The sequence below is a fragment of the Streptosporangium fragile genome (genome assembly GCF_039534445.1).
GTDB classification, from domain to species: domain Bacteria; phylum Actinomycetota; class Actinomycetes; order Streptosporangiales; family Streptosporangiaceae; genus Streptosporangium; species Streptosporangium fragile.
Window position 1 is genome coordinate 295,755 of record NZ_BAAAVI010000001.1, and the last position, 55,242, is coordinate 350,996.

The 55,242-nt window shown below is 68.2% G+C and carries 56 protein-coding genes, 4 tRNA genes and 2 pseudogenes (2 of these 62 running past the window's edge); 29 read left to right on the forward strand and 33 right to left on the reverse strand.

Annotated elements, in window-relative coordinates; translation table 11 throughout:
* The 13 genes in view from ABD841_RS01395 to ABD841_RS01455 are tightly spaced (at most 40 nt apart) and all read right to left on the reverse strand, a layout consistent with a single transcriptional unit that may run on beyond the window.
* Positions 1–312: the beginning of a class I adenylate-forming enzyme family protein gene (locus ABD841_RS01395; RefSeq protein WP_344966904.1), read on the reverse strand. Its footprint begins 1,113 nt before the window's first position; the window shows 312 of its 1,425 coding nt (coding positions 1–312); its start codon is at positions 310–312; the stop codon falls past the left edge of the window.
* Between the two features lie 17 nt (positions 313–329).
* The gene (locus ABD841_RS01400; RefSeq protein ID WP_344966906.1) at positions 330–2,051 is read right to left on the reverse strand and encodes a beta-ketoacyl-[acyl-carrier-protein] synthase family protein; all 1,722 of its coding nucleotides are present in this window, start codon (positions 2,049–2,051) and stop codon (positions 330–332) included.
* Positions 2,048–2,554, reverse strand: coding sequence for a 3-hydroxyacyl-ACP dehydratase FabZ family protein (locus ABD841_RS01405; RefSeq protein WP_344966908.1), 507 nt, complete (start codon positions 2,552–2,554; stop codon positions 2,048–2,050). The genes ABD841_RS01400 and ABD841_RS01405 overlap by 4 nt, the downstream gene beginning before the upstream one ends.
* Before the next feature lie 30 nt (positions 2,555–2,584).
* A complete protein-coding gene (locus ABD841_RS01410) occupies positions 2,585–2,848 on the reverse strand; it encodes an acyl carrier protein (RefSeq protein WP_344966910.1) in 264 nt (87 codons plus the stop codon).
* A complete protein-coding gene (locus ABD841_RS01415) occupies positions 2,845–4,221 on the reverse strand; it encodes an acetyl-CoA carboxylase biotin carboxylase subunit (RefSeq protein ID WP_344966912.1) in 1,377 nt (458 codons plus the stop codon). The genes ABD841_RS01410 and ABD841_RS01415 overlap by 4 nt, the downstream gene beginning before the upstream one ends.
* Entirely contained in the window at positions 4,218–4,679 is a 462-nt protein-coding gene (locus tag ABD841_RS01420; RefSeq protein ID WP_344966914.1) for an acetyl-CoA carboxylase biotin carboxyl carrier protein, read from the reverse strand. The genes ABD841_RS01415 and ABD841_RS01420 overlap by 4 nt, the downstream gene beginning before the upstream one ends.
* Positions 4,672–6,339: an acetyl-CoA carboxylase carboxyltransferase subunit alpha gene (locus tag ABD841_RS01425; RefSeq protein ID WP_344966916.1), complete on the reverse strand. Its 1,668-nt coding sequence runs from the start codon at positions 6,337–6,339 to the stop codon at positions 4,672–4,674. The genes ABD841_RS01420 and ABD841_RS01425 overlap by 8 nt, the downstream gene beginning before the upstream one ends.
* 40 nt (positions 6,340–6,379) lie before the next feature.
* Entirely contained in the window at positions 6,380–6,832 is a 453-nt protein-coding gene (locus tag ABD841_RS01430; protein ID WP_344966918.1) for an SRPBCC family protein, read from the reverse strand.
* 1 nt (position 6,833) lies between these two features.
* Positions 6,834–7,112, reverse strand: coding sequence for a phosphopantetheine-binding protein (locus ABD841_RS01435; RefSeq protein ID WP_344966920.1), 279 nt, complete (start codon positions 7,110–7,112; stop codon positions 6,834–6,836).
* A gap of 34 nt (positions 7,113–7,146) precedes the next feature.
* Positions 7,147–8,355 carry a ketosynthase chain-length factor gene (locus ABD841_RS01440; protein WP_344966922.1) on the reverse strand — a complete coding sequence of 403 codons (1,209 nt, stop codon included), beginning with the start codon at positions 8,353–8,355 and terminating at the stop codon, positions 7,147–7,149.
* Positions 8,352–9,617, reverse strand: a complete 1,266-nt coding sequence (locus ABD841_RS01445) for a beta-ketoacyl-[acyl-carrier-protein] synthase family protein (RefSeq protein WP_344966924.1) — start codon at positions 9,615–9,617, stop codon at positions 8,352–8,354. Before ABD841_RS01445 ends, ABD841_RS01440 begins: the two co-directional genes overlap by 4 nt.
* Complete coding sequence (locus tag ABD841_RS01450) at positions 9,617–10,018, reverse strand: cupin domain-containing protein (RefSeq protein WP_344966926.1); 402 nt, start codon at positions 10,016–10,018, stop codon at positions 9,617–9,619. Before ABD841_RS01450 ends, ABD841_RS01445 begins: the two co-directional genes overlap by 1 nt.
* Positions 10,019–10,032: 14 nt before the next feature.
* Positions 10,033–12,450, reverse strand: coding sequence for a methyltransferase (locus tag ABD841_RS01455; RefSeq protein WP_344966928.1), 2,418 nt, complete (start codon positions 12,448–12,450; stop codon positions 10,033–10,035).
* A 143-nt stretch (positions 12,451–12,593) separates the two neighbouring features.
* Here ABD841_RS01455 and ABD841_RS01460 point away from each other — a divergent pair, with 143 nt between their 5' ends.
* Genes ABD841_RS01460 through ABD841_RS01475 form a run of 4 tightly spaced genes read left to right on the forward strand, consistent with a single transcriptional unit; the run spans position 12,594 to position 15,270 of the window.
* Positions 12,594–13,304, forward strand: coding sequence for a class I SAM-dependent methyltransferase (locus ABD841_RS01460; RefSeq protein ID WP_344966930.1), 711 nt, complete (start codon positions 12,594–12,596; stop codon positions 13,302–13,304).
* A gap of 13 nt (positions 13,305–13,317) precedes the next feature.
* The gene (locus ABD841_RS01465) at positions 13,318–13,623 is read left to right on the forward strand and encodes an antibiotic biosynthesis monooxygenase family protein (protein ID WP_344966932.1); all 306 of its coding nucleotides are present in this window, start codon (positions 13,318–13,320) and stop codon (positions 13,621–13,623) included.
* A gap of 4 nt (positions 13,624–13,627) precedes the next feature.
* Positions 13,628–14,437, forward strand: coding sequence for a cyclase family protein (locus ABD841_RS01470; RefSeq protein WP_344966934.1), 810 nt, complete (start codon positions 13,628–13,630; stop codon positions 14,435–14,437).
* Between the two features lie 20 nt (positions 14,438–14,457).
* Positions 14,458–15,270 (forward strand): alpha/beta fold hydrolase, encoded by an 813-nt coding sequence (locus tag ABD841_RS01475; protein ID WP_344966936.1) that lies wholly within the window; start codon positions 14,458–14,460, stop codon positions 15,268–15,270.
* 67 nt (positions 15,271–15,337) lie between these two features.
* Here the strand turns inward: ABD841_RS01475 and ABD841_RS01480 are convergent, their stop codons facing one another.
* Together ABD841_RS01480 and ABD841_RS01485 are read right to left on the reverse strand one after the other, a co-directional pair.
* On the reverse strand, positions 15,338–15,982 hold the full coding sequence (locus ABD841_RS01480; RefSeq protein ID WP_344966938.1) for an RNA polymerase sigma factor: 645 nt from the start codon (positions 15,980–15,982) through the stop codon (positions 15,338–15,340).
* Positions 15,983–16,338: 356 nt separating this feature from the next.
* Positions 16,339–17,538, reverse strand: a complete 1,200-nt coding sequence (locus ABD841_RS01485) for an FAD-dependent oxidoreductase (protein ID WP_344966940.1) — start codon at positions 17,536–17,538, stop codon at positions 16,339–16,341.
* Positions 17,539–17,784: 246 nt separating this feature from the next.
* On the opposite strand from ABD841_RS01485, the gene ABD841_RS01490 reads away from it, so the two are divergent.
* The 5 genes from ABD841_RS01490 to ABD841_RS01510 all read left to right on the forward strand — a co-directional run bounded on the left by ABD841_RS01490 (position 17,785) and on the right by ABD841_RS01510 (position 21,252).
* The gene (locus tag ABD841_RS01490; protein WP_344966942.1) at positions 17,785–18,363 is read left to right on the forward strand and encodes a PadR family transcriptional regulator; all 579 of its coding nucleotides are present in this window, start codon (positions 17,785–17,787) and stop codon (positions 18,361–18,363) included.
* On the forward strand, positions 18,347–19,852 hold the full coding sequence (locus ABD841_RS01495) for an MFS transporter (protein WP_344966944.1): 1,506 nt from the start codon (positions 18,347–18,349) through the stop codon (positions 19,850–19,852). Before ABD841_RS01490 ends, ABD841_RS01495 begins: the two co-directional genes overlap by 17 nt.
* Complete coding sequence (locus ABD841_RS01500; RefSeq protein WP_344966946.1) at positions 19,842–20,309, forward strand: hemerythrin domain-containing protein; 468 nt, start codon at positions 19,842–19,844, stop codon at positions 20,307–20,309. The genes ABD841_RS01495 and ABD841_RS01500 overlap by 11 nt, the downstream gene beginning before the upstream one ends.
* A gap of 152 nt (positions 20,310–20,461) precedes the next feature.
* Entirely contained in the window at positions 20,462–20,632 is a 171-nt protein-coding gene (locus tag ABD841_RS01505; RefSeq protein ID WP_344966948.1) for a thiomuracin/GE37468 family thiazolyl RiPP peptide, read from the forward strand.
* Between the two features lie 230 nt (positions 20,633–20,862).
* A complete protein-coding gene (locus tag ABD841_RS01510) occupies positions 20,863–21,252 on the forward strand; it encodes a hypothetical protein (RefSeq protein WP_344966950.1) in 390 nt (129 codons plus the stop codon).
* 744 nt (positions 21,253–21,996) lie between these two features.
* Here ABD841_RS01510 and ABD841_RS01515 read toward each other — a convergent pair.
* Positions 21,997–22,536, reverse strand: a complete 540-nt coding sequence (locus ABD841_RS01515) for a DUF6461 domain-containing protein (protein WP_344966952.1) — start codon at positions 22,534–22,536, stop codon at positions 21,997–21,999.
* 901 nt (positions 22,537–23,437) lie between these two features.
* Between ABD841_RS01515 and ABD841_RS01520 the strand changes: the two genes are divergently transcribed.
* Entirely contained in the window at positions 23,438–24,334 is an 897-nt protein-coding gene (locus ABD841_RS01520) for a tyrosine-type recombinase/integrase (RefSeq protein WP_344966954.1), read from the forward strand.
* 535 nt (positions 24,335–24,869) lie between these two features.
* On the opposite strand, the gene ABD841_RS40710 is transcribed toward ABD841_RS01520, so the two are convergent.
* On the reverse strand, positions 24,870–25,439 hold the full coding sequence (locus tag ABD841_RS40710; protein WP_425581928.1) for a DUF6444 domain-containing protein: 570 nt from the start codon (positions 25,437–25,439) through the stop codon (positions 24,870–24,872).
* A 468-nt stretch (positions 25,440–25,907) separates the two neighbouring features.
* Between ABD841_RS40710 and ABD841_RS01530 the strand changes: the two genes are divergently transcribed.
* From ABD841_RS01530 to ABD841_RS01580, 12 genes are all read left to right on the forward strand, one after another.
* Complete coding sequence (locus ABD841_RS01530; RefSeq protein ID WP_344966956.1) at positions 25,908–27,206, forward strand: NB-ARC domain-containing protein; 1,299 nt, start codon at positions 25,908–25,910, stop codon at positions 27,204–27,206.
* A 37-nt stretch (positions 27,207–27,243) separates the two neighbouring features.
* On the forward strand, positions 27,244–28,149 hold the full coding sequence (locus tag ABD841_RS01535) for an ABC transporter ATP-binding protein (protein WP_344966958.1): 906 nt from the start codon (positions 27,244–27,246) through the stop codon (positions 28,147–28,149).
* Positions 28,146–29,099 (forward strand): ABC transporter permease, encoded by a 954-nt coding sequence (locus tag ABD841_RS01540; protein ID WP_344966960.1) that lies wholly within the window; start codon positions 28,146–28,148, stop codon positions 29,097–29,099. The genes ABD841_RS01535 and ABD841_RS01540 overlap by 4 nt, the downstream gene beginning before the upstream one ends.
* 57 nt (positions 29,100–29,156) lie before the next feature.
* Positions 29,157–30,071 (forward strand): hypothetical protein, encoded by a 915-nt coding sequence (locus ABD841_RS01545; RefSeq protein ID WP_344966962.1) that lies wholly within the window; start codon positions 29,157–29,159, stop codon positions 30,069–30,071.
* A gap of 597 nt (positions 30,072–30,668) precedes the next feature.
* A complete protein-coding gene (locus ABD841_RS40715; RefSeq protein ID WP_425581929.1) occupies positions 30,669–31,052 on the forward strand; it encodes a lasso peptide biosynthesis protein in 384 nt (127 codons plus the stop codon).
* The gene (locus ABD841_RS01550; protein WP_344966964.1) at positions 31,049–32,509 is read left to right on the forward strand and encodes a hypothetical protein; all 1,461 of its coding nucleotides are present in this window, start codon (positions 31,049–31,051) and stop codon (positions 32,507–32,509) included. Before ABD841_RS40715 ends, ABD841_RS01550 begins: the two co-directional genes overlap by 4 nt.
* A complete protein-coding gene (gene adfB / locus ABD841_RS01555; protein WP_344966967.1) occupies positions 32,506–32,718 on the forward strand; it encodes an actinodefensin-associated protein B in 213 nt (70 codons plus the stop codon). Before ABD841_RS01550 ends, adfB begins: the two co-directional genes overlap by 4 nt.
* Positions 32,718–33,506, forward strand: coding sequence for a hypothetical protein (locus tag ABD841_RS01560; protein ID WP_344966969.1), 789 nt, complete (start codon positions 32,718–32,720; stop codon positions 33,504–33,506). Before adfB ends, ABD841_RS01560 begins: the two co-directional genes overlap by 1 nt.
* 1,177 nt (positions 33,507–34,683) lie before the next feature.
* Positions 34,684–35,361 carry an alpha/beta hydrolase family protein gene (locus tag ABD841_RS01565; RefSeq protein ID WP_344966971.1) on the forward strand — a complete coding sequence of 226 codons (678 nt, stop codon included), beginning with the start codon at positions 34,684–34,686 and terminating at the stop codon, positions 35,359–35,361.
* A gap of 162 nt (positions 35,362–35,523) precedes the next feature.
* On the forward strand, positions 35,524–37,137 hold the full coding sequence (locus ABD841_RS01570) for an ABC transporter ATP-binding protein (RefSeq protein ID WP_344966973.1): 1,614 nt from the start codon (positions 35,524–35,526) through the stop codon (positions 37,135–37,137).
* Positions 37,138–37,239: 102 nt separating this feature from the next.
* A complete protein-coding gene (locus tag ABD841_RS01575; RefSeq protein WP_344966975.1) occupies positions 37,240–37,779 on the forward strand; it encodes a hypothetical protein in 540 nt (179 codons plus the stop codon).
* 129 nt (positions 37,780–37,908) lie between these two features.
* Positions 37,909–39,453, forward strand: coding sequence for an ISKra4 family transposase (locus ABD841_RS01580; RefSeq protein WP_344966977.1), 1,545 nt, complete (start codon positions 37,909–37,911; stop codon positions 39,451–39,453).
* A 78-nt stretch (positions 39,454–39,531) separates the two neighbouring features.
* Here ABD841_RS01580 and ABD841_RS40720 read toward each other — a convergent pair.
* The 4 genes and pseudogenes from ABD841_RS40720 to ABD841_RS01595 form a co-directional block, all read right to left on the reverse strand.
* Positions 39,532–40,082: pseudogene (locus tag ABD841_RS40720) on the reverse strand (IS5 family transposase); the annotation flags it as partial.
* Positions 40,083–40,156: 74 nt separating this feature from the next.
* Positions 40,157–40,532, reverse strand: a pseudogene (locus ABD841_RS40725) (transposase); the annotation flags it as partial.
* 73 nt (positions 40,533–40,605) lie between these two features.
* The gene (locus ABD841_RS01590) at positions 40,606–41,409 is read right to left on the reverse strand and encodes an APH(3') family aminoglycoside O-phosphotransferase (protein WP_344966979.1); all 804 of its coding nucleotides are present in this window, start codon (positions 41,407–41,409) and stop codon (positions 40,606–40,608) included.
* A 477-nt stretch (positions 41,410–41,886) separates the two neighbouring features.
* Positions 41,887–41,962: transfer RNA gene (locus ABD841_RS01595), tRNA-Lys, on the reverse strand.
* A gap of 116 nt (positions 41,963–42,078) precedes the next feature.
* Between ABD841_RS01595 and ABD841_RS01600 the strand changes: the two genes are divergently transcribed.
* The gene (locus ABD841_RS01600; protein WP_344966981.1) at positions 42,079–42,702 is read left to right on the forward strand and encodes a 3'-5' exonuclease; all 624 of its coding nucleotides are present in this window, start codon (positions 42,079–42,081) and stop codon (positions 42,700–42,702) included.
* A gap of 181 nt (positions 42,703–42,883) precedes the next feature.
* On the opposite strand, the gene ABD841_RS01605 is transcribed toward ABD841_RS01600, so the two are convergent.
* Positions 42,884–44,041, reverse strand: coding sequence for an acyl-CoA dehydrogenase family protein (locus tag ABD841_RS01605; protein WP_344966983.1), 1,158 nt, complete (start codon positions 44,039–44,041; stop codon positions 42,884–42,886).
* Between the two features lie 119 nt (positions 44,042–44,160).
* Here ABD841_RS01605 and ABD841_RS01610 point away from each other — a divergent pair, with 119 nt between their 5' ends.
* Positions 44,161–44,619: a PspC domain-containing protein gene (locus ABD841_RS01610; RefSeq protein WP_344966985.1), complete on the forward strand. Its 459-nt coding sequence runs from the start codon at positions 44,161–44,163 to the stop codon at positions 44,617–44,619.
* Between the two features lies 1 nt (position 44,620).
* On the opposite strand, the gene ABD841_RS01615 is transcribed toward ABD841_RS01610, so the two are convergent.
* Together ABD841_RS01615 and ABD841_RS01620 are read right to left on the reverse strand one after the other, a co-directional pair.
* Complete coding sequence (locus tag ABD841_RS01615; protein WP_344966987.1) at positions 44,621–45,922, reverse strand: MFS transporter; 1,302 nt, start codon at positions 45,920–45,922, stop codon at positions 44,621–44,623.
* A 180-nt stretch (positions 45,923–46,102) separates the two neighbouring features.
* Positions 46,103–46,453 (reverse strand): metallopeptidase family protein, encoded by a 351-nt coding sequence (locus ABD841_RS01620; RefSeq protein WP_344966989.1) that lies wholly within the window; start codon positions 46,451–46,453, stop codon positions 46,103–46,105.
* 34 nt (positions 46,454–46,487) lie between these two features.
* Between ABD841_RS01620 and ABD841_RS01625 the strand changes: the two genes are divergently transcribed.
* From ABD841_RS01625 to ABD841_RS01640, 4 genes are all read left to right on the forward strand, one after another.
* Entirely contained in the window at positions 46,488–47,990 is a 1,503-nt protein-coding gene (locus ABD841_RS01625) for a metallophosphoesterase family protein (protein ID WP_344966991.1), read from the forward strand.
* Between the two features lie 91 nt (positions 47,991–48,081).
* Positions 48,082–48,154: transfer RNA gene (locus ABD841_RS01630), tRNA-Glu, on the forward strand.
* Positions 48,155–48,266: 112 nt separating this feature from the next.
* Positions 48,267–48,341, forward strand: a tRNA-Asp gene (locus ABD841_RS01635).
* A 28-nt stretch (positions 48,342–48,369) separates the two neighbouring features.
* A tRNA-Phe gene (locus ABD841_RS01640) sits at positions 48,370–48,443 on the forward strand.
* A 645-nt stretch (positions 48,444–49,088) separates the two neighbouring features.
* On the opposite strand, the gene ABD841_RS01645 is transcribed toward ABD841_RS01640, so the two are convergent.
* The 9 genes from ABD841_RS01645 to ABD841_RS01685 form a co-directional block, all read right to left on the reverse strand.
* Positions 49,089–50,360, reverse strand: a complete 1,272-nt coding sequence (locus ABD841_RS01645; protein WP_344966993.1) for a tyrosine-type recombinase/integrase — start codon at positions 50,358–50,360, stop codon at positions 49,089–49,091.
* Entirely contained in the window at positions 50,360–50,539 is a 180-nt protein-coding gene (locus ABD841_RS01650) for a helix-turn-helix domain-containing protein (RefSeq protein WP_344966995.1), read from the reverse strand. The genes ABD841_RS01645 and ABD841_RS01650 overlap by 1 nt, the downstream gene beginning before the upstream one ends.
* Positions 50,532–51,878, reverse strand: coding sequence for a replication initiator (locus tag ABD841_RS01655; RefSeq protein WP_344966998.1), 1,347 nt, complete (start codon positions 51,876–51,878; stop codon positions 50,532–50,534). The genes ABD841_RS01650 and ABD841_RS01655 overlap by 8 nt, the downstream gene beginning before the upstream one ends.
* 134 nt (positions 51,879–52,012) lie before the next feature.
* Positions 52,013–52,135: a hypothetical protein gene (locus ABD841_RS01660; RefSeq protein WP_344967000.1), complete on the reverse strand. Its 123-nt coding sequence runs from the start codon at positions 52,133–52,135 to the stop codon at positions 52,013–52,015.
* Positions 52,132–52,302 (reverse strand): hypothetical protein, encoded by a 171-nt coding sequence (locus ABD841_RS01665; protein ID WP_344967003.1) that lies wholly within the window; start codon positions 52,300–52,302, stop codon positions 52,132–52,134. The genes ABD841_RS01660 and ABD841_RS01665 overlap by 4 nt, the downstream gene beginning before the upstream one ends.
* Before the next feature lie 16 nt (positions 52,303–52,318).
* Positions 52,319–52,675 (reverse strand): hypothetical protein, encoded by a 357-nt coding sequence (locus tag ABD841_RS01670; protein WP_344967005.1) that lies wholly within the window; start codon positions 52,673–52,675, stop codon positions 52,319–52,321.
* A 14-nt stretch (positions 52,676–52,689) separates the two neighbouring features.
* Positions 52,690–53,346, reverse strand: a complete 657-nt coding sequence (locus ABD841_RS01675; protein ID WP_344967007.1) for a DUF2637 domain-containing protein — start codon at positions 53,344–53,346, stop codon at positions 52,690–52,692.
* 6 nt (positions 53,347–53,352) lie between these two features.
* Positions 53,353–54,735, reverse strand: a complete 1,383-nt coding sequence (locus ABD841_RS01680; protein ID WP_344967009.1) for an FtsK/SpoIIIE domain-containing protein — start codon at positions 54,733–54,735, stop codon at positions 53,353–53,355.
* Complete coding sequence (locus tag ABD841_RS01685) at positions 54,728–55,069, reverse strand: SCO3933 family regulatory protein (protein WP_344967011.1); 342 nt, start codon at positions 55,067–55,069, stop codon at positions 54,728–54,730. Before ABD841_RS01685 ends, ABD841_RS01680 begins: the two co-directional genes overlap by 8 nt.
* Positions 55,070–55,214: 145 nt before the next feature.
* Between ABD841_RS01685 and ABD841_RS01690 the strand changes: the two genes are divergently transcribed.
* Positions 55,215–55,242, forward strand: partial view of a GntR family transcriptional regulator gene (locus ABD841_RS01690; protein ID WP_344967013.1) — the beginning only. 362 nt of this gene lie beyond the right edge of the window; 28 of the gene's 390 nt are visible here — the first part of the coding sequence; its start codon is at positions 55,215–55,217; the stop codon falls past the right edge of the window.

The window sequence follows — 55,242 nt, forward strand, 5'->3', positions numbered from 1 at the left end:
TCTGGCGGCCAGCAGGGCGCGCGCTCCCAGCGTGTCCGCGAGCCGCCTGATCCGGGTGGGCGGAGTCCTGGGGGGGATGGCGATCGGGACGAGGCCGAGCAGCAGGGCGGCCAGATACGTGCGAACCGTGCGCATGGAGTTGGACAGCGCGACGATGACCGCGTCGCCGGGGTCGAGGCCGAGCTTCGCCAGGTCGTCCAGGGTGCCGTCGATCCCTTCCCGGGATGCCGGGCCGTCCAGGTCGGCCGACCTGGCCAGGAAGTCGGCGACCGGCCTCGTGCCCAGCGGGGGTCCGTGGTCTGTGGCGGACATCGGGAGCGTTCCCTTCTTCATGCCGTCGTGGCCGGAGCGGCGATCGGGGCGGTCAGGAGGGCGCGGGGATCGGTGCCCGGCTCCGCGGCGGCCTGCAGCACGGCGCACCGGGCGGTGTGTCCCCCGGGGTGCGCCTGATGCCGCACCGCGATCACGTAGCGGGCCCGGCCGGAGCCGAGCCACGACTCCGCGACCGTCAGAGCGGTGTCGACGGTGCTGTCGTCGGCCGCCGCGAGGACCAGCGACGGTCCGCGCAGGCCCCATCGGATGCAGGTGAGCCCGGCCAGGATGCCCGGGTTGGCACCGGCGAAGCGGAGTGGCGAGACCCGGCCGTGGGTGGCCGCCTGGGCTGCGAGCGCCCCGTTGGTCGGCATCAGGTGGGTGCCGGTGAGCACGATCACCGCCACGTCGTTCCGGGCGGCGAGCACGTCCCGCTCGCAGCCGCTCCCGTCCAGGGCGGCCTCGACCGCCGCGGCGACCAGCCAGGCCACCGGGTCGGCGTAGAAGGCGGGGCGGTTGACGGAGCGGGCGGTGGGATCCTCGACCGTGATCGCGCCATGGCCGGCGACGGCCGGCCGAGCAGGCCGGGCGATCCCTGTTCCCGCCCTCGGCTCCTCCGGTCCGCTCTGCCCGCACGAGAACCGCACGCAGGTGTTGAACCCGCCGAACCCCAGCGTCAGGCTGAGCCCGGCCCCGCCGTGCAACTCCTGCGCCGTGCCGTCCGCCAGCCGCAGCGTGAAGCCGGGCATTGGCGAGTCCAGCCCCGCGAGCGGCGGTGTCGCCCGGTGCCGCAGCGCCAGGACGGTGGCGATCGCCTCGATCGCGCCGGTGGCGCCCAGGCTGTGGCCCAGGGCGCCCTTCGTGGCGAAGACGACCGGGTCGCTCTCGGATGCGGCGAAGAGTTCGTGCAGGCTGGTCGCCTCCACCTCGTCGCTGACGGGGGTGCCCGTCCCGTGGGCGCACACCACGGCGACGTCCGCGGTGCCGCCCGGGCATCTGCGCACCGCGGCGACCACGCTGTCACCCGTGGGATCGGGGGCGGTCAGGCTGGTGGCGTCGTTGGCGGAGCCCACGCCGTCCAGGCGGGCCAGGATGCGAGCGCCCCGCGCTCGAGCCGGTCCCTCCAGCTCCAGGACGAGGAATCCCGCGCCTTCACCGAGCACCATCCCGTCATGACCGGCGTCGAAGGCACGCAGCCCGGTCCGGCTCATCGTGCCGAGCGCCGAATGCCCCAGGCGCTTGACCTCGCTCAGCACGTCGGCTCCGCCCGCCACGCAGATCCGGGCCCGGCCACTCCGCAGCAGCGCCTCCGCGACGAGCAGGCTGTCGGCTCCCGCGGAACAGGCGGTCGTCACGCACAGCGGGGCACCCGGATGCCCGAGCCGGTGCGCGACCTCCCGGGTCCAGTGCCGTTCGGGCTCGTCTTCCGTGTCGAGCTGCCCTCCGAAGCTGGTGCCGAGTACAAGCGTCACCGAGGGGTCGTCCGCCGCGACCCCCGCCTCGGCGAAGGCCCGGGCCAGCGTGCGGACGGCGAGGGCGATCTGCCGTTCCTCCGGAGCCAGGGACGCGTACGGCGGGAACGGCACCTCCCCGGCGAGCAGCGTGCGGAGCCGGTGCGGCGAGCCGACCGGGACGACGCCGGTGGCGCCCGCGCACAGCAGGCGCCACACCTCGTCGAGCCCGTCCCCGAGCGGCGTGGTCCAGGCCATCCCGGTGACGACGACCACGGGCGCATTCACCACAACTGCCGGCCCATCGCGGCGACCTTCGTCCGGGTGAGCGTCCCCTTGAAGGCGGCGACCGTCGCGCCGCCGACGAACGCGCGGCACGAGAAGAAGAACGCCTCGCCGCGCAACCGGTCAGCCCGGACATCGAAGACGACCTGGTCGCCCGGGACGACCGGCTTGGTGAAGCGGGCGGTGACGGAGCCGATGAGGGTCATCTCGTCCTCGGCCAGCGGCCCGGTGCTCAGCAGGTAGAGGATGATGCCCGACTGGGCGAAAGCCTGCATGAGATGGCTGCCGGGGTAGATCGCACGTTCGGGGAAGTGTCCCGCGATCGCGTCGAGGTTGCCGGAGACCGACAGCAGGCTCTTGAGGAACACTCCGGGCTCGTGGTCGGTGACCCGGTCGATGTAGATCATCGGGTGGCGGTGGCGCAGCCACTTCTTGATCTCGGTGAAGCCGAGCGCGCGGTCGGCCGAGGACTGATCCGCCTGCGGTGACGCCGTCCGGAGTTGCATGGGGGCGATCCCTTCTTGCTCCATGGAAAGTCAGCCGACCATTTCCCGGTCCTTGAGGAGACGCTCCACCAGCGCCTTGACCCCGCCGAGCGTGGTGAAGTGCTCGGGTGAGAAATCGTCGTCGTCGATGGTGGTCCCGAAAGCCTGCTCGATGCAGACCCGCAGCTCGACGTAGCCGAGCGAGTCGAGGCCGTAGGTGTCGCGCAGGCTGTCATCGAGCTCCATCCGCTCCGCCGGGATGTCGACGAGAAGGTCGGAGATGAGAATTCCCTTGATGGTCTGCAGGACGTTCACTGGTTTTCTCCAATAGGGCTGGATTCATTTGTCAACAAGTCGACGAAAGCAGTGGAATGCCTGGCGGCCACGAAATCCGGCTGGGCCAGCAGCCGCCGCAGCAGCGGGATCGTCGTGGCCACCCCGGGCCCCTCGACGGCGAACTCGGCCAGCGCCCGGTCGGCGCGGACGATCGCCTGCTCGCGTGTCGGCGCCCACACGATCACCTTGGCCAGCAGCGAGTCGTAGTCCGGTGGGATCACGTCGCCCTGGCTGAACCCGGAGTCGACCCGCACCCCGGGACCGCCCGGCGGATGGTAGGAGGTCAGGCGGCCGGGCGTGGGGCGGAAGCCCGCCGACGGGTCCTCGGCGTTGACCCGGCACTCGATGGCGGCGCCGGTCAGCGCGACCTGATCCTGGGTGATGCCCAGGGGTTCGCCGGCCGCGACGCGGATCTGCTCTCGCACCAGGTCGACGCCGGTCAGCAGCTCGGTGACCGGATGCTCCACCTGGATGCGTGCGTTGATCTCCATGAAGGTGATCCCGCCCGCGGCGTCGAGCAGGAACTCCATGGTCCCCGCCCCGGTGTAGCCGACGTGGCGCGCACCGGCCACGGCGTACTCGCCGAGCCGCTCGCGCACCCGCTCCGGCAGCAGCGGTGAGGGCGCCTCCTCCACCAGCTTCTGGTTACGGCGCTGCAGCGAGCAGTCGCGGTCGCCCAGGTGCAGGACGTTGCCGTGCGTGTCGGCCAGGAACTGGACCTCGACGTGACGCGGGGCGTGGACCAGGCGTTCCAGGTAGACCTCGCCGTTGCCGAACAGCTGGCGCGCCAGCGCGGTCGTGCGCCGGTAGACCTCGCGCAGCTCGGCGCGGTCGCCCGCCGACTCGATGCCACGGCCGCCACCACCGGCGGCGGCCTTGACGATGACGGGGTAGCCGATCCGTTCGGCCACCTCCTCGGCCTCGGCCTGCGTCGCCACGGGGCCGTCGCTGCCCGGCAGGATCGGCAGCCCGGCCGCGGCGAGCAGGGCGCGGACCCGTGCCTTGTCGCCCACGCACTCCATCACCTCCGGGCCGGGCCCGATGAAGACCAGCCCGTGGTCGGCGCAGATCCGCGCGAAGTCCGCGTCCTCGGAGAGGAACCCGTAGCCCGGGTGGACGGCTTCGGCGCCGGTGCGCAGGGCGGCCTCGATGATCGCGGGCGGGTAGCGGTAGCTGCGCTTGGCGGGGGCGGGCCCGATGTGCACCGCCTCGTCGGCGTAGGCCACGAAGCGGGCGTCGCGGTCGGCCGTCGAATAGACGGCGACCGTCGCGATGCCCAGCTCGCGGCAGGTCCGTGCGATGCGGAGGGCGATCTCACCCCGGTTGGCGATGAGGATCTTGCCGAAGCTCACGGCTCCTCCGCCCTGATCCGCACCAGCGCCTGGCCGTACTCCACGGGCGTCCCGTCGCCGGTCACGACCTCGACCACCTCACCCGCCAGGTCGCTCTTGACCGGGTTCATCAGCTTCATCGCCTCGACGATGCCGACGGTCTGTCCCGCCCGCACGTGCTCCCCGACCTGGACGTACGGCGGGGCGCCCGGCTCCGGCGCCACGTAGAAGGTGCCGACCAGCGGGGCGGTGATCTCGCGCAGACCGGCGTCGTCCGCTTCCGGTTCCTCCTCCGTCGCCGTCACCGGCGGCGGCGGGGCAGCGGATGTGTTCCCGTGCGCCCACGAGATGTCCAGCGCCCACTCGCCCACCCGCAGCGAGAGGCTCGCCAGCGGACCCGGTACGGTCTTGACGATGTTGCCGGCCTCTTCGCGCAGCAGGCGGAGGGCCGCGTGCCGTTCGTCGGTGTGCTCAGTCATCGGCGATCATCCCCAGCACCCGGAAGCGTTCGTAGCGATGTTTGCGCAGCTCGTCGCCGCTCAGCCCGGCGAGTTCGCGCAGGGCCTGCCGTACCGCGGCCTTGAGGTGCCCGGCCGCGGCGGCGGGGGCGGCCTGGGCGCCGCCGGGCGGCTCGGGCACGATGCCGTCGACGATGCCCAGGCGGAGCAGTTCCGGCGCGGTGATCCGGAGCGCCTCGGCCATGTGCGGGCCGTGCGACGGTTCGCCGAACAGGATGGTGGAGCAGCTCTCCGGGCTGATCACGGAGTAGACCGCGTGCTGGAGCATGAGCACCTGGTTGGCCACGGCCAGCGCCAGTGCTCCTCCACTGCCGCCCTCGCCGATCAGGACGGAGACCACCGGCACCGGCAGTTCCGACATGCCGGCCAGGCACTCCGCGATCGCCCAGGACTGCCCGCGGTCCTCGGCGCGGATCCCCGGAGCCGCGCCCTGCGTGTCCACGAGCGTGACCACCGGCAGGCCGAGCCTGCCCGCCAGCCGCATCAGCCGCAGCGCCTTGCGGTAGCCCTCCGGGTGGGCCAGCCCGAAGTTCCTGACGACCAGCTCGTCGGTGTTGTGCCCCTTCTGGTGCGCGATGACCATGATGGGGCGGCCGTCGAGGAGCGCCGGGCCGCCGACGACGGCGGGGTCGTCGCCCTCCAGCCGGTCGCCGTGGAGTTCGACGAAGTCCGTGCAGATCTGCCAGATGTAGTCCAACGCGGTGGGGCGGCGGGTGTCGCGGGCCAGGCGCAGCGTCTCGTACGGCGCCGGTTTCCCCGGTGATTCCGCCGGCGCCTCCTGCGGTTCTTCCGGTGACCGCTCTCCCGCGGTGACCTCGGCCGCCTCCACGGCCGAGGTCACCGCCAGCAGCCTGGCCAGCAGCGGTCGCAGGCCGTCCCTGGTCTCGACCCGGTCGAGCAGGCCGCGGCTCTTGAGGTACTCGGCCGTCTGGAAGCCCGGCGGCAGTTCCTCCCGGGTGGCGGCCGCGATCACCCGGGGTCCGGCGAAGCCGATGCGCGCCCCGCGTTCGGCCACCAGCACGTCGCCCAGCGTCGCGAAGGAGGCGGTGACCCCGCCGTAGGTGGGATCGGTGAGCACGCAGACGCTGAGCAGTCCGGCCTCCTGCAGCGCGCGCATGGCCTGGGCAGTCTTGGCCATCTGCATGAGGGAGACCGCGCCCTCCTGCATGCGGGCCCCGCCGGAGGTGGTGGCCAGGATCAGCGGGACCCGCTCGCGCAGCGCCGTCTCGTAGGCGCGGGTGACCGTCTCGCCGACGGCCGAGCCCATGCTGCCGCCCAGGAAGGCGAAGTCCATCGCCGCCACCACGACCCGCCGGCCGCCGATGGTGGCTCCGCCGTACAGGATGGCGTCCTGCAGCCCGGTACGGCTGCGCGCCTCGGCGAGCCGCTCGGGGTAGGGCCGCGAGTCCGCGAAGCCCAGCGGGTCGCCACCGCTGACCTGTGGCGCGGGGGTGAAGGAGCCGGGGTCGGCGATGGTGTCGATCCGTTCCCCGGCGGCGAGCCGCTGGTGGTGCCCGCACTCGGGGCAGACGCGGTGCGATCGCAGCAGCCGCGGCCGGTAGATGAGCATGGCGCATTCCCGGCACAACTCCCAGCCACCGGCATTCTTCGCTATGGCCATGGGCAAGACTCCTCGGTCGGTCAGGAGCGTCGGGGCGCGCTCAACCGCGCGCCGCCGCTTCGATGGCTTCCTTGATCAGCTTCAGCTGCACGGCCGAGTTGGCGTTGATGCGGTCGGCCATGCCCGCGTCGTCGACCGGCATCTCCGGCTTCAGCTCGAAGTCCTGCACCCAGCGCAGCAGGACTCCTTCGTCGGTCTGGAGGTACTCCCAGAACAGGAACATGTACTTGAACGGCCCGAGCTCGACCCGCTGGGAGCGCGCGGTCCTGGTGGCGGGGTCGGCGGTCCGGTCCGACACCCAGCTCCACACGACTCCGTTCTCGTCGGGGTGCATGGAGAGCCGGAACCGCACGGTGGTGTCGGTCCGGTGCAGGATCTCCGCCGCGCTGTACTCGCTGAACAGCTTCGGCCACGACTCGATGTCGTTGGTCATGTCCCACACGAGGTCCATGGGCGCGGCGATCGTGATGGCATTGTCGGTGTGTGCTGACATTTCAGGACCTCACTGCGTTGTCCGGGGTGGCGGCCAGGAGGGTGTTGATGTACTCGATGGCCTGCCGCGGCGTGCGCAGGTGGTCCATCGTCTCCTCCGAGACTTGGATGCCGTGCCGGCGCACCAGCTGGGAGACCAGCTCGTACTTGGCGAGTGAGTCGTAGCCGAGGTGCTCGAACTCCTCGTCGGCGGTGCTCTCGGTCAGTTCGTCGGCGTCGTCGACGCGCAGCATCGACCGCAGGTCCTCGAAGGTGAAGGCGCCGGTTGCGGGCTCTGACATGATGTCGCTCTCTCCTCGTCGAATCGGTGAAGGGTCATGCGCCGAGCACGACGGCCGAGACGAAGCCGCCGTGCCCGCGGGCCAGGACCATCGCGTGCCGGACCGTGTGCGGACGTGGCTCGTCCAGCACGAGGTCGAGGTCGTAGGAGCCGGGAACCGAGGTGGTCGCCGCGGTGTGGGGCACGCAGCCGTGGCGTATGGCGAGCAGAGCCGTGACCAGGTCGAGCCCGCCGCCCCCCGCGTGAAGCCGTCCGGTGAGCGCCTTCGGCACGGTCACCGGGACGCCGCCGCCGCCGAACACCTCGCCGATGGCCCTGGCCTCGTCGGCGTCGTCCGCGGGGACGGCCATCCCGTCCGCGAACACGACGTCCACATCCCGCGGCCCGATTCCGGCGTCGTCGAGCGCCCGCTCCATGGTCCGCCGGAGCGCCGACGGGCGGCCGGTCCACGGGGCCGGGTCGAAGCCCGCGGCGTGGCCGAGCACGGTGCCGTGGATCCGCGCCCCCCGCCGCTCGGCTTCGGCGGCCGGTTCCACGATCAGCATGGCACCGCCCTCACCGGGCACGTAGCCGGCCGCCGAGGCGTCGAACGGGCGGTAGGCGTGCTCCGGTTCGTTCACAGTGGACAGGCGGCCCGAGGTGAGCTGGGCCGTCAGTCCGTAGGGGCACAGGGAGGCGTCGGTGCCGCCGACGATGGCGGCCTTCACCTCGTCCCTGACCAGGCGCCGCGCGAGCGCGACGGCGTCCAGGCCGCCCGCCTGCTCGGCGCAGAGCACCCCGGCCGGCCCCTTGGTGCCGTGGCGGATCGAGATCTGCCCGGAGGTCGCCGCGTAGAACCAGGCGATGGACTGGTAGGGGCTGACCCACGAGGGGCCGTGCTGGTAGAGCCGCTCCATCTCCTTCTGGCCGAACTCCGTGCCGCCCGACGAGCTCGCCGTGACCACGGCCACCGCGTACTCGGGGAGTTCGGCCGGGTCGAGCGCGGCGTCCTGGAGCGCGGCCTGGGCCGCGCTCAGCCCCATCTGGGTGAAGCGGTCGGTCTCTCTCACGAAGCGGGAGGGCATGGTTCCCCTCGCCACGTAGTTCTCAACCTGGCCGGCCACGCGGACCGGGTAGGAGGCCGGATCGAAGCGGTCGATGGGGCGGATCCCGCTGCGGCCCGCGAGGACCGACGACCAGTGCTGGTCCAGGCTCTGGCCGGTCGGTGCGACGACGGCCATGCCGGTGATCACGGGCGCGTTCATGGGCGGACCGCTCCGGGTGCCGCCAGCAGGACGGCGGTCTGGAATCCGCCAAACCCGCTGCCCACGTTGAGGATCACGTTCATGCGGTGATCGCGGGCGACCAGCGGGACGTAGTCCAGGTCGCATTCCGGGTCGGGCACGTGCAGGTTGGCCGTGGGCGGCACCACCTGGTGTTCCAGGGCCAGCACGCAGGCCGCCAGCTCGATCGAGCCGATGGCCCCGAGGGAGTGGCCGACCATCGACTTGATGGAGCTGATCGGCACCCGGCGGGCGTGGTCGCCGAGGCTGTCCTTGAACGCCGCGGTCTCGTGCCGGTCGTTCTGCTTGGTGCCCGACCCGTGGGCGTTGATGTAGTCCACGGCGGTGGGGTCGAGCCGGGCCTCGCGCAGGGCGACGCGGATCGCCTCGGCCATCTCCCGGCCGTCCGGTCGCAGGCCGGTCATGTGGAAGGCGTTGTTGCGCTGGCCGTACCCGACCAGCTCCGCCTGGATGCGGGCGCCGCGCGCCCGCGCCGCGCTCTCCTCTTCGAGCACCAGGATCGCGGCGCCCTCGCCGAGGACGATGCCGTCCCGCCGGGCGTCGAAGGGGCGCGAGGCGTGCTCGGGGTCGTCGTTGTTGACCGAGGTCGCCTTGATCGCGTCGAAGCACGCGTAGGTGATGGGTGACAGGGGCGCGTCGGTCGCGCCGGCGATGACGATGTCGGCCGAGCCCTCCTCGATCAGCCGGGCGCCCATGCCGACGGCGTCCAGGCCGGACGTGCAGCCCGTGGAGACCAGCTGGACCGGTCCCTCGGCGCCCGCCTGCCAGGCCACCTCGGTGGCCAGCGTGCTGGGCACCATGTACCCGTACAGGTGCGGGACGCCGTAGGTGTGGTCGACGAGCCACTGGCGGCCCTCGTCGGACAGGACCCGGTACTCCTCCTCCAGGGAGATCGTGCAGCCGACCGCGCTGCCGAGGCTGACCCCGACGCGGGCCGGGTCCACGCCGGACAGGTCCAGCCCGCTGTCGGTGAGCGCCTCCCGCGTGCACACGACGGCGAACTGGGCGGCGCGGTCCATACGGCGCGTCTCGCGCTCGGTCAGGCCCGCCGCGCGCGGGTCGAAGTCGACCTCGGCGGCGAGCTGCGACCGGAACGGAGCGGGGTCGAACATGGTCAGGGTGCGGGTCGCGCTCTGGCCTCCGGCCAGGAGCTTCCAGAACGCGTCCCGCCCGACGCCACCGGGGGCGAGCACCCCCATCCCGGTGATGACGGCACGTCCCATCACGGCTCTCCCACGGACGGAAGGGGCTCTGTGTCGACGTGGCCGAGGTCGGGCCGGGGCGCCAGCGGCGAGAGGTGGAACACGACGTGCGCCGTCGAGCCGCCCACGTTGGCCAGGCGGTGGCGTTGCCCGATGGGCACCAGGAACGAGTCGTCCGGGCCGAGGGCGATCGGCTCGCCCTCCACCTTCAGTTCGAGCTCGCCCCGGATGACGTGGATGAACTCCTCCGAGTACGGGTGATAGTGCTCGCTCACGTACTCTCCGGGCTGCAGCAGCACGGAGCCGCCGAAGCCCGACGTGGCGCCGCAGGTCTTCTGGCTCAGCGTCACCCGGATCTCGCCGCCGCGGTGGCGGTTGGGCGTGACGTCGGCGGCGTTGACGACCTTCGTGGTGGTTGTCATGTCTCAGGCCCCGTTCAGTGGTCGAGGGAGTGGCCGATGAGCAGGCACATGGGAGAGGTGGTGTTGATCGTCTCCGCCAGGCGGAGGCCGGAGCGCTCGAAAAGCTCGGCCATCTCCGTCCTGGTGCGTTCGCGGCCGCCGCGCAGCACCAGCATCTGCAGGTCCAGGAAGGCCGCGCGCTTGTCGCCCGTCATGAGCTGCTCGACCACGACGATCCGGCCCCCGGGGCGCAGGGCGGCGCGGCAGGCCCGGAGGATCCTGGCGGCCGAGTCGTCGTCCCAGTCGTGCAGCACCCGGTTGAGCACGATGGTGTCGGCTTGCTCGGGCAGCGACTCGAGGTAGTCGCAGTCCACCACGTCCAGCCGGCCGCCGAGCCCGGCCTCCCGCGTCTTCTCGCGGACCTTGGCGGTGACCGCGGGCCGGTCGAGCAGGACCCCGGTCAGCGACGGGTCGCCGGCGAGGATGTCGATCAGCAGGGTGCCGTGGCCTCCGCTGACGTCGGCGATCCGGCCGGCGCCGGAGAAGTCGTAGGCGTTCAGGATCGTCCGGTTGAGGAAGCGGGACAGGCCGGTCATCGCCTGGTCGAAGAGGGCTCCGTCCTCGGGCGACATGGTGTCGAGGAAGTCCGGCAGGCTCGTGCCGACTACCTGGTCGAGAGCCGGCTTGCCGTGCCGTACCGAGTATTCGAGCTGCGACCACGCCTGCCACTGCCAGGTCGAGCCGAACAGGCGGGCGACGGCTCCGACGGAGTGCGGGTGGCCGTCGGCCAGGACGGCCGACAGCGGCGTCTGCTGGATCTTGTCCTCGCCGGTGCGGGCGAAGAAGCCGACCGTGCTGAGCGCGGAGATCAGCCGGCCCAGCGCCGCGGGCTCGCAGCCGCACTCGGCGGCGAGCTCGGCGAGCGTGCGCGGCCCGTCACCGAGCTGCTCGGCGATCCGCAGCTGCGCCGCGACCTGCAGGGCGCGGGCGATCCACATCCCGTTCAGGAGCTCGAGTACGGCGAGCGGAGCGAAATGCCCCTGCTCCCCGGTCTCCTCGGGCTCCTGCTCGGTCTCGGCCTGCGGCGGGATGTTCTGGTTGCCAGCGAAGACGTTGGCCGGGTCGTAGCGCCGCTTGAGCTCGACCAGCCGCTCGTACTTCTCCGGTCCGAAGGCGGCCTTGATCCGGTCCCCGCCCTCCTTGCCGATGAAGTTGAGGTAGGCGCCGCCGGTGCTGTACGGCTGGATCGCGCGGTGGAACTCGCGGGTCCAGGAGATCTGCCGCTCGGAGTCGGCCGGGTCCTCCCACATGGACAGGATGTGGAGGTTGAAGGGCGCCTCGCGCTGGCCGAAGGCCATGGCGTCGTTGTCGACGCGGGCCAGCGCGCCGCCCAGCGGCATGAGGAGCGTCTGCGTGAAGCGGGAGGGCACGCTCTGGGTGAAGCGCACGATGTGGTCGATCGCCTCGTCGGGCAGTCCGGCGAGGAACTCGGCCTTCCAGTAGTTCTGCATGCCCTCGTGGGTGCCGGGTTCCAGCAGGCCCTGCAGGTCCGTGTAGGAGATGGGCGCGACCATGTCACGCACGGGCGGGCCGAACTCGCGCAGCGGCCTGAGCACCTCCTCGCCCTCCGCGACGGGGCCGAAGTAGGACAGGACCGCGCCCACGACGGGCTTGCCGCGCGCGAACTCGGGGACGAACGGCTCGTCCGGCGCGGAGATGAAGGCGAGCCCGGCGCCGACCTCGTCCGGCGCCGTCGCCATGAAGTCGCGGAAGTGCCGGATGAGCTCGGCGACCTGGAATGGCGGGTACATGACGAGCCCACCGAGGACCTGCGGCCCGACCGGGTGGAGCCGGAACTCGAACTCGGTGACCACGCCGAAGTTGCCGCCGCCGCCGCGCACGCCCCAGAACAGCTCCTGGTTCTCCGTCTCCGAGGCTCTGAGCACCTTGCCGTCGGCGGTGACGATCTCCACGGAGGCGAGGGAGTCGCAGGTGAGGCCGAGCTTGCGTTCCAGCCAGCCGCTCCCGCTGCCGAGGGTCAGCCCGGCCACGCCCGTGCCGCGTATCCGGCCGCCGGTGACGGCCAGCCCGTACTTCTGGGCGGCGGCGTCGAATTCACCCCAGTTGGCGCCACCCCCGACCCGGGCGCGTCGGCTGTCGGGATCGATCGTGATGGAGTTCATCGGCCGCAGGTCGAGGCAGACCGAGTCGTCGAGGACGGCGTCGCCCGTCACGCCATGGCCGCCGGCCCGCACCGACAGCGGCAGGCCCTGCCTCCTGGCGTGGGCGATTCCCTCGACCACGTCGGACGGTGAAGCGCAGCGGATGATGAGACGGGGCCGGTGGTCGATCATGCCGTTGAACACCTTGCGGTATTCGTCATAATGCAGATCACCGGGTCTGACCACACTGCCCTGAATGCGATGTTCGAGGGGCGACTCGTCAGAAGGCATGATTCTCCCTGGGACGGAGGGGTTAGCGGAGAACGCGTGTGCCGGCTAGTGGAGAACGCGTATGCCAGTCAGACGCAGGCGGCCGGAACCTGATACATGAGAAGTATTCGGTATCTACGGCCGTGCGGCGCCGTCTGTAGGGTATGCCTTACACGCCGAGCGTCAGTAACAATGGTTATGAGCCCGAGCGGCGCCTGGAGCCGGACGACCCGGCATACGCGGGCCAGGCCGCCTACACGCCGTTCTTTCTGAAATACGTCTACGACCCCCTGGTCGTCCGTTTCCAGAACAGGTTCACCTGGCGCTGCCCCAGCAAGGCCCTGCTCGCGCTTTATCGCGCGAACGTGTCGAGCGACCATCTCGACGTCGGCCCCGGGACGGGGTGGTATCTCAACAGGTGCAGGTTTCCGACCGCGGAGCCGAGAATCGCTCTGATGGACGTCAACCCCGACGTTCTCCGCCGCGCCGCCGAGCGAATCGCCCGGCACCGGCCGCAATGCATCCGGGCCGATCTGCTGAAACCCGTCCTGCTGCGGAAAGGGCAGTTCGACTCGGTCGCCCTCGTCCATGTCCTGCACTGCCTGCCGGGCAACATCCAGGACAAGGCGCAGGTCTTCGACCAGCTCGCGCCGCTGCTCAGGCCGGGCGGCAGGCTGTTCGGCTCGACCATTCTCAGCCTCGGGGTGCCCCAGACCAGGCTGTCGCGTTCGCAGCTCGGCTACATGAACAAAATGGGAGTCTTCGCCAACGAGCAGGACTCCCTGGAGGATCTCGAAAACGTGCTGGCGAAGCGATTCACCAATGTCACGCTACACACCCGTGGCAGCGTCGCGCTGTTCTCTGTGACTGTCTGAGGAGGAATGCCGGATGACCGTTCGCATGATGCTCTTCTCGACCGTGGACGCGGAACGGGAGCAGGAGTTCGAGGCCGCGTTCAGCAAAGTCAGGGAACGTGTCGCCACCATGCCGGGGCACGTCAGAGACGAGCTCCTCCGCCTGGAGGGCACGGCCGGGTCCTATGTCCTGATCAGTGAATGGGAAAAGCGCGAGCAATTCATCGAGTGGCTGGAGTCGCCCGCCCACGACAGCATGACGGCGGAAATGCGGCCGTTCTTCCTCCGACCCAGCGAGATGCGGTTCTACTCGCTCCGAGTTCCCTTCCCGCGAGGCTGATCCCATGCATCTGATCGACCTGAGCATGACCATCGCCCAGCACCCGGACGACCCGGGAGTCCGGGATATCGACCGATGGACCCACGACAGCGGGCCGGAACGGCTGGGTAATGCTGCTAAATCGCTGATCCAGCAGATCGCCGAGCGTGAGGGCATTTCTCCCGCGCCTTTCCTGGAAAGGGAGCACTTTCCCGGCGGCGTGTTCATGAGCAACGAGATCGTCACCCTCAGCGTGCACGGCGGCACCCATGTGGACGCTCCGTATCACTACGGGCCGTCGTCGGCGGGCCGGCCGGCCAAGACGATCGAGGAAGTGCCGCTCGAGTGGTGCTGCGGCCCCGGGGTGCGGCTGTCGTTCCGCGACAAGCGGGCACTTGAGGTCATCACCGCCGACGACGTCCGGCGCGAGCTGGACCGGATCGGCCACCGGCTCAGGCCGCTCGACGTGGTCCTCATCGAGACGGGCTGGAGCGAGCGCTGGCCGGACCCCGAGTACTACTCCGCGCACCCGGCGATGTCCCCCGAGGCGATCGAGGTCATCGTCGACCACGGCGTGAAGCTGATCGGGATCGACACCGCCGGTTTCGACCTGCCGACCGCCCACATGATCGAGCAGTTCGTGAGGACGGGTGACTCCCGGCACCTGTGGCCCTGCCACATGTTCGGGCGCGAGCGCGAGTATCTGCAGATCGAACGCATGGCCGGCCTGGGCCGCCTCCCCGGGCCCACGGGCTTCACGGTGTTCTGCGCCCCGGTCCGGGTCCAGGGCGCCGGCGCCGGCTGGGCGCGGCCCGTCGCATTGATCGACCAGTGAACCGCGAGGAGTCAGTCACCATGCTCGACCAAGAGGGCACCCTGGCCGACTACGTCAACGTACGGGACGATGTGCAGCTGTTCTGCCGCCACGCCGGTCCGCGTACGGCGGCGCGGCCGCCTGTGATCATGCTGCACGGCAACCGCGACAACCACTCGCACTACGCCGACCTGCAGGAGCTGCTCAGCCCTGACCACCACACCGTCGCCGTGGACTTCCGCGGTCACGGCCTGTCCTCGACGCTGGACGTCCCGCTGAGCGCGACACTCTTCGCCGCCGACATCGAGCAGCTGATCCTGCACTACGGCTGGGGGAAGGTGGTCCTGGCCGGGCACTCGCTCGGCTCGGCGGTGGCCATCACCCTGGCCGGCCGGCGGCCCGACCTGGTGGGCGGGCTCGTCCTCATGGGATCGGCGGCCTCCTTCAGTCTGCCCTTCCGCCGGCCGGAGCGGCCGCCGACCAAGGAGACCTGGGCCGAGTACGTGCGCGAGGCCAACACCCGCGCCGTTCCCTTCTTCTTCCACGACAAGCATCCGGACGTCGCCAGACGGGTCAGCGCCGCCTGGTCCGTCATCCCCTTCGAGGTGCACCAGAACCTGGTCAGGATGCGCCACCCGGATCTGGAGGAAACGATCCGCGGGCTCACCGTCCCGGCCCTGGTCGTCGCCGGCGAGCACGACAGGTGCACGACCGTCGGTCAGGCCGAGTGGATCCAGCGGCACCACCGCGACGCGCGACTGAGCGTGATCCCGGAGACCGCGCACTTCATGTACATGGAACACCCGGGGGCGGTGGCGGCGGAGGTCCGCGCCTTCGTGCGCGGCCTGGCGTGACGTCCTCCCGCGAAAAAGGTGATGGGGCGGCCGTTGCCGCCCCATCACCCTCTCAGACCACGCCCCCTCAAGCCGGCTCCCTCCGCCGCTCCGGCGCTCCGGTCGTGCCCATCGACTCCCGTAACCGGGCGATGGCACGCAGCCGGGTGGGGCCGATGCTGCCCACGGGCATCCCCATCCGCTTCCCGATCTCCGCATAGGACAGGGGCGGATTCGCAGCGAGCAGGTTCAGCAGCTCGCGGTGCTGGCTGCTCAGGTCCTCGAGCGCGCGGGCCAGCGCGCGCTTGCGTTCGTAGGCGGTGGCCTCTTCGGTCCAGTCGTAGCTGATCGTGTGCGCCGCGTCGAAGGCACTGGGCCAGTCGCCGAACAGCACCAGGGGCCGCGACCGTCGGATGACATTCACGCACTCGTTCCTCGACGTGGTGGCGATCCAGCCGGCCAGCGACCGGGTGTCGCGGATGCTCTTGATGTGCTGGAGGAGCTTCAGCCAGACGACCTGGTTCACGTCCTCGATGTCCTGCCTCTGGAGCTCGTATCTGCGCGCTATCAGCTGGACCAGCGGGAGGAAGCGGCGCAGGAGGCTGTTCCAGGCCCGCTGGTTGCCGCCTCTGGCCAACTCGACCAGCTCTTCCAGGTGGTGGTCGTTATGAGAATCTCTCTTGTCTTCGTCGGAGCGCCGCACCTTTCCCGGTAAGGAGCGTGACGCAGCCATCGAAATCCGTTTTCTACGGTCCAAGACAACCCCTCGATCTCCCCGAGACGACACGCAGCCTCGCCGGTCGGCTGAATCCCCGTGTGCCACTTATGTGGAATATGTCGCTCGTCTACCAGTCTCATACCGGAAAGAGTGGAATGTCAATCACTATTCTCGCGTAATTCTCGGCTTCCGGGGAATGTGGGGAGCGGATGAACCGGTGAACGATTTCCGTCGAGACATGTGCTGTGACCTGCACGTTTATATGACGGGAGAAGAAAGTGGGCAGCACGATGCCCGACCCGCTTGGCCTTTTAATCAGTGGCTCGGCGGGCCGTGCAGGAATTCTTGTGCTTTCGTGGAATTCTGCAGGGTCAGGCCGATACCTGCTCATTCCATTCGATGTGGTGATGATGCATCCAGCCGAGAGAGGCCCCGCCGTCGCCGGCGTAATATTTGAGCATCACCGGCATGATCATGTCGCGTATCATTCGTGTGACCGGTCCCACCGATTTAAAGTTTGACCATTTGGCGCCCGTGGCCACCACCCGCTCCACCCGCTCGCGGCGAAGCCCTTCGTAGGCACGGAATGCCTGCCGGGCATCGGGCAGGTCGCGCAGGCAGCGCCCGAGCTCGACCGAGTCCTCGATGGCCATCGACGCCCCTTGCCCGGCCGCCGGCGACGTCGCGTGCGCCGCGTCACCGATGATGATCATGCGGTCGCGGTGCCATTGGGACACTGTGGGAATGTCATGAAACGGCCATGCCGTGAGCTCGTGACCGGTGGCCTCGACGATCTTCCAGGCCGGTCCGGAATCCACGCTGAGCAGCTTCGCGAGCGTCGTCCGCCAATGGCCGTCGCCCAGTTCCCTCAGTTCGTTCCGGCTCGGCTCGTTCGGGTACGGCGGGTTGGCGAACCACCAGACCTCACCGCTCGGCGCCACGGTGTAGCCGAAGAAACAATGCCGGCCGAAGACCATCTGGTACTCGCCGGGGGGCACGTCGGCCACTCCGGCCTTTGCGTAACCGCTGATGTAGAGGTTGGGGATGTACCTGGCCGGCGGGGCGGCGGGATCAATCAGCGCGCGCACCCTGGACTTGATGCCATCCGCCCCCACGAGCAGATCGGCCTCACATCTGGTGCCGTCCTCGAAGACGGCCACGACGCCGTCGTCCCCGCCGCTCGCATCGACCAGCCGCCGGCCGTACTCGAAAGCGATCCCGCGCCGTAACGCTTCGTCCCTCAGCGCCCCGCACAGGTCGGCACGCCGGATCGTGCGCCCGACCGTCCCGTCGGCCAGCGGCAGGCCGGTACCCGCCACGCCCAGGGAGCGCCCGGTCCCGCTGCGGAAACGCATCTGCGGGGTGTCGAACCCCAGTCCGTCCAGGCACTTGTCCGCACCGATCGCGCGTAGGGCGTCGATGCCGTTGACGTGCAGGATCACAAACGCGCCCACGCCTTCCGAACTGCTGGGATGCGACTCGTAGACGATCGGCTCGAACCCCGCGAGCTGTAGGGCCATCGCCACGGTAGGGCCCGCCACGCCTGCTCCGATAACTGCGACAGTCTTCATGATCCGTCTCCTCTGGTGAGGGATCGTGGAGTGGTCGTTCGATCGCACAGGTCCAAGGGAACACGGTCACCGCCGACGCTGACCGCATTGTGACGGCGACCGCAAGGACACGTACTAGACGTGCTCGGGGCGTTCCAGATACGCATGCCTCGCCGATTCCCGCCATCCGGTGCCGGTTTCCCGGCCGCGCGATGTTGTGAACCTCAGGCTCTTGCTTACAGTGACTACTCTCGCGAAACTAGTCGCGTGTCGTCAATACGCATCTTCATTCTCAGCGCGTTGTCGGAACGCGGCCCCATGCACGGGCACCACCTACGCCTCCTGTCGGAGGAGGAGCACCTCGACCTGTGGACCGACATCACCACCGGCGGACTCTACGGAGCGATCAAGCGCCTCGCCGCCGAAGGACTGATCGAGGAGATGCGCACGGAGAAGGTGGGCTCCTACCCGACGCGCAAGGTCTGGCGCATCACCGAAGCCGGTGCCAAGACCCTGTCGTCGCTCAAGATCAGCGCGCTACGGGAGATCGTTGTCAGGCCCGACCCGTTCGACCTCGCCCTCACCCGGCTCGACCCGGACCGGCTCGATGACCTGGAGTCCGTCATCGCGGCCCGCCTCGCCTCGCTGGAGGCGATGCTCACCGACTACGAGGCGCACATGCGCACGGTCGCCCGCTATCTGTCCCTGGCGGAATCCCTCGCCATGCGGCACCACGTCATACGGCTGCAGGCGGAGATCGCCTGGCACCGGGAGCTCATGGCGCAGCTGCCTCAGCTGATCCTCGACGAGAAGGCCCGGAGGACCTCGCATGACCCGACAACGTGAAACACCGTTAACCCCCCGCTCCGCCTGGCTGGCACTGGCCGTCCTGCTGGTCGGCGCCTTCATGGCGTTGCTGGACACCACCATCGTCAACGTCGCCATCCCGACGATCTACACGAGCCTCGATGCGTCGGAGTCCACGCTGTCCTGGGTGCTGTCCGGCTACATGCTCGCCTACGGCCTGGCGCTGATCCCCGCGGGCCGCCTCGGTGACCGGTACAGCCACAAGCCGGTCTTCATCATCGGGCTGATCCTGTTCACGCTGACCAGCGTGGCCTGTGCGCTCGCCCAGAACGACCTGCAGCTCAACCTCGCGCGTGCCGCCCAGGGGCTCTCGGCCGGCATCTTCTACACGTCCATCACCGCCTTCATCCACCTGATGTTCCCCGGCAGCCTTCGCGGCAAGGCCCTGGCGATCATGGGAGCGGTCATCGGCGTCTCCAGCGCCATAGGCCCGCTCGCGGGCGGCCTGATCATCCAGGCCTTCGGTGAGGAGAACGGCTGGCGCTACATCTTCGGCATCAACCTCCCGATCGGCGTCATCGCCGTCCTCGCCGCGTTCTGGCTGCTCCCCTCCACCGGCAGGACCGAGGCGGACGACCGGGCCGACTGGGCCGGCCTCGTCATCCTCACCGTCTCGCTGGTCGTCCTGCTCGTCCCGCTCGTCGAGGGCCACAGCCAGGGCTGGCCGCTGTGGTCCTACCTCGTCTCGCTGCTCAGCGTGCCGATGCTCGGCGTGTTCGCCCTCTGGGAGCGCCGGGTGGCCAGGCGCGGCGGCAACCCCCTGGTCCCGCCGCGCCTGTTCACCAGCCCCGCCTTCACCGGCGGCGTCGTACTGGCCCTGGTCTACTTCGCCGCGTTCACCAGCATCTTCTTCACCATCTCGCTGCTGTGGCAGGCCGGGCTCGGCGCCTCGGCACTCGAATCGGGCCTGCTGCTGATGACCTTCGCGATCGGCACCATCATCGGGGCCGCGCAGAGTGACCAGCTCGCCGCTCGCTTCGGCCGTACCGTGCTCATCATCGGCCTCACCCTCCTGACGCTGAGCCTGGTCTCCATCCTGGTCGTCCTCGCCGTGGTCCCGCCCGGCAGCCTGCGGGGCTGGACGCTCGTCGCGCCGCTGGTCGTCGGCGGCATCGGCAGCGGGCTGTTCATCCCGCCCAACATGGACTTCATCGTCGCGACCGTCTCGCGCAACGACGCCGGTGCCGCGAGCGGCGTCATCGGGACCATGCAGCGGGTCGGCAGCGCCATCGGCATCGCCGTGACCGGACGGGTCCTGTTCGACACCCTGGACTTCAGCACCGGTGACTCTCCCGACGTGGTCTTCACCCAGAGCGCCACGTACGCCATGGGAGTGAGCGTCCTGTTCGCGTTCGTCGCCGTGGCACTCGTCTTCGCCCTGCCCAAGCACAGCGACGACGCGTCGGACCCCGCCGGGGGAGACGCGCCGGGCCCCGTCCCGGGAAAGGAGCCTCACCATGCTGCGTAACCGCATCTTCGCCTGGCACCTGGAGCTGCAGAACGTCCACCACCGCCTGGAGAAGGCGCTGGAGGAGGCCCGCAAGGCCATCCGCGAGGGCAACCGTGCCGCCGTGCTCAAGCCTGAGCTGCGCGAGTTCTGCTACACGTTCTGCTCCGCGTTGGGCAGCCATCATCGCAGCGAGGACGCCGCGTTCTTCCCCGCCCTGCTCGAGCAGATGCCTGAGCTGGAGCCCATCATCACCCAGCTCACCCGCGAGCACGAGGTCCTCTCGCAGCTCCTGGCCGATTTCCAGCGGGCCCTGGACTCCTCCGAGTCGTCGCCGGCGGAGCTCTTCCGGCAGATAAACGAGATCAAGGGTGCCATGAAGGCGCACTTCGGCTTCGAGGAGGGGGCGCTGAAACGTGCGCTGCGCGTTCTCGACGCTCCGGAGAGTGACAAGCGGCGGATGTTCGGCGACGTCTGACGCCCGGTCGGCGAACTGGCAGACCGGTGGTGCCGTTCCTCGCTCTGGACCAGGGCGTACGGCTGCCCGAGCCTTTCTTGAGTGCGTGTGGACCCATGGCCCTGAGTGACAGCAGTCATCGGAGGAAGGAGGTCCGCGCGAGCGTATCCGAGGTGCTCGACTTCGACCTGGCGAATCTGCCGATGGATGTGTTCGAACTGGCTGACAGCGGTCTCGGGATCGAGTCGCTGACGGCCGGGCACGGGCTGACCGAAGCCGGTGCGTCGACTTCCGCCCTCTGCTCGTGCAGCGTCGCCTGCAGCAGCAGCGTCAGCAGTTCATAACAGGAGTGCCGCCGGGCTTCCGGCGGCACTCCTCCTCGTTGTGATGTGCCGATGGCGGGAGATGAGGGAGCACGATGGATTCCGACTTGCGGCTGTCCCGGGGCGCGTGGGTGAAACCGCTGGCGATGGCGCGTATGGCCGGGCCGGCGGCGTGTATTGCTTCAAAAGTCGTCGCAAGGCGTTTGACCTGGGAGTTGATCTGAGACGCGGCTCAGGAAAGATCAGTTCTTGTGTCTGTCCGTCTCCTGTATCTGATCGTGATCCGGTTGTTCGGCTGGCTGGTGCTCCTGGGCCGAAGCGAGGCGGCCAGGGACGCCGAGATCATGGTGCTCCGGCATGAGATGGCGGTACTGCGGCGTCAGGTCGTCCGGCCGAAACCGGATTGGGGCGATCGGGCGGTCCTGGCCGCCCTGGCGCGGTTCTTGCCATCTGCCCTGCGCACGCATCGGCTGGTGACGCCGGGCACCCTGCTGGTCTGGCACCGGCGCCTGGTCCGACGCCGATGGACGTATCCGAGCCGGTTCGGCCGCCCGAGTTGGTGCTGCGCCTGGCGCGGGAGAATCCGGCCTGGGGATATCGCCGGGTGCATGGTGAGCTGGTCGGGCTCGGCTGTCGCGTGAGTGAAGCGACCGTACGCCGGCTCCTTCGGGGTCGGCGGGTCGGCCCGGCTCCACGAGACGCCGATACCTCGTGGAGGACCTACCTGCGAGATCAGACCAAGGAGTGCTGGCCATCGATTTCTTCACGGCACCTGCGGTCGGTGCTCGGTGAGTATGCCGATCACTACAACGGCCATCGGCCGCACCAGTCCCGCGCGCAGCGACCACCCGATCACGACGAGTGGACCGCCGTACCGTTGGAAGGCCGGATCGAACGCCGGAAAGTGCTCGACGGGATGATCGACGAGTACCGCCGAGCTGCGTAGCCGCTCCAGAGAACTCCCAGGTCAATTCCTATGCGATGAGTTTTGAAGCGGTACAGGGGGAGGCGGACCTACGGATTCTCGGAAAAAGAGAAACCCCAGGTCACTGGGAGTTCTGCGAGTAGGGCGCCTGGGACTCGAACCCAGAACCTACGGATTAGAAGAAGACGATTCGATCAAGCTCTATGGCTGTGACCTGTGAGTGTGGCGTCCGGGGACGTTCGCCGAAGTCTGCCAGTGTCCGCCCTCGTGGCTGTACAGTCAAGGCACCGTCAGTTTGAACCCGGTTACCGATCTTGGTCTTTGATCTGGGGAACGGGGTGCAGGTCGGGGCATGTCGAGTGCCCGTAAGTGACCACGGTTCCCGCTTGTTCTGGCACGGACCTGGCGCATGATCAAGACCGGGGCGTAGGCAGAGGGGAAGCGCTGCGACGGTACGGCGTCACTGGAGGTGGTCGCTTGCGCCGGTCAGGGCGTCCTGCGCGAAGTGTCTGCGCCAGAAGCGCACACCGGTGGCGCTGGAGGCGAAGGCGAGAGCTCTGGGGATGGGGTTCTCGGTGAGGTCATCACGGTCGAGACCCAGTTCCTGAAGGTCGGCAAGGAGGTGCTCCGGAATATCTCCGTGGCGGTAGGAGTAGCCATACAGGTCGAACTTAGTGATCAAATCCCCCTCGATGAGGAGGCTGAAGTTATCCCTCTTGATAGTGGCGAACACCGTGGCCATGGTCGTACCCGACGACAGTAGTCCTGGTGCCGCGTCCACCGACGTGCCCCATCCGTAGTCGATCAGGACGGTTCCGCCATCGGCCGTATAGGCCTCGACTCCGAAATCGCCGACGGTCCCGGGGACGACATCGATCCGACGCAGAACCTCACGGGGAAGTATGCCTTGTACGAAGCTGATGCAGAGCCAGGTATCGCCAGCACCGTCGGTGAACTCCTGGTAGAGCCATTCGTATTCTCCTGCCGTCGCGTCGCTCATCAACTTGCCTTTCCCGAAGGATCAAACTCGGGCCGATCTTCGCAGGAGGGACTGACGACTTCCTGATCTGGACTGTGCCGTTCTTACGCTGTCAGCTTGGGAAGTCTCTAACGCGCCTGGCCGCTGAGCTGGGGAGACGCTGACCTGCGGGGGAGCAGGTGAGTGCCCGTGGTTCCCTGCGAGTCCCCCTTGGCCACTCTCCTGACGGGCACGCAACCGGAACGCGCGGCATGGGAATGTTTACGCTTTCGTCGCCTTGGTGCTCGGTAGGCCGGGGTTGAGAGCATCGACGCCAGCCTCAGCCAAGAGACCTCGAAGATCCTGGAACGAAAAAGGCATCCGGCCCCGCGACCGTATCGGGAACGCGCCCACACCGTCATTAGGAACGAAGCCCCGGACCGTCGATCGCCCCAACCCTGTATGGAGATCAGCCACCGCCAGGCGATCGTGAGGGCGGTACCGGGGAGGTGCTTGACCTCAGTCAGCTCCTACTCGGGCAGATCCAGTCCATGAGCCCTGAGTGCCTTACGAGCCCGCTGGAGGCATTCTTCCGCCGAGTAGGCATCGGCTCGCACGGCCCATCGGTCATCTTGGGCTCCGCCGCTCGCATGGAAGGTCCAGGGCCGAACACCTCCACGCTCGGCGTCCACCCTGATCAGGGCGTTCACATCGTGCTCCAGAAGCCATCCGAGCATCGCGATCGCGTCCATCCGGGCAGCATACGGTTCCGGCGGCGCGTCGCAGGGGTCGGCGAGGGCGCCGGGTACGGCGGGTGCGCAGTGCGGCTACGGCCCGGGGCGCTGCTGGCCGGGACCGGCCCCCGGGCCGCACGCCCGGCCGGCGGGCGGCGGAGGGCCGGGTACGGCGGCGCGGCGCGCCGCCGCTTGACGAGCGGGTCGAGATGAAGCGGCGGCAGGGGACCCGGCCGCTGACTCTCCGGGGCTACCGGCAACTGATCAAAGACCACGTCAAGCCCGCACTCGGCCGTAAGCAGCTCGACAAGCTCGCCCCCACCGATGTACGGCGGCTCGTCGAGGCGAAGGCCGAATCGGGGCTCTCGGCTGCCACAGTCAAGCAGATCCACGGGCTGATCCGGAACGCGCTGGCCGATGCCGAGCGGGAAGAGCTGGTGCATCGGAACGTCGCCAAGCTGGTCAAGCCTCCGGCCGTGCGCAGGGAGGAGGCCAGGGTGCTCACGATCGAGGAGGCCAGACGGCTGCTCGCCGCGATCAGGGACGATCGGCTCGAAGCCTTCTGGATCTGTGCGCTCACGCTCGGCCTGCGACGCGGGGAACTCCTCGGGCTCCGCTGGGAGGACATCGACTTCGGCAACGGGTTGCTCGCCGTACGGCAGACACTCCAGCGGGCGGACGGCTCCCTTCAGTTCGTCGACCCCAAGACGGACCGGTCCCGGCGAGTCGTCCCCGCACCGGAACCGACCTTGGCGGTGCTGCGCAGGCACCGGTGGGCTCAGGCGGCCGAACAACTCGCCGCGGGTAAGCGGTGGCAGGACCTCGGGCTCGTCTTCGCCTCCACGATCGGAACGCCCATCGAGCCGGGCAACCTCAGTACCCGGTGGCGGGCCACCCGGAAGAAGGCGGGGCTCGACTGGCTGCGGCTTCACGATCTGCGCCACGCCTGCGCCTCGTTCCTGCTCGCCTCCGGGGCCTCGCCTCGGACCGTGATGAAGACGCTCGGTCACAGCCAGATCGGGTTGACCATGAACACGTACACGCACGTGCTCCCGGACATCGAACGAGCGGCCGTCGACGCGGTCGCCAGGAAGCTGTTCGGGTGATCGAGAACACACAAAGGGCCGGACTCCTGACGGGGTCCGGCCCTCGTGGCTGTCAAAGCTGGCTGTCACCGCCTTCTCAGGCACGATCGGTGACCGCCGTTTTGGCTGGTAGGGCGCCTGGGACTCGAACCCAGAACCTACGGATTAAAAGTCCGTGGCCCTACTGTCGTCCGGTGTCACGGCGTGCTGTCTTGTGCCGTCCTGTCCGGAAGCGTCCCCGCCGTTCTGCCGGGCCGTGACACCGAGTGCCACGCCGTATCAGGACGCACGAGCAACCACCGAGCAAACATAGGGTCCTTGACCATTATTCACCGTCGGCCGCTAATGGGCACCTGCTTCGGCGAAGTTCCAGGTCAAGCCTCATGTGACGAGTTTTGACGCGGTACAGTCCGCGTGCCGCGCATGAACGCGGTCATGAAGCGGTGGGCGCTAGTCATGCCGCCGCGAGCTGCTCGACCGCTGCGGTATGGAACGAACGCCATCTGCGGCACGCTCTACGGGAGTACGAACACTTCTACAACCGGCACCGTGCCCATCAGGCCCTGAACCAAGCGGCCCCGCTACGCGCCGTCCCGGACCCGATCACGGATCCGACGCGCATCGCCGAGCTGAGCGTCCGCAGACGGGACCGGCTCGGCGGAGTCCTCCACGAGTACTCACATGCCGTTTGAACTGCACGGATGTAATTTTCGGCACCCACAATGTCACGGACCTGACGCCGCGCGAAGCCGACGCTGTCAGCCGCCGACAACGTCTTTCCGCAACCGCCACACGCGTCCGGGACGTGCTCTTCGACCTGGTCCGGCGTCTCGACCATGGCCAGGCCGGCGCCGGGCGCGCCCGGCTGGCGGCCCCGCTTCTTCACACTCTTGACCGGCGGTTTCTTCTCCGGCCGGACGAAGGTGTCGCTGGACGGTGGTAACGAGGAGTTCCCGGAGTTGCGACCCAGCCTGCGCTCCAGCTCGGCGACCCGCGCGGTCAGCTGGTCGACCGTCTCCTCCAGCCGCGCGATCGTCTTGCGTTGGGCCTCGATCGTGGCCATCTGTCGGACCACCAGCGCCGCGAGCTCGTCATATGACGGACGGCGATCCGGGGTCTTCGACACACGAAGATCATCCCACAGCAGGGACACCGCTCACGCCATCACGATCTTGATCTACTGAATGCTTACCTGTTTCCTTCGTCAGTACGGGCGGCCGCGACAGGGCGAAGAATAGTATCATGAAATTGGGAGTTATTATCAGAACTTTACTGTGATGTTCATTACATTGCTGATTCGATCATGAGCGGGTAAAAATCAATTGATCATTCAACTCTGGGGGATAATTAGTTGTCAGTTGAACCATTAACCTCGCCTGCCCTTTGTTGGCACCCCTATAGTGAGTTTTTGCGGCCCTGAGGAGTTGGATTGAGAACCCGTTGAGAAGCCGTCCCGTCCGGAATCATGCTGGGATGTGTTCGCTCGCCGACGGGTATCCGATTTGTTCCTGGATGGGATGGCCGCGGTGGCAGGTCGGGGGGCGTAAAGAAGACGGGCCAGGAGGATTCAGTCCTGATGGCAGGTCATGATTCGATGAAGGTGTCCCTGATTGATCCGCGGGAACGGCGTACGCCCGCCGAATTCGTCGCTGCCCTGAGGCAGTTGAAAGAGTGGGTGGGGCTGACCTATCGGCAGATTGCGTTGCGGGCTCAGGAAAACGGCGATCATCTCGCCCGGAGCACAATCGCCGCAGCCCTGGAGCGGGATCGCCTGCCACGCCAGAGGGTGGTCACAGCGATGGTCCGCGCCTGCGGAGAGGACCCCCGCCCCTGGATCGAGGCGAGGCGGCGGATAGCCGCGGCCACTGCCCTAGGACCCGCACATCCGAAGCTCCGCTCCGCTCTTTTGCCGGTGGGATCGAATGCGTTGGTCGGCCGGACCGAGGTGTCTGATCGGCTGGTGCGGCTCGTCGGTTCGGCGGATTCGGGAGCTTCGGTGACCGCGCTGACGGGACCTGCGGGTGTCGGGAAGTCGGCGCTAGCCATTCAGGTGGCACACCGCCTGCGCGGCCGCTTTCCCGGAGGCTGCCTTTATGTGAACCTCCAGGGATCGGTCAGCGGAGTACCGCCACTTCGGTCTGACGAGCTCGCGAATCGGCTGGCAGCGGAACTGGAAGGCCGTCCACAGGAGTCTGCGGAGGGGGTCGAAGCCGCGACGCGCCTGCTGGCTCTGCTCGCCGACCGGCAGATCCTGGTGGTCTGCGACGACGTGCGTTCGGCGGACCAGTTTGAGTCCTTGCTGCCGCTGGGACGGCAGGCGACCGTCCTCGTCACCACCCGCACTGCCCGTGCGGTACCGGCAGGAGCTCGACTGCTCTCCCTTCGCCCGCTGGCACTGGATGACGCCGTCGCGCTCCTGGCTGAGGAACTCGGCCGGGAGCGGGTGTCCCGAGAAGAGGAGGAGCTGGCTCGTCTCGCCAACTTGTGTGGCCGTCTGCCTCTCCTGCTACACGCCGCAGGCCGGCGTCTGGCTGCCAGGCCCGCGTGGCGGATTGGCGCGCTGGCGGACCGACTCGACGACGGGCACCGAGGACTGGACGAACTCTGCATGAGTGGCATAGACGTCCGGGCCCGGCTGATGGCGAGCTTGGAACTCGTCGATCGCTCCTCGGTGCGGGTGCTGGCCGCGCTCGGCCAGACGGGCTCGGCCGAGGCGCCGCTGTCAGCGCTGGCCGACGCTCTGGGCAGGGACGAGACGGACGCCATGCTGGCGTTGGAAGAGCTTTTGGATGCTCATCTCGTGGACAGCCCGGAGCCCGGCCGTTACCGCATAGCCGCGGCGTATCGATGGCTGATGAGGGATATCTGTCGGCCGCAGGACGGATCCTGGTGAGATGATCAGCGTTCCGACTACTGAGTAAAGGGAGACAATGGCGGAGCAGAGTGCGCTGGCCGTGCGTGATCTCGGCAAGCGCTACCGCAAGGTTTGGGCATTGCGTGACTGCACGCTGTCGATCCCGGTCGGCCGTACGGTCGCGCTGGTCGGGCCCAACGGGGCGGGTAAGAGCACCTTCATGAACATGGTCGTTGGCTTGAGTAAGCCAACGACGGGCGATATCGAGATTTTCGGGTCTCGGATGCGGCAGGACGGGCCTTCACTGGCGCGCGTGGGGTTCTTGGCCCAGGACAAGCCGTTGTACGAGAGCTTCAAGGTCTCCGAGATGCTCACATTCGGCCGTAAGCTCAATCCGAGCTGGGATCAGGCCTTGGCCGAGGATCGGCTGGCTAAGCTGAACATCCCGCTCGACCGCAAGGTGAAAGCACTGTCAGGGGGTCAGCAGACCCAGGTCGCGCTGACGCTGGCAGTGGCCAAGCGCCCCGACCTGCTGGTGCTCGACGAGCCACTGGCCGATCTGGACCCTCTGGCCCGTGAGGAGCTGCTGCAGAACCTGGGCGAGGTGAGCGCAGACTCGGGCATCACAGTGATCTTTTCCTCGCACATTGTCGAGGACCTGGCCGACACGTGCGACTGGTTGGTCGTCCTCAACCGGGGGCGCGTTCAGCTCAGCGGGGCCATCGACGATGTGCTGGCCGGTCACCGGCTGCTGACCGGCCCGGACGATCATGCTGGCCAGGTAATTGCCGACACGGACGTCATCGCCGACCGCCGCCGGAACGGGGAGGCGAAGCTGATCGTGCGGACTGGTGCCTCGGCGGTTCCGGAGGGATGGCGGGTCGATCCGGTGGCCCTAGAGCCGCTAGTGCTGGGCTATCTGCGGCGGCCCGAATCGGGCCGTCCTGCAGAGCAGACCACGATGTCGGGGGGGAGGGCGTGACCTGGCTGGTGCTGCGGCAGGCACGCGCCCAGATCATCTTCATGGGCGTCCTGCTGGCTGCCCTGGGTGTGCTGCTGCTGGTGACGGGACTAGATGCGGCGAGCTACATCTCTGCGCACTCCCAGCGCGGTGCCTGCCCCGGCACGGGGAATGCTTGCGAGGAGTTCCAGTGGGCCCTGAAAGCCCGTTACCAGCTGGTGTACATGATCATCGGTATTCTGCCGATGGTGGCGCACGTCCTGGTAGGGGCGTTTTGGGGCGGTCCGATGATCGCTCGCGAGGTCGAGCGGGGGACTGCCAAGCTGGCGTGGACGCAGTCAATCACCCTGCGGCAGTGGCTGAGCGCCAAGCTCGGCATCGCCTTCCTGATCGTGCTGATCGGCGGGCTGGTGTTCTCCGGGATGGTCTCCTGGTGGCGGAATGTCGTCGACCAGGTATATCCGGTACGTTTCGCGGCCGTGGACGTCTTCAACGTGACCGGGGTGTCCCCGGCCGTGTGGTGGACCTTCATGTTCGCCTTGGGGGCGGCGGCTGGCGCGGTGTTCCGTCGTACGCTCGCCGCGCTGGCGGTGGCCGTGTCCGTAGGTCTGATCGTGTTGCCGGTGTTCAGTTTCCTGCGGCCTTTCTACGCGGATCCGGTGCGCTCCGTGACCGTGGATACGGACGCGTTCCCGCGAGACTTGTTGATGGCAGGGATGTGGCTCCCGCCCACCGGTAAGGAGGTGGCACAGCCGACGTCACCCAAGTGCCCTCTGTCGCTCTACGCGGATTCGGTTGACCCCCGATATCTGCAGTGTCTGAAGGGTGAGGGCTATCGCTATGTCACCTACCACCATCCGAGCAGCCGCTACTGGGAATTCCAGTGGAAGGAAGCGGCCTTGCTCGGCGCCATGGCGGTGCTGCTGACCGGGGTGACGGTGGCTCGCACCCGGCGCCTTCGAGCGGTGTGAGGGGATTTCGTGCTCTGGTTGACATGGCGGCAGCATCGGGCGCATGTCCTGGTCTCTGTGGCTCTGCTCCTTGGGTTAGCCGTCGTGCTGGGGGTCAACGCCTGGCATGGCCGGGTCCTGATCGCCGAACACGCGCCGCCCGGATGCCCCGGACCCGGTGAAAGCTGCGCCGCATTCGTCGCCGAACTAGCGGAACTGCGCGGCCGGACAGGGTTCTTCGTAGTCTTCGTTCCGTTCATAGCCGCAGCGTTGGCGGGCATGTTCTGGGGGGCGCCCCTGGTGGCCCAGGAACTGGAACGCAAGACTGGGAAGCTGGCGTGGAGCCAGTCGGTGCCGGCCCGGCGCTGGCTGACGGTCCAGATCGCTTGGGTCCTGGGCATGTTGACAGTGCTAGGGCTGGCGTTGTCGGCCGTGGTGAGCCTGTGGCGCCAGGCGTATGCCGGATGGGGGATCGACGACCCCGTTCTGCAGCCGTTCTCCTTCGACGCCAGCGGTCTGCAGCCTGTCGGCTGGTGCCTACTGGCCTGCGTGATCGGTGTTTTGGCGGGTTTGGTCACCCGCCGTCCCCTGGTGGCGATGGGTATCGTCATGGCCGCGGTGCTGCTGCTGATGACGATGGCCCATTCCGCTCGGCCGCATTATGTGGCCCCCGAGCGGATGATCAGTGCCGATGCGAAGGCTGTCCAGAAGGCAGGTGGGTTCCTCCTCAAACGCACGTGGCTCGACCCGGGAGGAAGCGAAACTGCGGCCGTTCCCGCGCACATCTGCGCCGAGTCTCCCTCCCAAAGCCGGGACCTGGCCCGGCTGGAGCAGGAGGAGTGCCTCATCAAGCGAGGCTACAAATATGCCTTCGACTTTCAACCGGCGAGTCGATGGTGGACCTTCCAAGCGATCGAGTTCGCGATGTTCGGTGGCCTCATCGTGGTCATGCTGGGCTTTTCCCTGTGGCGTATCGGCCGCACCACCGTTTGACAGGTACGGCGCCGGCGTGAGTGCTGGCGCCGCCGTCGCGGCCAGTCGGCCAATGAGTGGACCAGCGCTTGCAGCCACTCACCCTCAAGCAGTCTGATCTGCGCCTTCGCATGCCCGAAGCCTTGATAAAGCGAGTCAGTAACTGACATCTCCCGATGTCAACCGAGCGAAGACAGAACCGCTGACGGGACAGTCCGGGACAAGATTCGCATTATTGCGGGGGCGGCTTTTGTCCTGTTAGTGTGACTGTGTCAATGACTGGTTAGTCATTGAAACAAGTGCTTCATGCGAGCATCGGAAGGGAGGAAAGATGACGATTACTGCGATTGGTTCTCGAGTTGGTGGTGGCGCGCTCCAGCAGCACCTCCACTCGGAAACCACTGCGGTGGCGGAGAAATGCGTTGGGCCCGGTTACAGCTGCTGGTGGGATTCAGACTGCTGTAATGAGACCGTTTGCCTCAACTGCGATTTCTGGACGTGCGCATACTGCTGAGAACAGCCTCTGAGCAAGTCGGCGCATTCCGGCGACGATGGCCCGTTAGGAATTCCTAACGGGTCATCGTCACTGACCGCTGTCCAGGCGGAATGGATGGTGAAATGATCAGAGCCCTACGGGCGTCACGTGCGGCGATTCGATTCCTTGAGAGGAGCCGTTCGGCGAACGGTTCCTATTCGCTCACGGAGTGGCCTGAGGTCAAGAGAATCCGTCTTCTGGGGCCTGGGGATGTTGGCAATGGGGTGGCCGCGCTTCGGCTTGCCCAGCGCTGCACCGTGGGTTTCCTCGATCCAATCGAGGACGCGCTCCACCTGACGGCGGGTCTGAGATTCATGGGATTCGACGCGACCTTTCACGTGGGCAGAGAGGCTTTTGCTGCGAATCCCCCCCCAGGGCTTCACGCCTGGGTAGAATGTGACGGCCGGGTGGTTAGCACGTCTCTCCCAGTGAGGGAAGAATATGTTGAGGTCGCTGCGCTTCCATGAATAGTTCGCTCAATATCGTCGAACTCAGGGACGGCAGAATCAATGCCTCTCCCCCAGTGCGGGAGGCGGGCATCCGGGCCGATCTCACCGACACCAGTTTCGAACTCAGCCTGGCAGGCCTGCAGTCCTCTCCCGTTTATTACCGGGTAGGAATGGGCCGTCTCGAGTGGTCCTGTGATCTTGCGGCGTTCGGCGCTGGTGACGGCATACCAGTTCCGGACGTCGGGACGCTGCTGACCATAGCAGATGGATATCAGGTAGCTCCCGACTACAGCCCGATCCCCGGCGTCGCGCGCCTGCCATTAGGCGCCGTGGTACAGGTCGACGGAGCCGGCGTGACAGTGAGCAGACGGCAGCCCATGCTTCCGCAACACCTGACATTCCAGCAGGCGGTAACAGAGGCGTTGGCACATCTGGGCGACGATTTCGCGATCGCCTACAGCGGGGGGCTGTCCTCGACCTTCCTCGCCTGCTGCTCGGCCAACGCTGGCTCCCAGCCCCCCCTGCTTCACGGAGTCATCCGCGACCACCGGGAAAGAACCCTTCCGGGCGGAATCGACGGACTCGATCTGAAGGCGGTCGACGTCGATCTCGGAGAGCTGTTGGATCCCCACCTCATTACGGGCGACGAGCCGCTGCCGCCGATGCCGGAAGTGGAGGTCCGGCGGCGCATGGCGGCTGCACTGGAACGTGAATTCGGCGGCAGGGTGGTCACCGGAGCGCTCCTGAAGGACCTGGTTTCGGCGCGGCTCGGCCAGGTCGAAGCAGGGGTCAAGGATTGGCGGCTGCTGACGGTCGAGCCGTTCCACATACACGGGACGTTGCGGGACCTGGCCGCCGCTCGCGAACTACTGAAGGACCAGAGGGTCCACCGTCCCGGCGCGGGAACGGAGGACTCGCAACCGACTGCTGCACCCCCGCCTCCCTCGCCGAAGCCCACCGAACCCCCGGGACTCACCGCGAAGGCCAGCGACGCGCTTGCCTCCGCCCGCCGTGGCGCCCTGGGCGTGTGGAAAGACCACCTGGATTTTCTCGACCCGGTACTTGGCCGGGCGCTGGCCGGGCTCGCCGAGCGCGGACCTCTGGCCACCCCAGCCCTGAGTAATCCGGTGCTCTCCTCCGCCGCCGCTCTCAAACCCGCGGAGCTGGTGAGGATTCGCAAGGGCGTGCTGGTCAAACACCTGCCGCTGAAGCGGGCGCTGAAGGCCCGCGGAATTGCGACTGTCCGTGACGCGTCGCCTGGGTTCTGGGTCAGAGCCGCCGCTGGCGCCTATCTCATCCGGGAACGCGACAAGATCGTCCGGCAGCTCGAGACGGAGTGCGCCCTGGCCGACCTGGGGCTGGTCGATCCGCAGCGCGTTACGGCCGTGCTGCACGACGGGCGCGAATTGGCCAACCAAGTCATGCCCCTGCTGCGGCTGGTGTGGCTCGATCAATGGCTGAGGAAACGAGCATGAGCGCACGAGTGGCACCGCACATCATCCTGACGCCGCTCCCACTTGGGGGCGCGGTCATGATGGACAAACTGACGCTGGGGACGGCGGAGCTCGGCGAGGCCGAGATGACGCTGCTTCGGAGCATTCTCGAAGGCGTCGAGCGGCCCCAGGGAGAACTCGTCGAGCAGATGCGGCACATCGGATGGCTGATCGTGGAGGGGAATGACTGATGCCGGTAACCGACGTTGTGCTGGGTATCCTCGCGGGCCCCATGGCGGCTGCTGGCCTGGCGAAGTTGGTTTCTCCTGCGGAGAAGCTGCAGTGGCCGATTCGCCACCCCGTTTTGCGTGCCCCCCATGGCCCCAAACTCGTGGGCGTCGCCGAGTTCACCGTGGCGGCGATTGCAATCCTGGCGAGCGAGAGATGGGCGGCTGTCGCCGTGGCGGTCGCCTATGCGTCGTTGGCTGCGGTTGCATTCTGGCTACGCGGTCAGAAATGCGCCTGCTTCGGTGCCGCCCGCCTAGCGGCTGTGGGGAGGACCCACGTGTCTCTGAACGCGGTGGGGGCAGTCGTCGCCGCGATGGTGGTCGTTGCTGGCGGTGCCGGGCCGTCCTCTACGGTGACACGGCTCGGTGTCACCGCTGGCGCAGCCGTCGGCATATTCGGACTGATTCTGATCCTTGATCGACGCCGTGAGGCCGCCGCGATGGCGACACCGCCATGCGATGAGCGCATTTACGGCGTGCGCATGTATGAGGCCGAAGACTGCCCAGCATGCCGGGCCCTCAAGGAACTGATCGGGAAGATGGACCCGATTCGGCACAGGACGATCGAGAAGGTCACTGTAGCCATGGGAGAGAAGCTGCCGGCGGAGGTGGAAGGACTCGGCATTCCCTGCGCGGTCGGATTGGATGCCGGAGGGAAAGCCGTCTGCGTGCCCGCCGAGGGAATCGGGGCGGTCAAGCGGCTGATCGAGTCCGTGACGATCCCCACAACGGCGGTGGCGAGTGACGGATGACGTGGATCACACCCGGTCGCACTGGGAAATCGGTCCAGGGGGGCTGGCATGGGCCGTCAGCACTGTCCCCAGGTATCCGTCCATCACCGAGCACAACCCCGCCTCCGTCATCTGGGAGAAGATGACGATCGACCCTGATCTCGGAGGCGCTCCCCCGCCGAGGGGCCGTCCTGTGCGGGTCGAGGTTCGTGAGCTGGGACAGAACAGAGGATGGGAACTCCCCGTTGTGGGAATGCTTGCCGTCCCGCTCGCCTGGCACCCAAAGGAGCCGTTGATCGCGGGCTTGGCAGTTCGCGACCGGTGCGCCCATCCATGGATAGCGAACTACCGGCGGGCGACGGTAACGCATTACGAGAACGTGCGGTTGGTGACGTCGCTCGCGGGACAGGGAAGCCCAATAGCCTGGGCAGGCGACCGCCTGGTGGTTCTGATACCCGGTGCGCTCGCCGATGACGAGGCTCCGGCTTCGTCTGCCGCCCCGGCGATTTACGAGGCATCCGGTCCGGGCGAGGTCACCTTCTCACCCGGACTTCGCGAACTGGAACGACTCGCCGCGGCCCGCGTAGCAACATTTGATCCGGGAACGGAGCGGCTCGTACCGGTGAGCCCGCCTCTACTCGTTCGGCAATTGTCCCTCGCGCCTGGGGGCAACCACCTGATAGTCGAGGCCGGTGCCGGGGAAGGGCCGGGCGGATTGACTTGGCGCCTCGGCCTCATGGAGATAAATGGTCGCACGCGAATGCGTCCTTTGCCCGAGGGTGCGCGATGGACGGTGGAGAGGGACGCCACCGCCTGGCGCGAAGACGACGAGGTTCGCGTTGTCGACCTGACGGGGGAACGGTGGTCCATTCCGGTGCGACCCGGCTCCCCTTGGTGGGTCGTGTGGCACGCCGGCGAGCCGGCCGTCCTTTCCTCGCACGAGGCCGGACTCCGGCTGATCAGCGTATCCGGAGATTGCCGCGAAACCTCCCTCCCTGGCAGAACGAGGATCGCGGCCGGTGCGCGAGGACAGGTGTCCAATGGACGTTTTCTCATCGGCTGTCGAGGCGCGGACGGACGACTTGGGTCTCTTGCCGTGGATATCGCTTCCTTCAGGGCGCGGGTCAGGTGGGCGCGCGGTGACATGGCTCCACCGGTGAAGAGTCATTTCCCCGCCTCGCCAGTGACGGAGCCGATCGTGGATATTCCCACCGGTTTCGAGAATGCACGGCTGGCCATTCCTGCCGAGAACGGTCCGGAAAAGGTTACTCTGCTCTGGATCCGAGCGGGGCTGATGGGAGAGGCTGAACTCGGCCAGGGGCCGCCACCGATTTCCTCTGGCTTCCGGGAGGCGATCCTCGACCTACCTTTGCACTGGCCGTCTGATGCGTCAGTGGCGATGCTGCACGACCAAATCACCAGTGCTGTCAGCGCTGCCGTGGAGCTCTGTCAGTCAACGGTGATTGTCGGTGGGCACAGCTTCGGTGCCACCCTCGCGCTCTACGCCCTGGCACACGTGCCCGGGATAGCCGGCGCGATAGCGCATAGCGGATGCTACAACCGGACCCATACCCCGAACGGCTTCCACTTCGAGAAGCGCTCCTACTGGGACGCACCGGACCTCTACCAGGCATTCAGCGCGCTGCATTTCGCCGACCGGCTGAAATGCCCCGTGTTGATCGTGCATGGCCTTGCTGATGTCAACCCCAGCACCCCGCCCCAGGAGGCCATAGAGCTTTACCGCGCGATCGTGGCGGCGGGCGGCCACTCCCGTCTGATCCTGTTCCCTTATGAGGGCCATTCCTTCCGCTTCCGGGAGACCCATGAGGCGCTGGCCCGCGGGCACGGTGACTGGCTGCGGAAAGCAGGGTTCTGAGTGCCGTCAAGAAATGCCCGGACACCGCACCTGACGCGGTCGCTGTTGTTCGGGATCCGAATGTTGTGGGAGGCCGACCCGAGGGGGACCCTCGGTTTAGTCGTTCTCCAGTTGGTGTCGGCGGTCGGGTTGGCGAGTGTCCTGGTGCTCGTACGAGCATCGTTGGCCACCCTAGAGGCGGCGGGCGGGAACGGCTTTCGGGCTGCGAGCATTCCCGCGGCCCTCGCGATTGTCGTGCTGGGCTCAGCCGCCGGGATTGTGCGCGCCGTGAGTACGCGGATCCAGCGCATGCTGACCGTGAAGGTGGACCGGCATGCCACAGCCATCGTCCTGCGCTCCGCCGTACAGGCCGAGCTATCGGAATTTGAGGATCCCGCATTTCACGACTGGCTGCAACGCGCGGTGTTCGCTTCGCGCAGCAGACTGACCATGCTCGTCACCGCAACAGTCGCCATTGGCCAGACCGTACTGGCGGCCGTTGCCATCGCGGGCACGTTCGTTTCGATGGCATGGTGGTTGCTGCCGGTCGCTGCGGTGAGCGCCTTGCCAGTCCTTAAAGCCGCACGAGACGACCGGAACTCCCGCCACAGGCTGCATCACGCCCTGTCGGAGAACCGGCGCAGGCGCGAATACCTGGAGCGGCTGCTGACTGGCCGGGACGAGGCCAAGGAGATTCGCGCCCTGCGGCTCGGGCGAGCCCTGCGTGATCGCTGGGACGCTGCTTACCGACAGGAGATCCAGGGTCACTCTGAGGCCAATCGACGCTATATGTGGAGCAGCCTGGGCGCTCGCGCGGCTGCGGACGTGGTGGTTTTGGCCGTTGTCGGCGGTGGTATCTGGCTGGTGGCCGTCTCCGTCATCGACCTGGCGACCGTCGCCAGCGCTCTGACGGGACTATGGTTCCTGTCGACTCGCGCGCAGATGCTTGGTGGTTTGCTGAGTGGCATCGGCGAATCCGTTCTTTATCTGGAAGACCTTCGCACTTTCACTGCCATCCCGTCCCCGCAAACCACCCCACCCCGGGTCGTGATGGGAACCGTACAGGCCGACCAGGTCTCCTTCGCCTACCCTGGAACTGATCGGCCGGTGCTTCGCGACGTGACGGTCGCGGTCAAGCCCGGTGAGGTGATCGCGCTTGTCGGGGAGAACGGCTCAGGGAAGACGACGCTGGCGAAGATTCTCGCTGGTCTGTATCAGCCAGACGACGGTTCGGTTCTGCTCGACGGTACGCCTGTCGCAGACATTCGGGTGCTGCGTGATTTGTCGGCGGTCGTCTTCCAGGATTTCGTCCGCTACAAACTCTCTGCCATCGATAATGTAACCTTCGGCCGGCCGGAGGCTCCCGTGGACGTGGAACGCGCCTGGCGAGCCTTGGCCCAGGCGGGGGCCGACGCGTTCGTCGCCTCGCTACCAACCGGGGCCGAGACCATCCTGGGCAAGGAGTTCGCCTGTGGCGCCGACCTGTCAGGTGGTCAGTGGCAACGGCTGGCAATCGCCCGCGCCTTCTACCGGGACGCGCCCTTCGTCATCCTCGACGAGCCTACAGCAGCACTCGATCCGAAGGCTGAGGACGATCTCTTCGCACGCATCAGGAACCTGTTCGCCAACAGATCCGTCCTGATGATCTCCCACCGTTTCTCCAGCGTCCGCCACGCGGACCGGATCTACGTCATGGAGGATGGCCGAGTGATCGAGGAAGGCACTCACGAGTCGCTGATGGCCAGGCACGGCACTTACGCTCAGCTGTTCACCATCCAGGCGCGGTCCTACCGTTAGCTTTTCGGTCGGCTTTGTGAGCTGGGTGTAGCTCTTCTGTAGGGACTGGTTGATCTGGGGTTTTGAGGGTCTGGTCGCGATCGGTCGAGTTGTCTACCGTGCGTGGTGGAGGCGATCGCGATGGGTTCGTTGCTGGAGGAGCTGGCGCGGCGGGAAGCAGCGGCACGGGAGCGGGTCGAGCGGTTGCGTGAACGGCTGACGGCCGAGGAAGAGACGTTGTCGCGGCTGGTGGTCACCCGCCAGACGGTGGAGGAGATCCTGCAGGAGGCGGCTTCGCCGGCGCAACGGACGCAGACCGGCGCGGGTGATGGGCCGGACGAGCGCGGCACGACGGGCGGAGACCGGCAAGCGGGACCGAGCGGGTCACCGATCGGGGTGGTGACGGTGCCGCGGTGGCGGCCGGGCATGAACGCGTCGGTGCTGCCGAGGGCCTATCAGGATGTGCTGGAGGTGCTGACCGATGCCGGTAGCGGCATGCGGGCGGGGAAGATCGTGGCGGCGTTGGGGCTGCCGGGCGAGGCGGCCAAGGTCGAGGGCCTGCGCTCGAAGCTGAAACGGCTGGTGGAGCGGGGCTGGCTGAGTGAGGAGGTCCCGGGAGTGTTCGCGGTGACCGAGCAGGTCCGCACGCGGTTCGGCCGGTAGTCCGGCTCGGCCGGCCGCTCCGGGGCGTATCACTATGGTCTCACCGGGCGGGTGATTGCCGCCGGGCTCTTCCGCCGCCAGGTTCGAGGGTGCGACCCTGCCCGAACCTCACCGGAAGAAGAGCCCGTGATGGAACCGTACGACACGGCCGTGATGGCTGACTGCTTTGCATCGGCGAAGGACACCTTCAACTGTCTGATCCGGCAGCTCGCCGATCCGGCGGCCGCGGCGCTGTCTCATGACCTGCTGGAGGACCTGGTCGCCGAGCAGGGGCGTGAGCTGCTGCGCCGGCTGCTGCAGGCGCACCTGGACCTGCGGGCGATGCGTGAACGGCGAGCGGCGCTCCGGGCCCGCCGCGGGGCCGGCGGGGCCGGGATGATCGGCGTCGATGAGGTGGTGCGGCGCCGGCTGGAGAGCGGCCATCACCGGCAGCTGGCCACGATCGTCGGGACGGTGACCGTCACCCGGTGCGCCTGGCGCGCGCCGGGAGCGGCCAACCTCTATCCGGCCGATACGGCGCTGTCGCTGCCGGCCGGGCGGCATTCGGCCGGGCTGGCCCGGCTGGCCGTGCGCGAGGCGGTGCGCGGGAGCTTCGACGCCGCCAAGGTGGCGATCACCTCCCGGTGCGGGCCGGTGATCGGCAAACGACAGCTGGAGGAGGCGGTGGTGGCCGCCGCGGCCGACATCGACGCCTTCTACGCCCAGCAGATCCCGCTGCCACGCACCGCTGAGGAGCTACTGGTCATCAGCGTGGACGGCAAGGGCGTGGTGATGCGCCCCGAAGGGCTGCGGCCGGCCACCCGGCAAGCGGCCGAGCGCCACCGCGCCACGTTCCGCACCCGGCTGGCCTCCGGGGAGAAACCCTGCCGCAAGCGCATGGCCATGCTGGGCGTGGTCTACGACGCCGTGCCCGCACCCCGCCGCGGCCATGATGTGATCGCCGTCCCCGGAGGCCGCAGCGGGGACCGGCCCGCCCGGTCCGGACCGACGGCCCGCAGCAAGTGGCTGTGCGGATCGGTGTCGGCCGATCCCGGCGAGGTGATCGCCACCGTGTTCGACCAGGCCGAGGCCCGCGACCCGCGGCACGCGCGGACCTGGGTCGTGCTCATCGACGGCGCTCGCCACCAGCTCGGCCTCATCCGGGCCGAGGCCGCGCGCCGCGGGGTGGGCATCAACGTCGTCATCGATGTGATCCACGTCCTGGAGTATCTGTGGAAGGCGGCATGGTGCCTGCACGCGGGCGGTGATCCGGTCGCCGAGGACTGGGTCGCCGCTCACGCGCTGTCCGTGCTGGCCGGCCGCGTCGAAGACGCTGCGGCCGCCCTTGATGCCCAGGCCACCGCCGCCGGGCTGGGCCCGGGCCGCCGCGGCGGCGTGGACGCGGCCGTCCGCTACCTGCGCGGCAACGCCGCGTTCCTGCGGTATGACGAGGCATTGGTGGCCGGTTGGCCGATCGCCACCGGTGTCATCGAGGAAGCCTGCCGTCATCTGGTCAACGATCGCCTCGATATCACCGGTGCCCGGTGGGGCCTTGCGGGTGCCGAGGCCGTCCTCACGCTCCGGGCCGTGATCGCGAACGGCGACTTCGACGCCTACTGGCGTTTCCATCGCGCTCAAGAGCACCGCCGGGTTCACCAGACCCGCTACCAGGCCGAACTCGACCTCACTGCCTGATCAGTCCAGTCCCTACAGAAGAGCTACACCCTTGTGAGCTTCTGTATGCGGCCATCTAGGGCGCGTATCGGATTGTGATCAAGGTGTGGTCCGGCTGAGGTCTTTGATCCAGATCATCGCGGCGCGAAGGTAGAGGCCGGCGAGGTAGCTCGCAGGGGTCTTGTCGTAGCGGGTGGCGATGCCCCGCCAGGCCTTCAACTTGTTGATCAGCCGCTCGACGGTGTTCCGCTCCTTGTACAGATCGACATCGTGACCGACGGGCCGACCACCCCTGCTGCCCTTCTTCTTCCGGTTGGCGGCCTGGTCCTTCTTCTCCGGGATGACCACCGTGATGTGACGTTTCCGCAGATAGGTGCGGTTGCTACGGGAGGAGTAAGCCTTGTCTGCGGCGACCGCGCCGGGCCGGGTCCGGGGACGGCCCACGGGCCCCCGGACGCGTACTTTCTCCAGCACGGGGACGAACTGCGGGCTGTCGGCGGCCTGCCCCGCGGTCACGACGAACGCCAGCGGGCGGCACCCGCGGTCGGCGGCGAGGTGGATCTTGCTGGTCTGCCCGCCCCTGGACCGTCCGAGCAGGGCGGCTTTCAGCCGGAGCTTCCGTCGCCGCCGGACGCACCGCCGTTCTTCTGCTTCGGGATCGTTTGCGGCGTTCTGCTCTTGTCATCCCTCCCGGCCGCCCCCTTTTGCCGGGCCCTGTCGTCTTCGGCGGCCTTCTCCAGGGCGGTGATGACGCCTGGGTCGAGGTGCATCCCGGCGGCGTCGTGATGGGCTCGGGCGGTGGTGGAGTCCACGCCGACCAGGGACAGATCCACCGTGCCGCGGGCGGCGGCCTGCGCGATCAGGCCTTCCAGCAGCGCTTCGAAGACGCCGGCGTCCCTCCACTGCCGGAAGCGGTTGTGGACGGTCGGCCAGGCACCGAATTCCTTGGGCATCTCCCGCCACTGCCCGCCCGTTCGAAACCGCCAGATCACGCCTTCGAACTGCTGCCGCAGCCGCTCGGGGCAGGGGCCGTACCTGCCGATCGGCAGGTACGGCCCGATGAACTCCCACTCCTCATCGGTCAGTTGCGCGCGCGTCACGTCCGATGGTCTACCGGATCAGGCCCCGCCATAGGGACGAATCCCCGTAATTGATCACGACTCGATACGCGCCCTAGAAGAACTCGTCCAGCAGCCGGTAGAACGCGATGCGGCCGAGGTCGGGCGTGATGCCGTAGCGGGCCAGGAAGCGCTTCGCGTAGGCGGGGCCGTACTGCGGATTCAAGTCTTCCTGGGACAGGCTGCGGGTGGCCAGGGCCAGGTCGGCGTAGCGGTCGGCGACCCCGAGCCGGCCGACGTCGATCACCCCGGTGACCTCCAGTGTCTCCGGGTCCAGCAGGATGTTGGGCAGGCACAGGTCCCCGTGGCAGACGACCCGGTCCTCGATGGCGGGGACACTCGCCTCCAGGGCGGTGAGCAGCTGTTCGGCGTCCCAGCCGCAGCGCTCGTCATCGAGGTCGTCGAGGTCCACCAGACCGGCTTTGGCGGCCTGGCGGGCATGGGTGAGGGTCACCGCCAGTCCTCGGTCGAACGGGCAGTCGTCGACGGGGAGCGCGTGCAGCGTGCGGGTCAGGTCGGCGAGGGCGTCGACCACGGCGCCTCGCTGCCCCTGCGGCCAGGGGGCGGCGGCCGAGCGGCCCGGCACCGCGATCGTCACCAGCCACATCACGCCGTCGCGGGTGCCGTGCTCGACGACCTCGGGGGCGGGGATGCCTCGGTCGCGCAGCCAGGTGAGGCGTTCGGCCTCGGCGCGAAGGCAGAAGCCGCTGTCGGGGTGCTCCGGCTGTGGGGCGATCTTCACGAAGTAGGCCGACCGGCCGTCCAGTCGCCAGACGGCCGCGCCGGACATGCCTTCCCGTACCGGGTTCCACTCGTGCCGGTGGTAGCGGCGGCGCAGCAGTCCGGGTATGCCTTCCATAATGATCAGCGTGCCAGACCGGCCGCGCGGTCCGGAGCCGCTTCGGCGAGATGATCGGCTCGGCGGCGGGGAAGGGTACGGCCAAGGGCTTCCCCGCGGCCGAGCGGCTGAGAAGGGGCGTGGAATCTGCCCAGCTCATCGCTGTATATCCGGATAAGAACCCCAGCTGCGGGAGAAGCGATCCACAACCTGTGGACTACTTGCCGTTCCTGGCCGTAGAGCCCGCCGTCTGGAGAAGCGGCGGCTTGGACAAGACTCGGCCGCCGTCATGGCTTTTCCGGGCGTGGTGGCCCGGCGGGGTCTTCTGTCGTGGTCTTCCGGTGATCGTCTGTGGGGTCTGACCTGAAGGAACGGCTCTAAACGATCTACCGTGTGCCCGGTCCGTGCCCGCGAGCAAACATCGAGCAAACATCGCCGATCTCCGGCTCGCGAAGACCCCGCCTGGCCCGAGAAAGCGCAGGTCAGACGGGGTCTGAGTGGTAGGGCGCCTGGGACTCGAACCCAGAACCTACGGATTAAAAGTCCGCAGCTCTAACCATTGAGCTAACGCCCCGCAGGTGACAGCGTACCGAGGATAGTGTCCACTGACGTCCGTCGCCAGGTCCATCGGTGGTCATCTGTTTGCGGAACGGGGGGTAGAGGGGGTGGATGGCTCCTAGAGTGGCAGGCATGACGAGCTCGGGGCTTGAGCCCGCCCGCGATCCCCAGGTGTCCACACGGCAAGGGTATGTCGTGGTCGACGTGGAGACCACGGGTTTCTCCCCGTCCAGGGGCGACCGGATCTGTGAGATCGCTCTGGTCTCGCTGGACGCCCGCGGTGAGACCGTCGACGAGTGGCACTCGCTGATCAATCCCCGGCGCGGCACAGGAGCCGTGGAGGTTCACGGCATCACCGATGCGATGGTGCGGAGGGCTCCCATCATCGAGGAGGTGCTGGACGCGGTCTGGGAGCGGGTCGCCGGGCGGGTGCTGGTGGCCCACAACGCCTCTTTCGACCTGCGGTTCCTGCGCGCTCTCCCGGGCAGCCACTGGGTGACGGAGACCCTCTGCACGAAGCGGCTCGCCCCCCACTTCGTGCCCGGTGAGAAGGTGACCCTGGCCGCCTGCTGCGAGCGGGCGGGCATTTCGCTCGTCGGCGCCCACGCGGCCCTGGCGGACGCCCGGGCCACGGCCGAACTGCTCCGCTTCTACATGCAGACGGGCGCCTCCTGGCACGACAAGCTCCACAAGGCGGCTCAGGCCCCCGAGTGGCGCCCTTCGGGACTGCCCCAGCGCCCCGCCCACCGGCGGTGACCCGGAAGCGTCTGCGGCCCGTTCATCGCTCTCGGCGGGCATCCGCTCCCGGCGAGGGCAGCCGATCGTGGCGACGCGCCGGTGGCCCGCCCGCCGGCGAGTCCGAGCCGGTGTCTCCGGGCCGGGGCCTCCGGGGCACCGCGCCCGGGCCGGGAGCCTTCAGAGCGGCGCGTCCGGGGGCTCAGCGGTAGGCGGGAATGCCGGTCAGGGCCTCGCCCAGCACCAGCGTGTGGATCTCCTGGGTGCCCTCGTACGTCAGGACGCTCTCCAGGTTGTTCATGTGCCGGATCACCGGATACTCCAGGGTGATGCCGTTGCCCCCCAGGACGGACCGTGCCTGACGGGCGATGTCGAGGGCGGCGCGGACGTTGGCGAGTTTGCCGAAGCTGACCTGGCGGGGCGTGAGAGTGCCGGCGTCCTTCAGACGGCCCAGGTGGAGCGCGGTGAGCTGGGCCTGCCCCAGGGCGACGTACATCCAGGCGAGCTTCTCCTGGGTCAGCTGGAAGGCGCCGATGGGCTTGCCGAACTGGACGCGGGTCTTGGCGTACTCGACGGCCGACTCCAGGCAGGCGCGGGCGGCGCCCACGACGCCCCACAGGATGCCGAAGCGGGCCTCCGTCAGGCACGACAGCGGGCCCTTCAGGCCGCGCACCCCGGGCAGTACGGCCGAGGCGGGCAGGCGGACGTCGTCGAAGTAGAGGGAGGAGGTCACCGAGGCCCGCAGGGACATCTTCTTGTGGATCTCCGGGGCGGAGAAGCCCGGGGTGTCGGCGGGGACCACGAAGCCGCGGATGCCGTCCTCGGTCTGCGCCCAGACCACGGCGACGTCGGCGATCGAGCCGTTGGTGATCCACATCTTGGCGCCGTTGAGGATCCAGTCACCCGAGGGGTCCTGCTTGGCGTGGGTGCGCATGCCCGCGGGGTCGGAGCCGTGGTCGGGCTCGGTCAGGCCGAAGCAGCCGATCGCCTCACCCGCGGCCATCCGGGGCAGCCACTCCTCCTTCTGTTCCGCGGAACCGTACTTCCAGATCGGGAACATCGCCAGCGACCCCTGCACGGACACGAACGAGCGCAGTCCGGAATCTCCGGCCTCCAGTTCACGGCAGGCCACGCCGTACGAGACGGCGTCGAGGCCCGCACAGCCGTACCCTTGCAAATGCATGCCCAGCACGCCGAGGGAGCCGAGCACCGGGCCGAGCTCGCGGGCGGGGAAGACCGCCTCCTCGAACCAGTCTCCTACGTGGGGGAGCACCCGATCGGAGACGAAGTCCTGGACGGTGTCGCGGATGAGCCGCTGCTCCTCGGAGAGCGTGTCGTCGATGCGCAGGAGATCGTCCATGGGTGTTCCTCTCTCGTCGGCCCTGTCAGGGTATTGCCGGGCCGCGCAGGGTGCATGTCAGGGTCACGCCAGGGGGAATCCCGATGTGACCGAGGGCTCCGGGCGGGCAGTCTGAAGACATGAACGAAAACCACTTCGCCAGCGTCAAGCAACTCCGCAGGGCCCGGGACGGGCGCATCGTCGCCGGCGTCGCCGCCGGTCTCGGCCGCTACATCGGCATCGACCCCAACGTCATCCGGGCGGTCCTCGCCGTCGCCACCTTCTTCGGCGGCCTCGGTGTGGCGGTCTACGCGATCGGCTGGCTGCTCCTGCCCGAGGAGGACAAGGACAGGTCGCTGCTCCAGGATGTGATCGACAAGAACAAGGACAACCCGATCTGGCTGGACGCCAAGGCCAAGGCGGAGCAGAGCTGGGCCAAGGCCACCAGCCAGTACCGCACCTCGCACCAGCAGGCGCCGCAGTACCCCACCCACCAGGAGCCGTTCCCGCAGAGCCCCGTCCCGGGCCCGCAGCACCCCGCTCCCGTGGCCCCGCACGACACGGCTCCGGGCAACGGCGACCCCTACCGCCGGGCATGAGTCAGGAGGTCGCCTCCGCGCGGACCTTCTCGATGATCTCCTGGCGGCATCGCCTCCAGAACACGGCCAGCGCGGCCGCCACGGCAAGTCCGGCCGCGCCGGCCAGTGCCACCACGAGCTCGGGGCCGAGGTGGTCGGCCGCGGCCCCGCCGATGAGGATTCCGACGCCCTGAGAGGCCAGCAGGCCCGACTGCACGAGGCCGAAGGCCTGCCCCCGCTGTTCGGCGGGGACGCACTGCACGAACGCGGCGTTGGCCGCGAGCTGGTAGGCCCCTCCGACGCCGGAGAGGAACCACAGTCCCAGCACCACGACGAGCGGTGGCCGCAGCGCGCACAGCACCAGCGGCGCGCAGGTCAGCATCGCCATCCAGCCCATCGCCCGCAGCCGGTTCGACGGGCTGACGTAGCGGCTGAACAGGAAGGCGCCGACGACCGTCCCGGTCGGCATCGCGCCCATCAGCAGACCGGTGACGAACGATATCCGCTGCGCGTCGTCATCACCGGTCAGCGCGGCGGCGTAGGGGGTGGCGATCCCCTCGGGGAGCACGTAGAAGCCGCACAGCCAGGCGAGGAGCACCAGCGTCCGCAACCGGTGGTCGCCGAAGATCAGACGGGCGCCGGTACGGGTCATCGTCCACATCGAGGGCCGGACGTCGTCCGCCGGGACGGGGGCCGGGCGCCGCCGTACCCCCGAGACGATGATGAGGGCCGAGGCCATGAAGGTCGCCGCGTCCAGGGCCAGCGCGCGGTACGGGCCCATCCCCATGATCAGCGCCCCGCCGAGGGCGAAGCCCAGCATCTGGGCGCCCTGGTTGGTCATGTTCTGCAGGGCGGAGCCCGCGACGTAGCGGTCGCCCTCGAGGAGCTCGGGCAGCAGGGCCGCCCTGGCCGCCGAGAACGGCGCGCTGAGCAGCACCACGCAGAAGACCAGCACGCACAGCACGGGGAACGAGACGCCGGGGATCGCCATGAGCCCGACCATGAGGGCGCGGAGCAGGTCGCAGACGATCATGATCCGCCGCCGCGCGTGACGGTCGGCGAGACCGGCCAGCAGCGGCCCGCCGATGATCGGGGGCAGGTAGGTCAGCGCGTAGACCGACGCCGTGGCCAGGGGGGATTCCGTCCGCTCGAAGACCAGGACGGACAGCGCCACTCGTGAGAGCTGGTCGCCGAGGAGGGAAAGCCCTTGGCCGAGCCAGAGCGCGCGAAACTCCCTGAGGGCGATGACCTCGCCGTAGGTCGCTTGGCGTTCGGCCGGGCGGCGGTGCCGCCCGGGTAGCCGGCCGGACTTGGTGGCCGCCATAGGACTCCGCTGAGTTCGCAGGCACATTGACTGTGGGTGTTCATTGTGTAACCTACGGTGCCTGCTGGAAGGCTCGCGCGCAACCGAAAGCAATCAAGCGCATACAAACTGTAACTACATGTGACGATATTTCGGATATCACGGGCTTTGGGGCCCTGGGTTGCGAACCGGCGGGGTCGGCTACCAGCCCAGCTCGTGCAGACGGTCGTCGTCGATGCCGAAATGGTGGGCGATCTCGTGCACGACGGTTATCTGCACCTCTTCGACGACGTCGTCCTCGGTCTCGCAGATTGAGCAGATGGGGTTGCGGTAGATCTCGATCCGGTCGGGTAGCACTCCTGCATACCACTCGCCTCGTTCGGTGAGCGGAATGCCCGTGTAGAGACCGAGTAGATCTGGTTCAGGTGGATCGTCGACCACGACCACGACCACGTTGTCCATGACTTTCGTCAGCTCGGGGGGAATCGTGTCCAGAGCTTCGGCCACGAGCTCTTCGAACTTCTCCCGCGAGACCTCGATCACACCCGTCATTCTGCACCGTTTTCCGGGGTAAGGGTGGAGGCGCATGAACTTCAGGAAGTGGACCCACGGGGCCCGTCGCTTCGCCACGGGCCGGATCGCGCGCGGCGTGGTCGTCGTCGCCGTAGCCATCGCCGGCGCCTGGCTCGGCATCATGTTAGGCGGCGCCGTACGCACCAACGTCGGCCCGGTGGAGCTCGGCATGTCGGCCGAGCCGTCATGGTCGGGCGAGACCGTCGTCGATGCTCACCCTTTCGGCACACTTCTGTTCGACACCCATGACGCCCCGGTCGGCCTCCGGGTCACCCTGGAGAACATCAACCCCGACCGGGCGTACGGGTTTCTCGACGACCCGCGGTTCTCCGCCGACCGGCTCCCCCGCCTTCTGGAGGAAGAATTGGGCGCAGGCGTCAGGACGCTGACCTTGCGCGCGGCGTTCTGCGGTCTGGCGGGTGCGCTGGTCGCCGCCCTCGTCGTCTTCCGGCGCCCGGGCCCGGCCCTGGCCGGCCTGCTGGGTGTCGCGGTGGCCATCGCCGGTACGGGCGCCGCCACGGCCCTGACCTTCCGGCCCGACTCCGTGGTCGAGCCGAAGTACACGGGCCTGCTGGCCGGCGCGCCGTCCCTGGTCGGCGACGCCGAGTCGATCGTGACCAGGTTCGAGTCGTACCGGGTCCAGCTCGCCAAGCTCGTCAACAACGTCTCCCAGCTCTACGACACGGTCTCCTCCCTGCCGGTCTACGACGCCGACCCCACCTCCATCCGGGTGCTGCACGTCTCCGACATCCACCTCAATCCCATCGGATGGAACCTCATCCGATCCGTCACCGCCCAGTTCAAGATCGACGTGATCGTCGACACCGGTGACCTGACCGACCACGGCAGCGGCCCCGAGGACAAGTTCGTCCGGGAGATCGGCACCTTCGGCGTGCCGTACGTCTTCGTCAGGGGCAACCACGACTCCAAGGCCACCCAGCGGGCCGTGGCCAGGCAGAAGGGCGCCGTCGTCCTCGACGGGACGGCCAAGACGGTGGCCGGGCTGCGCATCTACGGGCTGGGCGATCCCCGGTTCACTCCTGACAAGTCCGTCCCCGTCGACTCCGACCTCAACTCCCTCGACGCCCTGGGCCGCTCCCACGCCGCCAAGCTGGCGCAGGACCCCGAACCGGTCGACCTGGTCGCCGTGCACGACCCGACGATCGCCAAGGGCTTCTCCGGCGCCACCCCCATGGTCCTTGCCGGCCACTCCCACGAACGCTCCACCGAACTGCTCCCCTCGGGCACCCGCGTCCTGGTCCAGGGCTCCACCGGCGGTGCCGGTCTGCGGGCTCTCGAACACGACGAACCCACCCCCGTCGCGGCCTCCGTCCTGTACTTCGACCGCCACACGCGCCGCCTGCGCGCCTGGGACGACATCACCCTCGGAGGGCTCGGCGAGCAGTCCGCCCAGATCCAGCGTCACGTCGAGGTCGACCCTGGCCGTACAATTTCTCCTGTGCCGACGGTCGCCCCGTCTCCAACGGGGTCGGTCAGCGCCACGCCAACGCCGTAAGCCGGAAAGCCGCTTTGGCATCGGGGCAAAAGTCCCCTATGCTTCAGAGGTCTCCAGCGGAAGACGGCAACGGACAGGACGCAAGTCCTGCGCCCCCATCGTCTAGTGGCCTAGGACACCGCCCTTTCAAGGCGGCGACACGGGTTCGAATCCCGTTGGGGGCACGGCCGAGCGAAAGCTCACCGGGGAAACGGCAGGTCGAAGACCTCCGAAGAGCTGGTAAGCTAAGCAAGGCAAGAACGACAGGGGCCACAAAGCCCCGGTCAAGAAAAGCAAGGTCCTGTAGAGCAGTTTGGAGTGCTCGCCACCCTGTCAAGGTGGAGGTCGCGGGTTCAAGTCCCGTCAGGACCGCTCTGGTAGGTGTTCGATACACCGTCCAGGTCAGGTAGCTCAGTCGGTACGAGCGTCCGCCTGAAAAGCGGAAGGTCGGCGGTTCGACCCCGCCCCTGACCACAGCAACTGAGCAGGGAAGACGCCCCGAACGATCATCGTTCGGGGCTTTTTTGATCTTCGGTGACAGCAACACTGACAGCAACGTCGGCCGCTGGTCGAGACTGCTCCACTGCCGTACATGGAGCTTGACGGGTGAAATCCAGCTGCATCATGCACCATGTTGCTCCATCGTGCTCCATGATGACCCATGCTCGGGCTACGCTAAATGCCTGCAACTCGTAAGCGCTGTCGCTAGCGGAACCGCTAGTGACAGTAGAGAAGAGAGTGGCCCGACTCGACTGGCAGTCGAGCCGGGCCGGCTGTGGGATGGTCCGTCCGCTAGCTCCTCAGAGCTAGCAAAGCCGTCGCCAAGGGGGCTAGCCTTGTCGCGGCTTCCAGGACGGGCCACACCCAGGCCCACGGTTGTGGACGTCGGTGCCTTCCAGCCACATACATCACCTCCTCTCCTTGTCGGAGCCAAGCATTGGCATCTGACTACGGGGCGACGAGGAAGTGATGTGGTTGCTGTCCCACTGGTGTAGCCGTCCCAGGCTAGAACAGGGGACCGCGCTGCATCTCGGTATATGCCGAACTTCCCGAAGATCGTGGCTAACCAACGCAGATCGCCCCGGCCGTCAGTGACCAGGGCGATCCGAGAATCGGCTTTCAGCCGAGGGCATCACCGAGCTTGCCGAGGGCGTTGCGCTTGTCATCAAGGGATACGTGGGCGTAGATCGTCATTGTGACTTCGATGTCACTGTGGCCGACGATGTCGCGGACGACCTGGGGCGGCACGCCGAGGTTGAGCAGCAGGGTCACACAGGTGTGACGGAGATCATGAAAGCGCATGTCGCCGAGGCCGGCCTCCTTGCGAATCGCTCCCCAGCTCCGCCGGAGGTTGTCCGGTTCCATCGGGGTGCCGCGCCGGGAGGGGAAGACGAGGCCGTGTTCCTCCCAGTCGTCCCAGCGGTCGGAGCGTTCGGCGAACTGCCGCCTGCGATGCTCCCGGAGCGCCTCGACACAGATCGAGGGGAGCGGGACGGTTCGCTCGGAGTCGTCGGACTTGGGGCGGACGAACTGGAGACGGCCCCCGACCCGCTGAAGGGTCTGGATCACTTCGAGCTTGGCGCCGTCGAGGTCGACATCCACCCAGCGAAGCCCGAGCAGCTCCCCGCGCCGTAGGCCGAGGCAGAGCGCCAGGACGTAGAGCGCGGACAGCCGGTGCTCTCGGGCGGCCTTGAGGACTGCGCGGGCCTGCGGCACGGTCAGGCCGCGGTTGACCTTGTACTTGGGAACCGGGACCTTGACGAGCTTAGCCGCGTTGCGGGGGATGATCTCCTCGCGTACCGCAGACTCCAGGGCGTTGCGGAGGACGGCGTGCACGGACTGAACCATGCGGGTCGACAGCCGGGACTCGCAGCATCGGCCGCCCTTGAGCGCACAGCAGAGAGGCTTCTCCCGGGAGGCGTCCCAACCGTGCTTGCAGCACTGGCACTCGGTACGGGTACGGGTGATGAACAGCCGGACGTCCTGAGCGTTGAGCTTGTTCAGCCGCCGCTTACCCAGCCCGGGCACCAGGTGGAGCCGGACGACGCTCTCATAACCCTGGTAGGTCTTGGGACGCCGTTCCTCACGGACGATGTGCACCAGCCAGTAGTTCAGGTAGTCGCCGACGGTCCAGTTCTCCAAAGAGACGGGGATGCCCTCGTCGGAGTTCTTCAGAAGCTCGGTCAGCTTCCTTCTGGCCTCATCCTGGGATCGGGCCGAGCCCTGCACTCGCTTGACGGCTCCGCCCGTCGTAGGAACGAAGGCGGCGTAGCCGTACCGGCCGTCCTTCCGGGGCCAGATGCTTCCCTCACCGTTGGAGCGCTTACGGATGCGGCGCCGGCTCTGTCGCTTCGGTTCTTCCTCCGGCATGCCGAGTGCCGTCTTGGCCATCACGCCATCTCCATCAGGTTGTGGATGCACTCGGCCACCGCGCCAACCGGGATCAGGCGACGACGCCGGATCTTCACGCTTCGGAGTTCCTCGGAGCGGATCAGGCAGTACAGGGTCCACCGGCTCACCCGGAGGCGCGCGGCGGCCTCGTCGACGGTCAGGAGCTGCTCGTCATCCATGGGCCTCTCCAGACAAAGGCGGAACGCTGTTGCCGGTTAAGGCAGCGGCGAGGAGGGCGTCTCCGATCGACAGGCCTTGTCCGGCGTACTCCCAGTGGGAGATGACGAGGACGGTGTCCTCGTCGAACAGGGGCAGTCGGCCGGTGCTGATGGCTTCTCCGCGCATGTGTTCGGTGCGTGCGGCGCGGAGCTTGCCGAGGGTGGTGGAGTAGCGACGGCTCTTGGTGGAGAAGTGGCCGCGGAAACCGAGCATGTGGGCCCAGGCGGTGAGTCGGAACTCGGTCAGCTCGTCGAGGGCGCCCAGGCGTAGGCACTCGGCGATGAGCCGCCGGGCGTGCTCGCGGATCGGCAGGGCGGCCAGGTCGTCGGGGGAGGTGATGCGCCGGTCGAGGGTGCCGACGCATTCGGCGGCCTTGGTGGCGTACTTGGCGATGTAGCCGGCCACGGCCTGGTCGGTGAGGTCGCCGTGCAGGGTGATCGGCCGGACGTCGAGCTGCGTGCCCCACTGGAAGGCCCGCGCGGGCTCGCCGGGCACCTCGGGGGCGGTCACCGTCACCGCGGAGGCGGCGTGTCGGACGGCGTCGGTCAGCAGGTCGGCCGTCGCCCAGGCCGGAGGAGCGGTGATGGGTCCTTTCGGGCCGTCGACGCGGATGACGGCGTGGAAGTGGACGACGCCGCGTCGTTGGTACTCGGCGACCTTGGCGAAGGAGATGACGACCTGTTCGCGGAGCTCCCGCAGGGTCAGCCCGGCGTTCTTGGCGATCCGCCGGCGCAGGGCTTCGGTGAAGCGGCGCCACAGCTCCGGGGCCAGGGCGTTGAACAGCACCGAGCCCGCGTAGTCGTAACAGTCGGGGCACAGCGGTTCGCCGAGACAGGGTTCGTCGGCGCCGTGCCGGGCAGTGCAGGACATCACCCGCCCGTGCGGGCACATCCCGGCGTCGCGCCTGGCGTGGCACAGCAAGATCTTCCCGTTCTTCTCCCGCCGGGTGTGCACGGTGCCGAAGGACGGGGCGGTGAGGGTGACGAACAGGCACGGGTGCGCGCTGACGGTCTCCGGGACGCCCTTGCCGCCGACCAGGCCCGCGCGCACGAGCTGGTAGGTGTCGGCCCGGTAGGTCTCGGCGCAGGTGGGGCAGCGGGAGGCGCGGCGGGTCTTGCACGGCACGCGCAGCACGCCGTCCGGCTCGCGGTGGGTGCTGTAGCGGTGCAGCAAGGTGCCGGTCGCACGGTCCCAGTGCTCGACCTTGCCGCGCAGGTGGATCGGCTGGCGGCAGCCGCCGGTCCGGCGGATCTGTGAGGCCCAGCGGGCATAGTGCGGATCGTGAAGCCGGGAGATCATCCCGGCGATGGCATGTGGAGCGGTCAGGGTGGGCAAGATGGATTCCGTCCTGTGCAGAGGTGATCTGTGAGGGATGGCCCCCGGCCTGGCGCGGAACTTGGCGGTTGTGTGGCCAGGCGGGGGGCGCTCACGGGTCAGGCCCCGTGGTTGTCGATGCCGATGCCGCCGCAGTCGGGGCAGGTGTCCCCGTCGCCAGTGACGCCGGTGCCGTTGCAGGTGCCGCACCGGTAGCGGATCACCGGGAGCGATTCGGTCATCGGGCGTTCTTGATCTCGCGCGGGATGATGTCGACGAAGACCCGGTAGGTGCGGGGCCGGGCGCGGTCGGGGAAGGCCCGCGAGACCGAGGTCACGGTGAAGATCTCGCGGAGGCGGAACATGCTGTAGGTGATCTCGGCGTGGGTGCCGTCGAGGCGGATGCGCATGGTGGGTGTCCTTCGGTCAGGCGGCGGTGGTCTGGTTGGTGTCCGGGGTGACGCAGCCGTGGTAGCTCATGAGGGCGTCGTGCCGGGCGCGGGCGTCGGCGAGGATGGCGGTCGCCTCGTAGCGGACCGGCCCGAAGCTCAAGGTGGTCACGTAGTGGCCGTAGGGCAGGAAGTCGGCGTCGATGCCGGTGCCGCACAGGGCGGCGATCCGGTCGATCTCGGCGCACATCTCGGCGTCGGTGGCGTGGTCGGGGAAGTAGGTGACGAGCGTTGAGGCTTTCGGGGCGGGAAGCTCGGGGTTGGCCTCCAGGAAGGCGGCCAGGTCTCGCAGCCCGGTGATGAAGGCGGTCCGGCGGTCGGTGTCGGTGGACATGGGTGGTGCTCCTTTCACAGGGCGTCCGGTGCGGTGCGCAGGTGGCGCAGCAGGTCGGCGGCGAGGTGGTTGGAGACGCCCAGGCGGGCGCGCAGCAGGTCGAGAGTGATCGGGTTGCCGTGCTTGGCGTGGTGCTCGTCGACCACGCGCCGGGCGTAGTCGAGCAGCGCGGGAGACGGCTCGGTGCCGTCGCCCTGGGTGCTCCGGTCGGCTTCGACGGCCGGGGCAGGCGCCGGAATCGCGGGAATCGGCTCGGGGACGGACGAGGCCGACGACGGCTCGGAACGGGGGCCGGTGGCCCGGCGCTCCAGCATCGAGACGGCCACCAGGAACGCCGCCGCCGGGGTCGCGGCGGTCAGCCAGCCCCAGACCGAGGGCTCGGCCTGGTGGAGGTTGGCGGCCAGGGACAGGACGATCCCGGCGACGAGAACCAGGGTGGGCCAGGAGACCCACCCGGTGCGTGCGCGGCCGGTCTTCTTGTCGCGCTGGCGTTCGCGGGCGGCCATGACACAGGTCAGGTCGACGCACACGGCCACCGCCCAGGCCATCGGGCCGGTCTGCCCGTGCTCGGTGGCGGTCTCCCGCACGTGGGTGAAGGAGCCGGCCCCGGCAATCAGTGCCAGGACGAGGACGGGGCCGGAGTCCAGCAACCAGCAGGCGAGGCGTCGCATGAGGGGTCAGCCCTTCCGGGGTTCGGGGACGACGGGGTCCGGGGTGAGGAACTCGGCGAGATCCGCATCGGTCATGTCGGCGGCGTAGCCGCCAACGGTGATGTCCGCCCAGGACGGGGCCAGGTGGGCGTAGGTGTGGGCTGCTCCTTCGGCGGTGTGCTCGGAGACGTAGAAGGAGCGGGCGCGGTACCACTGGCCGTCCTGGGAGGCCACGATCGCCACCCCCGGCGTCTCGGCGGCGATGGCGCGGGCCGACACCAGGGCGGCCGGGTCGAGGTCGCCGAGGGTCATGGTCGCGGTCTCCGGATCGTTGACCCGGTGGCAGATCCGCCCCGAGCACTGGGCGCGCAGCGCGGTCACGCCGGGGCCGAGGTCGGAGCCGATGCGCTGGCCGCAGCAGAACAGGTAGATCCCGAACGCCCGCCCGAGCTGCGCCACCCGCAGCAGCGCCGTGGAGGTACGGGCGATCTCGTCCTTCTCGCTCTTGTCGGCCATCAGATACAGCTCGGCCAACTCGTCCACCAGGACCACGACCGGCACCGGCCGCCGATTCTCGGGTAGCTGCCAGATGTTGCGGGCCCCCGCCGCCCGGCACAGGCCCATCCGGTCGGTCATCAGCCCGACCAGGTCGTCCAGGAGCCCCGCGCACTCGGCGCGGGTGGTGGCCAGCGCCGACAGCCGGGGCGCGTACGGGGTGAACTCCACCCCGCCCTTGAGGTCGAAGCCGACCAGCGCCACCGGTTGCGGCGCCAGCCCGACGATGAGGGCGTTGGCCAGGTTGGATTTCCCGGACTGGGTGGCCCCGGCGTTGAGCCAGTGCGGCACGGTACGGAAGTCGATGACCCACGGGGCGCCGGTCTCCAACCGGCCGACCGTGACCTTGAGCAGCTCGATGGAGGCCGGGGCCTGGTCGATGCGCACGAGCGGGTCCTGGATGGTCGCGGCCAAGTCGACCCGTCCCGGGCGCGGCGACGACACCCGGACGGCGTGCACGCCCCAGGAGTGCGCCAGCCGGTCGGCCACCGCGGCGTAGTCGTCCGGGATCTGGCCTTCCAGCAGGTGGACGGTGACGCGCCAGCCGTGCCGGGTCGGCACCGGCCAGCGCATCCGGGGCTTGGTGTCGACCGCGACCCGTTGGAGGCGCCGCCGCACCCGGACCAGGCCGGTGGAGGCGACCAGGCCGGGCACGGTGGTGAACCAGAACCGCTGGCGCTTCTTGGTCAGGGCGCACCCGAGGGCGACCTTGCGCCAGGTGGCGCGCACGGCGAGGGCGGTGAGCGGGTAGCCCAGGCACAGCCAGAAGGATCGGCGGTGCCAGTGCCGCCAGGCGCCCAGCCCGGCCGCCGCGGCGGCCAGGAGGGCGAGGGCGAGGAGAAGGTGGTCAGACACCGGCGGCCTCCGCCGGGGCGGTAAGGGGCACCAGGGAGGTGGCCCGGTAGGCGATGCCCCAGCGGCCGGACAGCTCCCAGACGTAGCCGACCAAGCCGATCGGCCGGACCGCGTCGCCGGGGCTGACCGGGGGTTCCCCGGCGATACCGATCTTGACGAGTTCGATCTTTCCGGTGGTGTCCTCCACGGAGAACAGGACCTCGTAGACGGTCTGGCCGCTGACCTTGTCGGTCTTGATCTCGCCGGTGTCCTTGTTCACGATGCGCGGGCACGGGGCCTTGACGCAGATGAACTGGAGCCGGGAGACGTCGACCGGGATCGGGATGTTGCGCATGAGCTGGGAACCTCCAGTGAGTGACTGTGCTGCATATAAAGATACCTAGGTATCTAGGATTATAAACCGATACAGCTGGGTTGCCTTCAAGATTGATTACAGGTTGCCCAGAGACCTAGATGCCTAGAACGGCTACTGTTGGCATATGGGCACTACTGACCGGCGTCGGCCAT

Excerpts from the sequence above, each read along its gene's own strand:
- ABD841_RS01455 (WP_344966928.1), bottom strand. The coding sequence starts at position 12,450 with ATGCCTTCTGACGAGTCGCCCCTCGAACATCGCATTCAGGGCAGTGTG.
- ABD841_RS01675 (WP_344967007.1), bottom strand. The coding sequence starts at position 53,346 with ATGCGACGCCTCGCCTGCTGGTTGCTGGACTCCGGCCCCGTCCTCGTC.
- ABD841_RS40715 (WP_425581929.1), top strand. The coding sequence starts at position 30,669 with ATGATCAGAGCCCTACGGGCGTCACGTGCGGCGATTCGATTCCTTGAG.
- ABD841_RS01430 (WP_344966918.1), bottom strand. The coding sequence starts at position 6,832 with ATGTCAGCACACACCGACAATGCCATCACGATCGCCGCGCCCATGGAC.
- ABD841_RS01590 (WP_344966979.1), bottom strand. The coding sequence starts at position 41,409 with ATGGAAGGCATACCCGGACTGCTGCGCCGCCGCTACCACCGGCACGAG.
- ABD841_RS01650 (WP_344966995.1), bottom strand. The coding sequence starts at position 50,539 with ATGGATGACGAGCAGCTCCTGACCGTCGACGAGGCCGCCGCGCGCCTC.
- ABD841_RS01520 (WP_344966954.1), top strand. The coding sequence starts at position 23,438 with ATGAAGCGGCGGCAGGGGACCCGGCCGCTGACTCTCCGGGGCTACCGG.
- ABD841_RS01465 (WP_344966932.1), top strand. The coding sequence starts at position 13,318 with ATGACCGTTCGCATGATGCTCTTCTCGACCGTGGACGCGGAACGGGAG.
- ABD841_RS01615 (WP_344966987.1), bottom strand. The coding sequence starts at position 45,922 with ATGGCGGCCACCAAGTCCGGCCGGCTACCCGGGCGGCACCGCCGCCCG.
- ABD841_RS01485 (WP_344966940.1), bottom strand. The coding sequence starts at position 17,538 with ATGAAGACTGTCGCAGTTATCGGAGCAGGCGTGGCGGGCCCTACCGTG.
- ABD841_RS01580 (WP_344966977.1), top strand. The coding sequence starts at position 37,909 with ATGGAACCGTACGACACGGCCGTGATGGCTGACTGCTTTGCATCGGCG.
- adfB (WP_344966967.1), top strand. The coding sequence starts at position 32,506 with ATGAGCGCACGAGTGGCACCGCACATCATCCTGACGCCGCTCCCACTT.
- ABD841_RS01605 (WP_344966983.1), bottom strand. The coding sequence starts at position 44,041 with ATGGACGATCTCCTGCGCATCGACGACACGCTCTCCGAGGAGCAGCGG.
- ABD841_RS01645 (WP_344966993.1), bottom strand. The coding sequence starts at position 50,360 with ATGGCCAAGACGGCACTCGGCATGCCGGAGGAAGAACCGAAGCGACAG.
- ABD841_RS01600 (WP_344966981.1), top strand. The coding sequence starts at position 42,079 with ATGACGAGCTCGGGGCTTGAGCCCGCCCGCGATCCCCAGGTGTCCACA.
- ABD841_RS01460 (WP_344966930.1), top strand. The coding sequence starts at position 12,594 with ATGCCTTACACGCCGAGCGTCAGTAACAATGGTTATGAGCCCGAGCGG.
- ABD841_RS01660 (WP_344967000.1), bottom strand. The coding sequence starts at position 52,135 with ATGACCGAATCGCTCCCGGTGATCCGCTACCGGTGCGGCACCTGCAAC.
- ABD841_RS01495 (WP_344966944.1), top strand. The coding sequence starts at position 18,347 with ATGACCCGACAACGTGAAACACCGTTAACCCCCCGCTCCGCCTGGCTG.
- ABD841_RS01470 (WP_344966934.1), top strand. The coding sequence starts at position 13,628 with ATGCATCTGATCGACCTGAGCATGACCATCGCCCAGCACCCGGACGAC.
- ABD841_RS01535 (WP_344966958.1), top strand. The coding sequence starts at position 27,244 with ATGGCGGAGCAGAGTGCGCTGGCCGTGCGTGATCTCGGCAAGCGCTAC.
- ABD841_RS01435 (WP_344966920.1), bottom strand. The coding sequence starts at position 7,112 with ATGTCAGAGCCCGCAACCGGCGCCTTCACCTTCGAGGACCTGCGGTCG.
- ABD841_RS01665 (WP_344967003.1), bottom strand. The coding sequence starts at position 52,302 with ATGCGCATCCGCCTCGACGGCACCCACGCCGAGATCACCTACAGCATG.
- ABD841_RS01440 (WP_344966922.1), bottom strand. The coding sequence starts at position 8,355 with ATGAACGCGCCCGTGATCACCGGCATGGCCGTCGTCGCACCGACCGGC.
- ABD841_RS01530 (WP_344966956.1), top strand. The coding sequence starts at position 25,908 with ATGAAGGTGTCCCTGATTGATCCGCGGGAACGGCGTACGCCCGCCGAA.
- ABD841_RS01515 (WP_344966952.1), bottom strand. The coding sequence starts at position 22,536 with ATGAGCGACGCGACGGCAGGAGAATACGAATGGCTCTACCAGGAGTTC.
- ABD841_RS01475 (WP_344966936.1), top strand. The coding sequence starts at position 14,458 with ATGCTCGACCAAGAGGGCACCCTGGCCGACTACGTCAACGTACGGGAC.
- ABD841_RS01620 (WP_344966989.1), bottom strand. The coding sequence starts at position 46,453 with ATGACGGGTGTGATCGAGGTCTCGCGGGAGAAGTTCGAAGAGCTCGTG.
- ABD841_RS01685 (WP_344967011.1), bottom strand. The coding sequence starts at position 55,069 with ATGCGCAACATCCCGATCCCGGTCGACGTCTCCCGGCTCCAGTTCATC.
- ABD841_RS01420 (WP_344966914.1), bottom strand. The coding sequence starts at position 4,679 with ATGACTGAGCACACCGACGAACGGCACGCGGCCCTCCGCCTGCTGCGC.
- ABD841_RS01560 (WP_344966969.1), top strand. The coding sequence starts at position 32,718 with ATGCCGGTAACCGACGTTGTGCTGGGTATCCTCGCGGGCCCCATGGCG.
- ABD841_RS01445 (WP_344966924.1), bottom strand. The coding sequence starts at position 9,617 with ATGGGACGTGCCGTCATCACCGGGATGGGGGTGCTCGCCCCCGGTGGC.
- ABD841_RS01550 (WP_344966964.1), top strand. The coding sequence starts at position 31,049 with ATGAATAGTTCGCTCAATATCGTCGAACTCAGGGACGGCAGAATCAAT.
- ABD841_RS01670 (WP_344967005.1), bottom strand. The coding sequence starts at position 52,675 with ATGTCCACCGACACCGACCGCCGGACCGCCTTCATCACCGGGCTGCGA.
- ABD841_RS01480 (WP_344966938.1), bottom strand. The coding sequence starts at position 15,982 with ATGGCTGCGTCACGCTCCTTACCGGGAAAGGTGCGGCGCTCCGACGAA.
- ABD841_RS01450 (WP_344966926.1), bottom strand. The coding sequence starts at position 10,018 with ATGACAACCACCACGAAGGTCGTCAACGCCGCCGACGTCACGCCCAAC.
- ABD841_RS01500 (WP_344966946.1), top strand. The coding sequence starts at position 19,842 with ATGCTGCGTAACCGCATCTTCGCCTGGCACCTGGAGCTGCAGAACGTC.
- ABD841_RS01655 (WP_344966998.1), bottom strand. The coding sequence starts at position 51,878 with ATGATCTCCCGGCTTCACGATCCGCACTATGCCCGCTGGGCCTCACAG.
- ABD841_RS01610 (WP_344966985.1), top strand. The coding sequence starts at position 44,161 with ATGAACGAAAACCACTTCGCCAGCGTCAAGCAACTCCGCAGGGCCCGG.
- ABD841_RS01425 (WP_344966916.1), bottom strand. The coding sequence starts at position 6,339 with ATGGCCATAGCGAAGAATGCCGGTGGCTGGGAGTTGTGCCGGGAATGC.
- ABD841_RS01405 (WP_344966908.1), bottom strand. The coding sequence starts at position 2,554 with ATGCAACTCCGGACGGCGTCACCGCAGGCGGATCAGTCCTCGGCCGAC.
- ABD841_RS01625 (WP_344966991.1), top strand. The coding sequence starts at position 46,488 with ATGAACTTCAGGAAGTGGACCCACGGGGCCCGTCGCTTCGCCACGGGC.